Annotated in this window: 53 protein-coding genes and 7 pseudogenes; 33 read left to right on the forward strand and 27 right to left on the reverse strand. The window is 69.9% G+C overall.

Annotation, left to right across the window (positions count from 1 at the left end):
- Window positions 1–56 precede the first annotated feature (56 nt).
- Window positions 57–488, reverse strand: coding sequence for a hypothetical protein (locus AC4BDD_RS30840; RefSeq protein ID WP_490688771.1), 432 nt, complete (start codon window positions 486–488; stop codon window positions 57–59).
- 157 nt (window positions 489–645) lie between these two features.
- Between AC4BDD_RS30840 and AC4BDD_RS30845 the strand changes: the two genes are divergently transcribed.
- A complete protein-coding gene (locus AC4BDD_RS30845; RefSeq protein WP_490688772.1) occupies window positions 646–1,278 on the forward strand; it encodes a DUF4352 domain-containing protein in 633 nt (210 codons plus the stop codon).
- A gap of 56 nt (window positions 1,279–1,334) precedes the next feature.
- Here AC4BDD_RS30845 and AC4BDD_RS30850 read toward each other — a convergent pair whose 3' ends face one another.
- The gene (locus AC4BDD_RS30850; protein WP_490688773.1) at window positions 1,335–1,529 is read right to left on the reverse strand and encodes a hypothetical protein; all 195 of its coding nucleotides are present in this window, start codon (window positions 1,527–1,529) and stop codon (window positions 1,335–1,337) included.
- Window positions 1,530–2,084: 555 nt separating this feature from the next.
- Here AC4BDD_RS30850 and AC4BDD_RS30855 point away from each other — a divergent pair.
- Complete coding sequence (locus tag AC4BDD_RS30855) at window positions 2,085–2,582, forward strand: hypothetical protein (RefSeq protein ID WP_490688774.1); 498 nt, start codon at window positions 2,085–2,087, stop codon at window positions 2,580–2,582.
- A 460-nt stretch (window positions 2,583–3,042) separates the two neighbouring features.
- Here the strand turns inward: AC4BDD_RS30855 and AC4BDD_RS30860 are convergent.
- Together AC4BDD_RS30860 and AC4BDD_RS30865 are read right to left on the reverse strand one after the other, a co-directional pair.
- A pseudogene (locus AC4BDD_RS30860) lies at window positions 3,043–3,298 on the reverse strand (carbonic anhydrase); the annotation flags it as partial.
- Window positions 3,299–3,357: 59 nt separating this feature from the next.
- Window positions 3,358–3,831, reverse strand: coding sequence for a MarR family winged helix-turn-helix transcriptional regulator (locus AC4BDD_RS30865; RefSeq protein WP_490688775.1), 474 nt, complete (start codon window positions 3,829–3,831; stop codon window positions 3,358–3,360).
- Between the two features lie 145 nt (window positions 3,832–3,976).
- On the opposite strand from AC4BDD_RS30865, the gene AC4BDD_RS30870 reads away from it, so the two are divergent.
- Both AC4BDD_RS30870 and AC4BDD_RS30875 read left to right on the forward strand, forming a co-directional pair.
- On the forward strand, window positions 3,977–5,137 hold the full coding sequence (locus AC4BDD_RS30870; protein WP_490688776.1) for a serine hydrolase domain-containing protein: 1,161 nt from the start codon (window positions 3,977–3,979) through the stop codon (window positions 5,135–5,137).
- Window positions 5,138–5,992: 855 nt separating this feature from the next.
- Window positions 5,993–7,183, forward strand: coding sequence for a M20 family metallopeptidase (locus AC4BDD_RS30875; RefSeq protein ID WP_490688777.1), 1,191 nt, complete (start codon window positions 5,993–5,995; stop codon window positions 7,181–7,183).
- A gap of 254 nt (window positions 7,184–7,437) precedes the next feature.
- Here AC4BDD_RS30875 and AC4BDD_RS30880 read toward each other — a convergent pair whose 3' ends face one another.
- On the reverse strand, window positions 7,438–7,980 hold the full coding sequence (locus AC4BDD_RS30880) for a TetR/AcrR family transcriptional regulator C-terminal domain-containing protein (protein WP_490688778.1): 543 nt from the start codon (window positions 7,978–7,980) through the stop codon (window positions 7,438–7,440).
- Window positions 7,981–8,178: 198 nt separating this feature from the next.
- Window positions 8,179–8,514 (reverse strand): annotated as a pseudogene (locus tag AC4BDD_RS30885) (ArsR/SmtB family transcription factor); the annotation flags it as partial.
- 160 nt (window positions 8,515–8,674) lie between these two features.
- Between AC4BDD_RS30885 and AC4BDD_RS30890 the strand changes: the two are divergent.
- Window positions 8,675–9,652, forward strand: coding sequence for a quinone oxidoreductase family protein (locus AC4BDD_RS30890; protein WP_490688779.1), 978 nt, complete (start codon window positions 8,675–8,677; stop codon window positions 9,650–9,652).
- Window positions 9,653–9,846: 194 nt separating this feature from the next.
- Here AC4BDD_RS30890 and AC4BDD_RS30895 read toward each other — a convergent pair whose 3' ends face one another.
- Complete coding sequence (locus tag AC4BDD_RS30895; protein WP_490688780.1) at window positions 9,847–10,281, reverse strand: hypothetical protein; 435 nt, start codon at window positions 10,279–10,281, stop codon at window positions 9,847–9,849.
- Between the two features lie 35 nt (window positions 10,282–10,316).
- Here AC4BDD_RS30895 and AC4BDD_RS30900 point away from each other — a divergent pair.
- Window positions 10,317–10,974 (forward strand): annotated as a pseudogene (locus tag AC4BDD_RS30900) (hypothetical protein); the annotation flags it as partial.
- A 9-nt stretch (window positions 10,975–10,983) separates the two neighbouring features.
- Here the strand turns inward: AC4BDD_RS30900 and AC4BDD_RS30905 are convergent.
- The 4 genes and pseudogenes from AC4BDD_RS30905 to AC4BDD_RS30920 all read right to left on the reverse strand — a co-directional run bounded on the left by AC4BDD_RS30905 (window position 10,984) and on the right by AC4BDD_RS30920 (window position 13,155).
- Window positions 10,984–11,196 (reverse strand): hypothetical protein, encoded by a 213-nt coding sequence (locus tag AC4BDD_RS30905; RefSeq protein ID WP_490688781.1) that lies wholly within the window; start codon window positions 11,194–11,196, stop codon window positions 10,984–10,986.
- 133 nt (window positions 11,197–11,329) lie between these two features.
- Window positions 11,330–11,836 carry a DUF6624 domain-containing protein gene (locus tag AC4BDD_RS30910; protein ID WP_490688782.1) on the reverse strand — a complete coding sequence of 169 codons (507 nt, stop codon included), beginning with the start codon at window positions 11,834–11,836 and terminating at the stop codon, window positions 11,330–11,332.
- 119 nt (window positions 11,837–11,955) lie between these two features.
- Window positions 11,956–12,327, reverse strand: a pseudogene (locus tag AC4BDD_RS30915) (transposase); the annotation flags it as partial.
- Window positions 12,328–12,399: 72 nt separating this feature from the next.
- The gene (locus AC4BDD_RS30920) at window positions 12,400–13,155 is read right to left on the reverse strand and encodes an SDR family oxidoreductase (RefSeq protein WP_490688783.1); all 756 of its coding nucleotides are present in this window, start codon (window positions 13,153–13,155) and stop codon (window positions 12,400–12,402) included.
- Window positions 13,156–13,226: 71 nt separating this feature from the next.
- On the opposite strand from AC4BDD_RS30920, the gene AC4BDD_RS30925 reads away from it, so the two are divergent.
- From AC4BDD_RS30925 to AC4BDD_RS30935, 3 genes and pseudogenes are all read left to right on the forward strand, one after another.
- Complete coding sequence (locus AC4BDD_RS30925; protein WP_490688784.1) at window positions 13,227–14,153, forward strand: LysR family transcriptional regulator; 927 nt, start codon at window positions 13,227–13,229, stop codon at window positions 14,151–14,153.
- A 350-nt stretch (window positions 14,154–14,503) separates the two neighbouring features.
- A pseudogene (locus AC4BDD_RS30930) lies at window positions 14,504–14,722 on the forward strand (hypothetical protein); the annotation flags it as partial.
- 21 nt (window positions 14,723–14,743) lie between these two features.
- Window positions 14,744–14,968: pseudogene (locus AC4BDD_RS30935) on the forward strand (hypothetical protein); the annotation flags it as partial.
- Here AC4BDD_RS30935 and AC4BDD_RS30940 read toward each other — a convergent pair.
- Window positions 14,858–15,886 (reverse strand): annotated as a pseudogene (locus tag AC4BDD_RS30940) (NsdA family TPR-like regulatory protein); the annotation flags it as partial. The pseudogenes AC4BDD_RS30935 and AC4BDD_RS30940 sit on opposite strands and share 111 nt — an antisense overlap.
- 12 nt (window positions 15,887–15,898) lie before the next feature.
- On the reverse strand, window positions 15,899–16,147 hold the full coding sequence (locus AC4BDD_RS30945) for a hypothetical protein (protein WP_490688785.1): 249 nt from the start codon (window positions 16,145–16,147) through the stop codon (window positions 15,899–15,901).
- Window positions 16,148–17,269: 1,122 nt separating this feature from the next.
- On the opposite strand from AC4BDD_RS30945, the gene AC4BDD_RS30950 reads away from it, so the two are divergent.
- Entirely contained in the window at window positions 17,270–17,863 is a 594-nt protein-coding gene (locus AC4BDD_RS30950; protein WP_490688786.1) for a VOC family protein, read from the forward strand.
- 171 nt (window positions 17,864–18,034) lie between these two features.
- Here AC4BDD_RS30950 and AC4BDD_RS30955 read toward each other — a convergent pair whose 3' ends face one another.
- Entirely contained in the window at window positions 18,035–18,265 is a 231-nt protein-coding gene (locus tag AC4BDD_RS30955) for a hypothetical protein (RefSeq protein ID WP_490688787.1), read from the reverse strand.
- Between the two features lie 748 nt (window positions 18,266–19,013).
- On the opposite strand from AC4BDD_RS30955, the gene AC4BDD_RS30960 reads away from it, so the two are divergent.
- From AC4BDD_RS30960 to AC4BDD_RS30980, 5 genes are all read left to right on the forward strand, one after another.
- Complete coding sequence (locus AC4BDD_RS30960) at window positions 19,014–19,376, forward strand: MarR family winged helix-turn-helix transcriptional regulator (RefSeq protein WP_014173936.1); 363 nt, start codon at window positions 19,014–19,016, stop codon at window positions 19,374–19,376.
- Window positions 19,373–20,806, forward strand: coding sequence for an MFS transporter (locus AC4BDD_RS30965; RefSeq protein ID WP_490688788.1), 1,434 nt, complete (start codon window positions 19,373–19,375; stop codon window positions 20,804–20,806). The genes AC4BDD_RS30960 and AC4BDD_RS30965 overlap by 4 nt, the downstream gene beginning before the upstream one ends.
- A gap of 33 nt (window positions 20,807–20,839) precedes the next feature.
- The gene (locus AC4BDD_RS30970; RefSeq protein ID WP_490688789.1) at window positions 20,840–21,133 is read left to right on the forward strand and encodes a DUF1330 domain-containing protein; all 294 of its coding nucleotides are present in this window, start codon (window positions 20,840–20,842) and stop codon (window positions 21,131–21,133) included.
- Between the two features lie 355 nt (window positions 21,134–21,488).
- Complete coding sequence (locus AC4BDD_RS30975) at window positions 21,489–22,328, forward strand: hypothetical protein (protein ID WP_490688790.1); 840 nt, start codon at window positions 21,489–21,491, stop codon at window positions 22,326–22,328.
- 72 nt (window positions 22,329–22,400) lie between these two features.
- Window positions 22,401–23,006, forward strand: coding sequence for a hypothetical protein (locus AC4BDD_RS30980; RefSeq protein ID WP_490688791.1), 606 nt, complete (start codon window positions 22,401–22,403; stop codon window positions 23,004–23,006).
- 49 nt (window positions 23,007–23,055) lie between these two features.
- Here the strand turns inward: AC4BDD_RS30980 and AC4BDD_RS30985 are convergent, their stop codons facing one another.
- Together AC4BDD_RS30985 and AC4BDD_RS30990 are read right to left on the reverse strand one after the other, a co-directional pair.
- On the reverse strand, window positions 23,056–23,403 hold the full coding sequence (locus AC4BDD_RS30985) for a hypothetical protein (RefSeq protein WP_490688792.1): 348 nt from the start codon (window positions 23,401–23,403) through the stop codon (window positions 23,056–23,058).
- A 185-nt stretch (window positions 23,404–23,588) separates the two neighbouring features.
- Window positions 23,589–23,792: a hypothetical protein gene (locus tag AC4BDD_RS30990; protein WP_490688793.1), complete on the reverse strand. Its 204-nt coding sequence runs from the start codon at window positions 23,790–23,792 to the stop codon at window positions 23,589–23,591.
- Window positions 23,793–23,953: 161 nt separating this feature from the next.
- On the opposite strand from AC4BDD_RS30990, the gene AC4BDD_RS30995 reads away from it, so the two are divergent.
- Window positions 23,954–24,808: a hypothetical protein gene (locus AC4BDD_RS30995; protein WP_490688794.1), complete on the forward strand. Its 855-nt coding sequence runs from the start codon at window positions 23,954–23,956 to the stop codon at window positions 24,806–24,808.
- A 33-nt stretch (window positions 24,809–24,841) separates the two neighbouring features.
- Here AC4BDD_RS30995 and AC4BDD_RS31000 read toward each other — a convergent pair whose 3' ends face one another.
- Entirely contained in the window at window positions 24,842–26,104 is a 1,263-nt protein-coding gene (locus AC4BDD_RS31000; protein ID WP_490688795.1) for a beta-ketoacyl-[acyl-carrier-protein] synthase family protein, read from the reverse strand.
- A gap of 65 nt (window positions 26,105–26,169) precedes the next feature.
- Between AC4BDD_RS31000 and AC4BDD_RS31005 the strand changes: the two genes are divergently transcribed.
- The gene (locus AC4BDD_RS31005; protein WP_490688796.1) at window positions 26,170–26,787 is read left to right on the forward strand and encodes a TetR/AcrR family transcriptional regulator; all 618 of its coding nucleotides are present in this window, start codon (window positions 26,170–26,172) and stop codon (window positions 26,785–26,787) included.
- Between the two features lie 101 nt (window positions 26,788–26,888).
- Here the strand turns inward: AC4BDD_RS31005 and AC4BDD_RS31010 are convergent, their stop codons facing one another.
- Window positions 26,889–27,371 (reverse strand): recombinase family protein, encoded by a 483-nt coding sequence (locus AC4BDD_RS31010; RefSeq protein ID WP_490688797.1) that lies wholly within the window; start codon window positions 27,369–27,371, stop codon window positions 26,889–26,891.
- A 128-nt stretch (window positions 27,372–27,499) separates the two neighbouring features.
- Here AC4BDD_RS31010 and AC4BDD_RS31015 point away from each other — a divergent pair, with 128 nt between their 5' ends.
- From AC4BDD_RS31015 to AC4BDD_RS31035, 5 genes are all read left to right on the forward strand, one after another.
- Complete coding sequence (locus AC4BDD_RS31015; RefSeq protein ID WP_490688798.1) at window positions 27,500–28,039, forward strand: ArsR/SmtB family transcription factor; 540 nt, start codon at window positions 27,500–27,502, stop codon at window positions 28,037–28,039.
- Complete coding sequence (locus AC4BDD_RS31020; protein WP_490688799.1) at window positions 28,036–29,331, forward strand: MFS transporter; 1,296 nt, start codon at window positions 28,036–28,038, stop codon at window positions 29,329–29,331. Before AC4BDD_RS31015 ends, AC4BDD_RS31020 begins: the two co-directional genes overlap by 4 nt.
- A 756-nt stretch (window positions 29,332–30,087) precedes the next feature.
- Window positions 30,088–31,023, forward strand: a complete 936-nt coding sequence (locus tag AC4BDD_RS31025; protein WP_490688800.1) for a Mu transposase domain-containing protein — start codon at window positions 30,088–30,090, stop codon at window positions 31,021–31,023.
- Window positions 31,020–31,829, forward strand: coding sequence for an IS21-like element helper ATPase IstB (istB, locus tag AC4BDD_RS31030; protein WP_026244149.1), 810 nt, complete (start codon window positions 31,020–31,022; stop codon window positions 31,827–31,829). Before AC4BDD_RS31025 ends, istB begins: the two co-directional genes overlap by 4 nt.
- Window positions 31,830–31,896: 67 nt before the next feature.
- Window positions 31,897–32,316 (forward strand): hypothetical protein, encoded by a 420-nt coding sequence (locus tag AC4BDD_RS31035; RefSeq protein ID WP_490688801.1) that lies wholly within the window; start codon window positions 31,897–31,899, stop codon window positions 32,314–32,316.
- A 64-nt stretch (window positions 32,317–32,380) separates the two neighbouring features.
- Here the strand turns inward: AC4BDD_RS31035 and AC4BDD_RS31040 are convergent, their stop codons facing one another.
- From AC4BDD_RS31040 to AC4BDD_RS31050, 3 genes are all read right to left on the reverse strand, one after another.
- Entirely contained in the window at window positions 32,381–32,860 is a 480-nt protein-coding gene (locus AC4BDD_RS31040) for an HIT family protein (RefSeq protein ID WP_490688802.1), read from the reverse strand.
- A gap of 105 nt (window positions 32,861–32,965) precedes the next feature.
- On the reverse strand, window positions 32,966–34,909 hold the full coding sequence (locus tag AC4BDD_RS31045) for a helicase C-terminal domain-containing protein (RefSeq protein WP_490688803.1): 1,944 nt from the start codon (window positions 34,907–34,909) through the stop codon (window positions 32,966–32,968).
- 20 nt (window positions 34,910–34,929) lie between these two features.
- Entirely contained in the window at window positions 34,930–35,139 is a 210-nt protein-coding gene (locus AC4BDD_RS31050) for a hypothetical protein (RefSeq protein WP_490688804.1), read from the reverse strand.
- A 525-nt stretch (window positions 35,140–35,664) separates the two neighbouring features.
- Between AC4BDD_RS31050 and AC4BDD_RS31055 the strand changes: the two genes are divergently transcribed.
- From AC4BDD_RS31055 to AC4BDD_RS31070, 4 genes are all read left to right on the forward strand, one after another.
- Window positions 35,665–36,798, forward strand: coding sequence for a protein kinase family protein (locus AC4BDD_RS31055; RefSeq protein ID WP_490688805.1), 1,134 nt, complete (start codon window positions 35,665–35,667; stop codon window positions 36,796–36,798).
- A gap of 41 nt (window positions 36,799–36,839) precedes the next feature.
- Window positions 36,840–39,260: a protein kinase domain-containing protein gene (locus tag AC4BDD_RS31060; RefSeq protein WP_490688806.1), complete on the forward strand. Its 2,421-nt coding sequence runs from the start codon at window positions 36,840–36,842 to the stop codon at window positions 39,258–39,260.
- Window positions 39,257–41,410 (forward strand): protein kinase domain-containing protein, encoded by a 2,154-nt coding sequence (locus AC4BDD_RS31065; protein WP_490688807.1) that lies wholly within the window; start codon window positions 39,257–39,259, stop codon window positions 41,408–41,410. The genes AC4BDD_RS31060 and AC4BDD_RS31065 overlap by 4 nt, the downstream gene beginning before the upstream one ends.
- Before the next feature lie 815 nt (window positions 41,411–42,225).
- Window positions 42,226–42,543 (forward strand): hypothetical protein, encoded by a 318-nt coding sequence (locus tag AC4BDD_RS31070; protein WP_490688808.1) that lies wholly within the window; start codon window positions 42,226–42,228, stop codon window positions 42,541–42,543.
- A 139-nt stretch (window positions 42,544–42,682) separates the two neighbouring features.
- Here the strand turns inward: AC4BDD_RS31070 and AC4BDD_RS31075 are convergent, their stop codons facing one another.
- The 4 genes from AC4BDD_RS31075 to AC4BDD_RS31090 all read right to left on the reverse strand — a co-directional run bounded on the left by AC4BDD_RS31075 (window position 42,683) and on the right by AC4BDD_RS31090 (window position 45,790).
- Window positions 42,683–43,216, reverse strand: coding sequence for a hypothetical protein (locus AC4BDD_RS31075; protein WP_490688809.1), 534 nt, complete (start codon window positions 43,214–43,216; stop codon window positions 42,683–42,685).
- A 142-nt stretch (window positions 43,217–43,358) separates the two neighbouring features.
- Complete coding sequence (locus AC4BDD_RS31080) at window positions 43,359–44,021, reverse strand: M15 family metallopeptidase (RefSeq protein WP_490688810.1); 663 nt, start codon at window positions 44,019–44,021, stop codon at window positions 43,359–43,361.
- Window positions 44,022–44,259: 238 nt separating this feature from the next.
- Window positions 44,260–45,096 carry a hypothetical protein gene (locus AC4BDD_RS31085; RefSeq protein ID WP_490688811.1) on the reverse strand — a complete coding sequence of 279 codons (837 nt, stop codon included), beginning with the start codon at window positions 45,094–45,096 and terminating at the stop codon, window positions 44,260–44,262.
- A gap of 337 nt (window positions 45,097–45,433) precedes the next feature.
- The gene (locus tag AC4BDD_RS31090) at window positions 45,434–45,790 is read right to left on the reverse strand and encodes a hypothetical protein (RefSeq protein WP_490688812.1); all 357 of its coding nucleotides are present in this window, start codon (window positions 45,788–45,790) and stop codon (window positions 45,434–45,436) included.
- A gap of 239 nt (window positions 45,791–46,029) precedes the next feature.
- Between AC4BDD_RS31090 and AC4BDD_RS31095 the strand changes: the two genes are divergently transcribed.
- The gene (locus tag AC4BDD_RS31095; protein ID WP_490688813.1) at window positions 46,030–46,641 is read left to right on the forward strand and encodes a hypothetical protein; all 612 of its coding nucleotides are present in this window, start codon (window positions 46,030–46,032) and stop codon (window positions 46,639–46,641) included.
- An 82-nt stretch (window positions 46,642–46,723) separates the two neighbouring features.
- On the opposite strand, the gene AC4BDD_RS31100 is transcribed toward AC4BDD_RS31095, so the two are convergent.
- Entirely contained in the window at window positions 46,724–46,969 is a 246-nt protein-coding gene (locus tag AC4BDD_RS31100; protein WP_490688814.1) for a hypothetical protein, read from the reverse strand.
- Between the two features lie 178 nt (window positions 46,970–47,147).
- Here AC4BDD_RS31100 and AC4BDD_RS31105 point away from each other — a divergent pair, with 178 nt between their 5' ends.
- The gene (locus AC4BDD_RS31105; protein ID WP_490688815.1) at window positions 47,148–47,672 is read left to right on the forward strand and encodes a hypothetical protein; all 525 of its coding nucleotides are present in this window, start codon (window positions 47,148–47,150) and stop codon (window positions 47,670–47,672) included.
- A gap of 246 nt (window positions 47,673–47,918) precedes the next feature.
- Complete coding sequence (locus AC4BDD_RS31110; protein WP_490688816.1) at window positions 47,919–48,458, forward strand: hypothetical protein; 540 nt, start codon at window positions 47,919–47,921, stop codon at window positions 48,456–48,458.
- Window positions 48,459–48,592: 134 nt separating this feature from the next.
- On the opposite strand, the gene AC4BDD_RS31115 is transcribed toward AC4BDD_RS31110, so the two are convergent.
- Entirely contained in the window at window positions 48,593–49,975 is a 1,383-nt protein-coding gene (locus AC4BDD_RS31115) for an NsdA family TPR-like regulatory protein (RefSeq protein ID WP_490688817.1), read from the reverse strand.
- 146 nt (window positions 49,976–50,121) lie between these two features.
- Between AC4BDD_RS31115 and AC4BDD_RS31120 the strand changes: the two genes are divergently transcribed.
- From AC4BDD_RS31120 to AC4BDD_RS31135, 4 genes are all read left to right on the forward strand, one after another.
- Entirely contained in the window at window positions 50,122–50,250 is a 129-nt protein-coding gene (locus AC4BDD_RS31120; RefSeq protein WP_490688818.1) for a hypothetical protein, read from the forward strand.
- A 114-nt stretch (window positions 50,251–50,364) separates the two neighbouring features.
- Entirely contained in the window at window positions 50,365–51,936 is a 1,572-nt protein-coding gene (locus AC4BDD_RS31125) for an asparagine synthase-related protein (protein ID WP_490688819.1), read from the forward strand.
- A gap of 67 nt (window positions 51,937–52,003) precedes the next feature.
- Window positions 52,004–53,893, forward strand: a complete 1,890-nt coding sequence (locus tag AC4BDD_RS31130) for an ABC transporter ATP-binding protein (RefSeq protein ID WP_490688820.1) — start codon at window positions 52,004–52,006, stop codon at window positions 53,891–53,893.
- 136 nt (window positions 53,894–54,029) lie between these two features.
- Window positions 54,030–54,479 carry a 2-thiouracil desulfurase family protein gene (locus tag AC4BDD_RS31135; protein WP_490688821.1) on the forward strand — a complete coding sequence of 150 codons (450 nt, stop codon included), beginning with the start codon at window positions 54,030–54,032 and terminating at the stop codon, window positions 54,477–54,479.
- The last annotated feature ends 503 nt before the right edge of the window (window positions 54,480–54,982 follow it).

The following is a 54,982-nucleotide window of genomic DNA, read 5'->3' on the forward strand; positions in this document are numbered from 1 at the left end:
GCGGTGGGCGAGCAGGTTGCAAGCAACCCCAGGTGACCAGCGCACTGCGGCGCTGCTCAGCCGCCTGGTGGCGCAGGACGGCCGCGGTCTGGTGGCCGAGGGCGGTGGACACCGCTGCCTCGCCGGTAGGTGAAGGTGACGATCTCATGGTCGCGGCAGGCAGCGGCCAGGGTGGCCAAGGTGGAGGGGCGGCGGTGGGGCCGGTGCTCCAGGGGAGCGGAGCGGGGCAGCGGTGGCCTGGAAGGCGCTGACCTGGTGGCGCAGGCGGCGCGGGCGGGAAGGACCCGTTCCAGCTTGGCCAGGGCGCGCACCGCGGTCTCCTCGATCCCGGCGGCGCCGCTCGTGGCGGTGAGCAGGGCGACGGCGATGGCGACGGCCTCGTCGTCATCCAGGAGCAGGGGTGGCAGATCGGCGCCGGCGGCCGCCCGTAGCGGCCAGGTCACCCAGAGAGCGTAGGCCGGGACGGTGGTGTGGAGGCTGAACGTCACGCCCGAAGACGTCGCACGATCGCCGATTGCGCATCAACCGCCGACAGCCCACCGTTCCCCCGCACCACCGATCTGTACAAGGATTGCAGGCGTCGACACACTGACCTGGATCAGTCGTCATACTGACCTGGTTCATCGGGAATGTACGGGGGATTCCATGCGCCGTTCCATCGCGGCTGCCGCCGCAGTCGTCACGCTCACCGCCACCCTTGTGTCATGCGGCGGTTCGGACGGGGGCAGCGACAAGGCCGGGCCCACGGGGCCCACGAAGGGCGCCGGTTCTAGCAGCACCGCCCAGCCGGCCGGCGAGCAGTCGCCCGGCAGCACCGCCGGCAGCATGCAGGCGCCGGTCGGCAAGCTCGGCGACACCCTGAAGCTGGTGGGGATGGAAGGCAGCCTGAACGGCACGGGTACGATCGAGGCCGACTTCACGTTGGAGAAGTTCGAGAACCACGCCAAGTCGGCGATCGGCGTACTCGAGCCTGCCGCCGGAAACCGCCTCGTGGCCGCCAAGTTCACCATCGTCGAGACCGGCACCGGCACCTACCAAGACTCCGGGTACGCGGAGGCGAACGTCGTCGACGCGAACGGGCAGGAATATCAGGGCAAGCCCGGAACCCCTACCGTCGGCGACTCCCTGGGCCCCAACATGATCATCAAGCCGGGCGAGCGGGTCACTGGCTGGATCGTCTTCGAGGTGCCGAAGGACGCGAAGATCACAGCCGTGACGTACGTGATGGAAAAGGTCGGGCCGGACCCCGAGCGCACGGGCAAGTGGACCCTCGACTAACGAGCTCGTGCACGGTTGGCGGTGAGGCGTCGAGGACTTCGGTGGGGCTCGGAGGCTCACATCCGCTGTGCTGATGTGAGGTCCGTGGTCTGCTGGTGAGACAGCAAGCTGGCGATGGCTTGGACGGTGTCGCTCATGTGCTCGCGACGGCCGAGGTGGCGAGCCAGCGCACGCCAGTCCTTCAGGTGCGCGATGCCGTGCTCGACCCGGACGCGCCGCGAGGAATGCGCCTTGCGGTGGCGCTCGTACATGTCCTCGTACCAGTCCGGGGCGTTGATCGCATAGTGATGGTCCTGGCGGAGGACCGGGCCGTGGCAGTCGAGGCCCAGGAACGGATCGGCTCGGAGACCCCGTTACAAGCGGGACGAGCCTGACGGTTCGTTCGCCTCCCCGGCGCACTGCGGCTTCCTGCCGCCGGATCTGCGTGTGCCCGGCCACGACCAGCTCGATGGGCGGATGATGCCCTGGACGCGGCCGAGCGTCCTCGACAGCGAAGTCGTCGCCTGTACCGGCTGCGCCGCGTACCGGGACTGGCTCATCCAGCGCGGTCAGGCCGCGCCGGTACGCCGCGCTTACGAGGTGCCGGCCTCCGGCACTCGGCCGACGCGAGTGAACTCATTGCCAACACAGTTGTGCACTCAGCGCTCATGACTCAGCGCCCACGCTCCGGCAGCGTGGAAGAAGGCCGACCGTACAGACCCAAGGAAAGCATCACGACGCCTGTGCATGTCTGCTTCTCCACCGACCGCGGCAGCATCTGTTCGCGCTACACCAACGTCACCACCTGATACGGGGGACAACCAGCTATGGCATCCATCCTCGCGCGTACTGCCGCTGCGGCAGGTGTCGCAGTCATCACCGCGGCCCTCTTCGCTTCACCCGCCGCCGCCGACTCCACCAGGCCGATTGCCCCGAAGGCTGCGGCCGGGCTCCCCGACGTCTCTGTGGTGGGTGCTGCGGTGCCGTCCCAGGCGGCGGGTATTCCGAAGTTCCGTTTTCACGGCCGCGACCCCCGCATCGTCGAGGTGACCGTCGACGGGCGTGTGGTCGGCAAGGTGGAGTGGCATGACATCAGCGACGAACTGATCGCCCGCGACTATGCCAGTGACAGGGCCTACATCCACGCTGAACTGGGGTTGAGGGGGAGCTCACTACTTACCGTGAAGACCAAGGGCCACAACGCGCCGTACACGGCCAAGGGCACCATGGATGGCATCGGCGAGGATGTCGCAATCAACCTGACCGCCTGCTATGTCGGCAACGGGTACAATATGTGCACCCCGCCGGATCAAGTGGGTTCGTAGCGGCCAGGGCCAGTGAACGTATCCAGCAACGTCACCCGAGGACGGGAATACCCCGTCTTCTGCGACGTCTGGAGCGGAATCGGCCACCAGGCTCCAGCTACCGCTGACAAAGCCGGTGCTTGGCCGCTGTTCCGTGCGGCGTGAGAGCCTGTCGTCCTGGTCGTGGTCTTCGTCGCGTTGGTGGCGGTGCTATTCCCGGCCGCCAGATAGACCCGGCGATGCGCGGTGCATTGGGCCCGCGTAGCGCCGGCACCCCTGAGCCCGACCCAGGCCGCGTTTTAGACGACCAGCAGCCTCGCTCCTCTGCGCGCCTTCGTGCACTCCTGGGCTGTCTTCGTCGCCATCGAGCGGCACTGGGAGCGTCCTGCGGATCATCGGCTCCATCCCCACCGGAGCCGTCCGCGCCCACGACGTGATCGGATGCTCTCCCGCGACGGCCGGCCACCCCGCTCGGCGACGCGATGGAGCCGAGGGCTTCTGCGCCGGCGACGTGCCCCGCGGTGCGCACCACGAACAGGTCGCCCAGGCCGCGGTCGAAGATGATCTCGGCGGCCAGCCGGGAGTCGGAACACATGAACAGCACGGCGAAGGGCTGCTGGGACGGTGCGATCTCGGTGCGGCGTATGGCGTCCTGGTTCGGGAGCTCGGGTGCTCGGGTGCTCGGGGGCGCCGGAGACGAAGCGCTGGTTACCCGGCCTCGGGGGACAATGGAACAGCGGTTGGCGCTAAGGAACGATCTTGTGCGCCTAGGGCCTGTCTTTCGGATCAGGCTGGATCAGTGAGCGGCAGGGGTCTCGTCCCGCCAGGCGCGCTGCCAGCGGGCGAGGTCCGCGAAGACTTCTTTGAACGCGGCGTAGGCTTCGGCGCCGACGGCTTCGGCGTGGCGCTGCTCGATGGCGGCGAGGATCGCGTCGGAGCGGGCCATCTGGTCGAGGCCGCGCGGGGTGGGGACGACCAGCTTGGCGCGGCGGTCGGCCGGGTCGGGGCGGCGTTCCACGTAGCCGAGCGCCTCCAGTTCGTCGATCACCTTGCCGACGACCTGTTTGTGCTGGCCGGAGCGGCGGGCCAGCTCGGTGGCGCGGCTGCCTTCGGCGTCCAGGTACGCCAGCACCAGGCCGGTCTGCGGCCTGAGGTCCGGGTGGCCCTGGTCGGCGAGGGTGGCGAACAGCTCCTCCTGGACCGCGAAGAGCAGTTGGCCGGTGAGGACACCCAGGTCCGGCTCCCGCAGTTTCCGTTCGCCGCGCCGCATATGCGCCCTCCGCCCGGTCGGTGATGGTGACCCGTCCATCGTAGCCAACTGGTCACCATCGAATACAGTCACCAATGTTGACTATCAACGATGGTGACTATAGCGTCGGTGCCGTCAGACGGGGAGACGGCGAAAAGGGGTCGGGATGTCCGGCGGCGACGGCGTGCACGGGACGGTGGCGGCGGGATTCGAGGAGGTGCGCCGGGAGTTCGCCGCGGTTGTGGCCGAGGAGTCCGGCGAGCCGGGCGCCCAGCTCGCGGTGTACCTGCGGGGACGTCAGGTGGTGGACCTGTGGGCCGGCGAGGGGGTGAGCGGTGACTCGCTGCACGGCCTGTACTCCTCCGCCAAGGGCGCGGCGCACCTGGTCGTGGCCCTGCTGGTCCAGGACGGCGTGCTGGGCCTGGACCGTACGGTCGCCTCTTACTGGCCCGCGTTCGCCGCCGAGGGCAAAGCGGAGATCACCCTGCGCGACCTGCTCGCCCACCGGGCGGGGGTGATCGGCGTGGACGGCGGCTTCCGCACCGAGGAGCTGGCCGACGACCGGCTGATCGCCGAACGCCTCGCGGGGCAGCGGCCGTTCTGGCGCCCCGGCACGGCCTACGGCTACCACGCGTTCGTCATCGGCGCCCTCACCGGCGAGGTGGTGCGCCGCGCCACCGGCAGCTCCCTCCAAGAGGTGTACGAGGAGCGGATCAGGTCCCCGTACCGGCTCGACTTCCATCTGGGCCTCCCCGAGGCGCTGGAACCGCGCTACGTCGAGGTCCTCCCCATGCCGGGCACGGACGGGCAGGGGGCCGGGGGCCCGGACCCGCGCAGCCTCACCGGGATCGCCTTCAACCTCCACGCTGACCCGCCCACCGACCTGGTGGAGTTCGCCAACACCCGCGCGGTGCGGGCGCTCGGCCCCGCCTCCTCCGGCGGGGTGGGCAACGCGCGCGGCCTGGCACGGATGTACGCGGCGGCGATCAGCGAGGTCGACGGCCGCGCCCCGGTGCTCCGGCCCGCCGCCCTCGCCGAGTTCACCAGGGTGCACACCCGCGGCGTGGACCTGGTCACCGGCGAACGGGACCACTTCACCCTCGGCTTCGAGGCGCAGGGAGTGCGCTACCCCTTCCTCGGTCCGGACGCGTTCGGGCACAGCGGCGCAGTGGGAGCCCAGTCGTTCGCCGATCCGGGCAGCGGCGTCGCGTACTCCTACACCCGCCGCCGGTTCGCCGTCGATGGTGGCGGCGGGGCGCGGGAGAACCACCGGCTCGCGGCAGCGGTGCTCCGGGCCGCCCGAGCCTCCGCCGGCCGCCCGGCCTAGGCAACCGTCTCAGAGATCCTCAGCGAGGCTGCGGCGTCTCGTCGAGGAGGACCTGAGGCTGTTCCGGGCGTCCCGGGCTACACCTTTCGGACGGACATTTGCACCTGATCATCATCTGTGCTAACGGCGTCGCCATAGGTGATCATGCACTGGGAGTCGACGATCAGCGTCACCGGGTAGGGACAGCGTCCCAGGCCGGTGCGGATCCGGCGGCGGAGCTGGTCGCGGATGTGGGCCACCACCCCGGCGCGGGCCCACTTCCGGAACACGTAGGCGGGCACGGTCGGCGCCGAACTCGTCGGTTGGTGTGCAGGCCAGGACCAGGCCGCGGGCGTCGGCTTCAGCGCATAGGCGGGTCAGCACGCGGGTAGCGTGGCCCTGGCCCCGGTGGCCGGTGGAAACGCGCAGGAACCGCGGCTCGACTACCTCCTGGTCGGCGGCGAGCGACAGGCTCAGCAACCCGGTCGGCGGCATCGATCGCTTCATCTCACGCACTAACTCCTCGGTCCATCCGGGCTCATACCACTCCTCGTCGGCGTCGACGAGCGCGTGGAGCGGGAGGAAATCCTCCGGGGGCCGTATCGCTGCCGGTTCTCTGGTCGTCTGCAAGGCCGGGTGATCGGGATCCGCTCCGTTCGCGACCGCCATGTCCGCATAGCTGGTGTACAGCTCGACGCCTGCGGGGATGTACCGCGGGCGCGGCTCTCGACCGCGATGCCGCGCTGCTGCTCCCCGCGCGCCCGGGGATGTGCCCTCGTCGCCAGTACGGCGGTCACTCGCACCGCGGCTGGTGGAGACGATCGAGGCCGTCCGCGAGCTGCCGGTACGGCACAACTAGGAGGGGCGAGGAGAGGCGTGAGCGAGAACCTTCAGCAGGCGGCCGAGGCCGGCGCGGCGTCCGTGATCGGGCTGGCCCAGGAGCTGGTCCGGCGCCCGAGCCGGGCCGGGATCGACGACTACGGGCCGGTTTTGGGCGTGCTGGAGGACTGGCTGACCGCCCGCACTCTGCCGCACCGCCGTCTGCACGACGCGGCGGGCGAGCTGGTCGGTCTGCTGGTGGAGATCCCCGGCGGCCGACCGGGGCCGTGGTGGACGCTGGACGCGTGCGTGGACACCGCCCCGTACGGCGACGAGACCGCCTGGTCCTTCCCACCGGCCTCCGGCGACATCGTGGACGGATGGCTGCTCGGCCGTGGCTCGTCCGACTCCAAGCTCGCCGCAGCCATGTTCTGCCATATCGCCGCCGACCTGCTGCCCCGCGCCGCTGACCTGCACGGCGGGCTCGCCGTACTCCTGGACGTGGATGAGCACACCGGCTCCTTCGGCGGCGCCCGCGCCTACCTCGCCGATGAGGCCGCGACCCGCCCGGCCGGGGTGATGATCGGCTACCCCGGGCTGGACGAGGTCGTGGTCGGCGGCCGGGGCCTGTGGCGGGCTTCGATCACGGTCCACGCCCCCTCCGGGCACTCCGGATCGAGTCGGACCGTGGTCGGCGCCATCTCGCGGGCCGCGCACCTCGTACGCCTCCTGGACGCCGCCGACCTGCCCAGCGTCGACGGCACCTCGGCCTTCCCGCTGCCGCCGAAGCTGTCGGTTACCGCCTTCCACGGCGGCCAGGGCTTCTCCGTCACCCCCGACCTGTGCGAGCTGAATGTCGACGTCCGTACGACCCCGGCGTTCGACGCTCACGACGCCGAGACCCTCATCCGCAAGGCCGTCGCCGAGCTGGATGCGGAGCTGTCCGCCCCAAAGCCCACCGAGGTCACCCCGGTCGCCGTTTGGCCGTCCTTCCGCCTGGCCGAGGGCGAGCAGCCCGCGGCCGCTCTGCTCGGCGCGGCAGCCAGGGCGGGGCTGATGGTGCGGGCGAAGACCGCGGGGCCGTCGAACATCGGCAACCTCCTCGCCGGTGAGGGCATCCCGGCCACCGCCGGCTTCGGGGTGCCATACGAGGGGCTGCACGGCATCGACGAACGCGCCCACCTCGCCGAACTCCCCACGGTGTACGCGGTCTACCAGCGGGCCGTCCTCGACCTCCTCGGGGGCTGACGTCGCAGGCCCGTCCCAGTTTTCCCCTAGGCCCGCTCCCAGCCAGTCCCCGTCTCCCTCTCTGGGAACAGATCTTGTCTCGCGGTGAGATACAGGCAGGACCACCTCACATCCACCGATGACAAGGGGAGCCGGTCATGGCCGAGCGGACCAGCGCCACCGCCAAGCTCGCCGGACGAGGCCGGGCTGGCCGTCGATCAGCTCCGGCCACGTGATCTGGCCGAGGTAGGCAGCATGGGTGCTCTCCACGCTGCCTACGTTCCCTCGGCTGCCTGCTTGGGCGCTGCGGTGCTGATGAGCTGGCGGAGGGCGCCGTGGTAGATCTCGTGGTCGATGACGGCGGGCAGGATCTGGGCCAGGTGGCCGGTCAGTACGGGGAACTCGTCCGGGTCGAGGGCGGCCAGGGCCTGGCGGGTTGTGGCTTGCGCGGCCTTGGGGTCGCGGTGGTCGACGAAACTCGCGCTGCCGAGGGTCAGCAGGTACAGCCGCCGGTAGCAGGCGATCGCCTGCTGGGGCGTCATGCCGGCGGCGATCGAATCGGCGAGTTGCGGCTCCACCAGGCGCTTCAGCAGCTGGGGGCCGAGCCATGGCCGGCTGCCGCGCAGGGCGAGCAAGCCGGGATGGTCAGTGAGCAGCTGGTACAGCGCGGCGAAGCGCCGCTCGGTCGCGGTGGCCCAGTCGGTACCCGGTTCGATCTCTGGGAGCTGGGCGGCGAGGTGGTCGGTGACCAGGTCGAGCAGGCCGGCGAGGTCGGTGCAGCGGCGTTGGAGGGTCCGCGCTCGGCAAGTGCGGCTCAAGACGAGCCCACTCCCGATCCGACAGGTCACCTCGCCCCACGCTGGCCGAAACGACACCAGCACGGCTCGGTCACTTTAGGGTGCCCGGTGGGTCTTCGCGGCGTCGCGGCGACGCACCGATACCCCCTGGATGCCGCGTTCGCCGGAGAGCTGGGCGCTCCCGGTCCCTGCGGGGGCCGGCGCGTCTAGTCGATTGCCGTCGGCGCGCAACACCAGGTCGAGCAGCCCGGGGAAGCGGGCGTCGAACTCCTCCCGGCGCAGCCGGTTGAGCCGTTTGGGACCGTGGTCGCGCTGCTCGACGAGCCCGGAGGCGCGCAGCACGGTGAAGTGGTGGCTGAGCGCCGCCTTGCCGACCGGCACGTCGAAGCTGCCACAGCTGCGCGTCCACTCGGCGGATCCGGCCAACTCGCGGACCAGTTGGAGGCGTACCGGGTCGGCGAGCGCGGACAGCGCGCTCAGCAGGGACACCTCGGCGGGGTCCGTGTGCACCGGTGCGGGGCGGTGTCCGCCGCTGTCGGCCGCATGGTCGGGCATGCCGCTCTCCTCTCTCCTCGCCTAGTTCCGCACCGGCGGGCCGCGCCTGTCGGCCGGCCTCCCCGGCCCAGCGTTCGTGCTTGCCAAGTGTTCGATGGAGATCTTACACTCCGAGTGTTCGCTTCTCATTGAACACCCTCCCTGAAAGGTGCCGACGGCCATGCGCGCGATCGAGTTCCAGGAGTACGGCGGTCCCGAGGTGCTGAAGGTGGTCGAGGCCGCCGACCCCCAGCCGGGGCCCGGCCAGGTGTCCATCGACGCTGCGTACGCGGGAGTGAACTTCGCGGACATCAAGGCGCGGGCCGAGGGCTACCGGGTGCCGTCCCTGCCCTTCGTGCCCGGACTGGAAGTGTCGGGCCGGATCCGTGCCATAGGCCCCGGCGTCGAAGGTCTGCGCCCTGGGCAGGAGGTCGCCGCGCTCACCCACGGCGGTGGCTACGCGGAGGTCGTGCTCGCCGATGCCGCGACCGTCTTCCCGCTCCCCGAGGGCGTGGACCTGCGGACCGCCGCCACACTCCCCACCGTGCTGCCTACCGCGTACGCCCTGCTGCACGAGGTCGGCCGGCTACGGGCGGGGGAGAGCGTGCTGGTGCACGGCGCGGCGGGCGGCGTCGGCACGGTCGCCGGGCAGCTGGCCCGAGCCGCGGGCGCGGCCGGGGTGTACGGCGTGGTCTCCTCCGCGGCCAAGGCCGACCATGCCCGCCAGCACGGATACGACGAGGTCTTCGTGGGCGATTCCTTCGTGGACCAGGCCCGTCGCGCCACCGGCGGCCGGGGCGTGGACCTCCTCCTCGACCCGGTGGGCGGCGACACCCTGCGCCGCGGCCTCGACGCGATGGCCGTCTTCGGTCGCCTGGTGTCCTTCGGCAACGCCGGCGGCGCACCGCCGTGGCAGGTGGGACCGGCCGACCTGCTTCCCAAGGGCCGCTCGGTCGCGGGCTTCTCCATCCTGGAGCTGGCCCGGTCGGCTCCCCGGGAGCTGCGATCGATCGCCGAGCGAGCCTTCCGCGCCGCCACCGACGGCACCGTGCGGATCCCGGTCACCGCGGAGTTCCCGCTGTCCGAGGCGGCCGAAGCCCACACCCTGCTGGGCGGGCGCACCTCGACGGGCAAGCTGCTGCTGCGCATCGCCGAGTAGGGGTGTCCGGTGGGACGCCGCGGAGACCCATCGGACACCCCTAGGCCGAGGCCATCCGCGTCCTGGCGCTGTGTGCCCGAGCTGAACGTGCCCAGCGTTCCGGGGCCGCCTGAGGTCCCGTCACCAGTCGGTGATGTCTGCCACGGAGCCATGCGGATCGGTGGCGGCTGCCGTCATGCGCTGCTCCTCGGTGATCAGGTCCGGGAGTGTGCTGCGAGCAACGCCGTGGTGGCGCCGGATGGCCGTACGTCGGCGGCAATGACACCCGTGGTGTCCTCGCTGTCGAGGTAGAGGCGCAGCTTGTCCTGGTCCATGAAGAGGAAGCCGCGCAGGCGGGGCTTCGGCTGGTCTTCGGTGTAGGGCTGCGTGAGAGTGCGCAGGATGGAGAGAGCGTTGTCGTCCGGTGTGGGAGCAGCCGCCTTCACGGTTGCTGGGTCCACGTGGACGAGGATCATGCCCATCACGGAGCCGACGCGGGCGCTGGGGTGGGTGTGAGTGCCGGTGTGCAGGGTCCGCAGGATGCCGGTGACGTCGTACGCGGTGATCAGGTCGTCGTCCGCCCGGAGGGGGATCTCGTAGGCGGTCAGTTCCTGAGGCTCTGCGGCGTGCGCGGCCTTGGCACCGGTCACGACGCGGATCGCCTCGGCGGGCGGCGGTACCGGGAGGGGTTCCGTTGCCGAGGGCGGAGGGCGGTCAGCTCGTGCCGGCGGTGGATGTCTCGCCGTGGCTGCGGCCGGACGCCAACACGTGTGCTGACCGGGCCTTTTGCCACACGTTCGGCCGGGGTGAGGGCAAGCATCAAATGGTGCCCGGCTGGCCGTACTCGGTGGTGGCCGCGCTGGAGACCGGCCGTACGTCCTGGACGGCGGTGCTGGACGCGGTCCGCCTGGAGCCCGGCGCCGACGTCGCCGCGGTGACCACGGTGCAGATCCGCGAGGTCGTCGAGCGGCTGGTCGCCGTCGGCCAGTGACCGCAGCTCGGAAGCGGCCGACCGATGGACCTGGCTCGTGATCGCCGCCTATGCCCAGCTCCGGCTCGCCCGCTCGCTGGCCACCGACCTCCGGCGCCCTTGGGAGAAGCCAGCAGAACCGAACAGACTCACCCCCGCCCGAGTCCGGCGGGGGTTCAGGAACCTGCGTGTGAAGACCGGCTCTCCAGCCGGCGCACCGAAACCTTCCCATCCCGGACCCGGCCGGCCGCCGGGTTCGAAGAACCGCTGCCCGGCTCCACGTCATGGCGTGGGCCGTGTCCTCGCTACTGGCGAGGCATACAACAGACCCTCACACCACAAGGAAGGCACAAAACCCCGCCGCACCGGATAAGCGACAGGTTCATCTGTAGTCGTCCTCGTTCAGCTCAACCACGCGCGCTTGCTCCGCACGGTCGGCTTCATCCGGGTCGGCCCCTGCAAGCGGGTCATCCCGGAGCGGTGCGAGGTCTGTGTGCTGTTCGGCCGCATCGGCTTCAGGAGCTTCAACGTCGAGCTCCACCGTCCCGTCCTCCTCATCTTCGAAGGTATCGGGGTCGGTCGGGTCTACTGGCATGGGTGCTCCAAGGAGGAAGGCAGCAGAGTTGCTGCTGCTCTGTCCCCTGGTCCGTATCCGATACAGAGCCGATCAATCCTGCAAGCCAGAGGATTCGCCCACCTCGGGCATGCGGTGAGGTTAAACGACAAGGTCAGGCCACGGAGAACTTCGCGACGTACTCGTCGAAGGGTTCGATGCCGACTTCCGCACGGAGTTCGTTCATGTGCTCGGGCTCTTCGCAGGGCCACGGAACCGGTGCCCCGTCCTTCACGCCGGCGATCTGAGTGCCGTAGACCTGCTTACGGCCCTCATTGACCAGTGTGCGGTCGCGCAGGAAGGCCAGCTCGCGGGGGCTGGCCGAGCCTGCCGACACCGCCTGCTGCATCAACTGGAGGGCGCGCCGCTGAACATCGAGCTGCCGGTCGGCGTGCTGGGCGATCAGCCATGCCGCGCGTGCGGCCTCCTCGCCGACGAGTTCCGCCGTCGGCCAGCCGTACTCGTCCATGATCTCGCCGAGCCGGTCACCGTGCCGGGCGGTCAGCCGCCGCCAGGCCAGTTGCTCGGCGGGGTCGTCGCTGTTCGCGCGGGCTGCGGACTGGTGATCGGCCGCAGCCATGTCCGTGAGTTCCACCGTCAGCGCGGCAACGTCGTGCGCCACTTTCAACTCCAGGTCAGATCTGTGCTGTGCGTCCGCCCGCAACCCTAGAGGTGCAAATCGGGTGTAAAGATCATTCCGGAGAACGGTGACAGGCACCTCCCCGCATGGGGATAATGGATCTACCCCCGAAGCCAGAGCCGGATCACTGCGACGGTCACGGTGCCCTGGAAGACACAGGCGCGCTTGTCGAACCTCGCGGCAACGGCCCGGAAGATCTTGAGGGCGTTGATCGTCCGCTCTACTTCGTTCCTTCTTTTGTAGATCGGGACGTCCAAGCCGGTGGGGCGTTCGCCTTTGCTGCCACGGTTCCGGCGGTTGGACCGCTGATTCTTCGGTTCGGGGATGGCGTGCTTGCTCTGTCGTCGGCGCAGGTAGGAGCGGTTGCGGCGGGAGGAGTACGCCTTATCGCCCGCGAGGTGGTCCGGCCGGGTTCGACCGCGCCCGCCGCCGAGTCGGCCCGGGTCCGCCGGGGGTTCCGGAACCTCCACGCGAAGATCCCGAACACGCGCCCCGCCCCCCACAAGAAGGGCACGAAACCACGCCGAACCGGATAGCCGACACGCTCAGGCCACTTGGGCGGTGGCCGCGAGGACCAGCTCGCGCAGGGTGACGCGCTGCGGCTGCTGGTACGCGAAGCCGATCGCCGCAGCCACGTCTTCGGGGGCGAGCACCTCGATGGAGTCCTTGAATGCCTGGTAGTCGGCCTTCACCACCTCGTCGGTGGTGTGCGAGAGCAGCTCCGTCTCCACAGCCCCCGGGGCGATGGTGACGACGCGGACCCCATGGCCCGCCACCTCTTCGCGCAGGCTCTCGGACATGCCGTGCACGGCGAACTTGCTGCCGCTGTAGACCGTGTGGTTGGCGTAGGTCCGGCGCCCCGCGACCGAGCTGACGTTGATCACCGTGCCGTGGCCGCGCTCGATCATGCCGGGCAGGACCGCACGTACCCCATGCAGCAGACCCCGCACATTGACGTCGAACATCCGCTCCCACTCGTCGGCCGGCTGCTTGGCCACCTCGCCCAGCAGCATCACGCCCGCGTTGTTGACGATCAGGTCGGCGGGTCCGTACAGCGCCTCGGCCTCCCGGACGGCGTCGGCCACCGCCTCGGCGTCGGTGACATCGACGGACCTGGCGAGAGTGTCGGGGAGGCCGAGCGCCTCGATCCGCTCCACCCTGCGGGCCAGCAGCAGGAGGGGATGGCCGAGTGCGGAGAGGGTACGGGCGGTGGCGGCGCCGATGCCCGAGCTGGCTCCGGTGATGACGGCGAGGGGCTTGGCGGCGGTGTTGTTCATGGCGGTGTTCATGTCGATGTTCATGTCCTTAACCCTGATCGTCCGGCGGACCCCGAACAACAGCCGGTCGCGCAACGATCAATAACCTGATGGTTATGGAACGCCGAGACGTCGAGATCTTCCTGGCCCTCACCGAAGAACTGCACTTCGGCCGCACCGCGCAGCGCCTGCACGTGTCGCAGGCCCGGGTCAGCCAGTCCATCAAGCAACTGGAGCGGCGCATAGGCGCGGCGCTCTTCGAACGGACCAGCAGACGCGTGGAGTTGACGCCGATCGGACGCCGCCTCGCGGACGACATACGTCCCGGCTACGAGCTGATCAGGGCCGGTGTTGAGCGGGCGATCGCCGCGGGACGCGGTCTGGCCGAGCCGCTGCGCGTCGGGTTCAGCAGTCCGCTCGCCGGTGAGCTCGTGCTGTTCGCCGCCGCTGCGTACCGCGACCGACATCCGGCGGCCGGTGAGGTCCTGCTGCACGAGACCCCGCTCTCCGACCCCTTCGGCCTGCTGCACTCAGGCGAACTCGACCTGCTGCTCGCCCAGTTCCCCGTCCGCGAACCCGATCTGGCCACCGGCCCCGTACTGATCTCCGACACCCGCGTGCTGGCCGTCTCCACCCGGCACCCCTTCGCGAAGAGGCCCTCCGTCCGGGTCGACGACCTCGCCAGGGACAAGGTGCTCACCCTCTCGGGGCCCGTACCGGACTACTGGCTCGACCATCTCCTGCCGCCCACCACTCCGGCGGGCCGTCCCGTCGAGCGCGGCGAGCGGGCGGCGACCCGGCAGGAGCTCCTCGCCCTGGTCGGGGCGGGACGCGGGGTGCATCCCGCCGCCGCCCACGAGGTCAGGTACTACGCCCGCCCGAATATCGCGTACGTCCCTTTCGACGACGCTCCCCCGCTGGAGTACGGCCTGGTGTGGCGGGCCGCGGCGGACACCGGCCGCATCCGCGCCTTCGCTGAGGCGGCGGTGGAGACGGTACGACGGCAAGGCGGCCCGGGGGACGTCTGCGCGGAGTGCCGCTGATCCGGCCCGGGTGAGCGCCCCAGTTCGAGACACGTCTCGATCCCGTCAGATAAACGACAAGCAAAGCCTTCCTGGCCCACGGGCCAGGAAGCAGGAAGCGACGAAGCGGGAAGACGCCTGGCCACAAGGCAAGGCGCCACCTCGGCGGGGCAACCCGCCGACGTCCCACCAATCCAGTCACCAGCAGGCAAAGCTCTTCTGACTAGAGCAGGTCAGGAAGCGTCTGACCCAGGCGCGTGAGGGACGATCGGCAGGTCGCTCTCATAGGTAATGGCAGGACCTGGTGTGTCCCGGCCCGGGGCACGTGTGAGACGACCGAAGACCGAATGGGGCGTCGACGGTGCGCGCCAATGAAACTGTCCTCCTTCGGCGGGAACTACTGGGACGAGGAAGACACCTGGTTCTACTTCGAGGTCGATGCAGAAGGCTGGGTGATCCGGCAGGTTGAACTCGCAGGGCCTGAGCTGACCCCGATCGCAGCTGCCTCCCTCGCCGAGTGGCAGCGGGCCCGCGACGCAGGCCGCCTCGATGAGTACGACAGCAGGTTCGGGATCACGGCCGAGCTGCCTAACCTGGCCCAAGAAGCCGCCATGCACAGCTTCAGCCAGCGCCTCCCGGTCAACTGGCTCCGTGAGCACCTCGCCGCGGAGGCGATGCACTGCCCTTTCCCGACGCTCGTGCAGCGGCTCACGCATCGTCCCGAGATGCCGTTGCAGTGGAGGTGTCAGCAACTGTTGACCGTCAGCGCCGGCGAACAGATCTTGGGTCTGCTCGACGTCCTTCCCGGCACCTTCGACAAGATCCCGGAGACCTTGGGCGGTGGCGATCCAGGTGAGGTACAGGACGCGGTCGCGTGTCGCGCCGGGTTCCAGGGCGGCCAGGCCGTCGGTCAGCAAACTCTCGGCTGTGGCCGGGTCGCCCAGGTCGAGGAAGGCGCGGCCGGTCTCGGCCATGTGGCTGGGGCGGCACATCCAGTATGCCCAGTCGGGGTTGGTGTCCCCGGCGCGGGCGCGTTCGTATGCCGTCTCGGCCTGCGCCAGGAGGCGGGCGGCTTGTCTGGCGTCGCCGGTGGCGGCGGTGGCCCGGACCCGCCAGGTGTCGATCATCGCGGCGACCAGTGGGGTGGTGCGGGCGTGGGCGATGTCCCGGGCGGTGGCGAGTAAGTCTGTGCCCGTGCCCGGCTGGCCGTCGTAGACGCAGGCCAGGGCGAGGTTGGCGAGCAGGTAGGCGCTGTGGGCGGGGTCGGCGGCCTCGGCGGAGGCGCGTAGCGCGGTGTGCCAGGCGCGCTGGGCGCCGGGGGTGTTGCCGGCGTCGAACTCCGCCCAGCCGAGGAAGCGGGCGTATTCGGCGGCGAGGAAGTGCAGGTCGGTGGTGAGCTGTCCGGTGTGGCGGGCATGTCGCAGGAGCTTGGTGACCATTTTCAGGTCGGTGCGGGCGCTGGTGGTGCAGGCGGTGCCGCCCAGGGAGTCGTCCAGGTGCCAGAGCGCGGTGAGCCGGGCGTGGATGGCAGTGCTGACCTCGACACCGACGTAGCCGCCGTCGATCCCCCGAGTGATGGTGTCTTTGACGTGCTCGGTCCACTGCGTGGTGAGGGCTTTGAGGACGGAGGGCGGCAGGAGGGGGATGTCGGCACCGTCTGCGCGGTTGGGGTCGGCGGCCAGGTCGTCGAGGGCGGACAGCGTGACCTCCGGTGTGAACGGGGCCAGGACGTCGGGTCCGGGCAGGGCGAGCAGAAGCCAGTTCGGTCATCCTCGCGCCCGTACCTGCTCCGGGTCGACCCCGTGCAGGTCGGCCATCGCCAGTTGGGCGGCCATCTCCGGCTCGACGCCCGCCTCCCACCGGGCGATTTTCTCCCGGCGGTAGGCCATGTGCCCGTGGCCGAGCGCGGCGGCCCGCCCGGCCACGGCCTTGGCATAGGTGGCGAGACTGTGGCCGGAGGCGGCCCGCACCGCGGCGAGCAGGTGCCGGGATCGACGGCTGGTGGTGACGGGCATGTGGCTGTTGCGCCCCCAAGGCGGGATGAGCCGTGCACGGTCGCTGAACCGAACGTAGCGGACAGACCACCAGTTGGGGCCTCGCTGACTTGCCCTCGGGACGGGGAGGCACACCAAGGCAGCACCTTCTCCCCTTCTCCGCATCCCGGTTCGGCGGTTGCCTTGAAGCAGAGCCCGACCGGAACCGCGGACCGGCGGCTCGCCCCCTCCCCGCGAAGAGGCCGTACGGGAGCCTGCACCGCCCCGTACGGCCGGGAAGGGGCTATCCGACCGACTCGTGAAAGGGGTACCGCCATGGACCACACCCTCCCCGTCTACACCGCGCCCGTCGTGCTGGATGCGGGCAAGGTCGTCGAGGTGACGCTGGGCACGCAGACCTTCGACACCGCCGACGACACCGAGTACAAGGACTGAACCCGTGATCTGCCGGGGCCGGTCGGGGAGCGCGCCCACGGCCAGCCCCGGCACCCAGAGGGCGCCAGGTCTGCCCGCCTCCCGCGCTGGGGCGCGAGAGACCGGAGCGGGCCCGGCCTCCTCGCCTTGTCGCACATGACGACGACGAAGGAGAAGGGGCATCCGATGAGGCGGAGCGCGGGATGGTACGGCGGCAGCACGTACGACAGGCTGCTCGCCGTGGGCGGGGCCGTGCCCGGCCCGGGAGCAGACGACCGACGTCGCCACGGCGGAGCAGACCCGCCGGACGCTCGAGGTCGCCAAGATCCAGGATGGCACCGGGAGCGTGCCGTCGCTGAGATGGCTGCCAAGCTCCGGGACCGTGCCCGGGAACGCACCGTCGCCGACGGCCCACGCCCACAGTTCCGCCCCGGCGGCGCCGTCGACCATCCAGCAGCCCGGCACCCCGGGGCCGGGACCGGGACCGGGACCGCGCAAGGCTGGCGCATGCGCGCTCTTACTGATCGTTTAAGAATGAGCTGAGCTGCTGTTCTTACTCGGGGTGTTCTTCGTCGGCAGGATGTCCTGGGTGTGTGCTGATCTTGTTCCTGGCGACCTGTGCGGGCGGCCCGGGCGGGTGCGTGTTCCCGACCTGAGGCCCCAGCGCTTGCGCCGACAGTGGCGGCGACAATGAGCAGGCGACAGGTTCGACGGTTTGGGGGGAACGGGATGCTGACGGGGATCGTGATCGACGCGCTGGATGTCGCGCGCATGGACTGCTTCTGGTTGGACGCGACGCAGGGTCGGACGGGCGGCCTGCAACTTCGGTTCGTGCCGACCGCGAAGCCGAAGACGGCGTCCAAGAACCGACTCCACCTCGATCTGGCCGGGGGGTCGGCGTGGGAGGCCGAGGTGGCGCGCCTGCTCACACTCGGTGCGACGCGGGTCGACATCGGTCAAGGGGACGTCCCGTGGGACGTGCTGGCCGATCCGGAGGGCAACGAGTTCTGCGTGTTGCGCCCCGGTCATCCCGGCGTGCTCGCCGACTCCGGCCTCGTCGCGATCTGCCTCGATGTCGCGGAGGAGGATCGCTACACGCAGTGGGCCTTCTGGCAGCCCGAGGCCGACTGGCACTCGGTCGAGTCCCACGACTGGGGCGTCCGGCTGCGCCGGACGCCCGGCAGTACGGTCTCGCTGGTGATGGGGCCGCCTGCGGCGCCGAAGGAGGCGCGAAACAGACTGCGGCTGGAGGTCACTCAACGCGACTGGGAACCCGGCGAGTTCCTCGACGCCGGCGGAAACGAGTTCCACGTCACGGGGTGACCCGGCGTGCTTCGGGATTCGGTCCGAGGGGTCCCGGGCAGGAGCGCCGCTGCCCGGGACTGGCGGCCCGATGCCACGTCTGCAACCGGCCACTACATAAACACCGATAGATGTGCGTGTGCTCCACGCAGGCGCGCATATTCGTGCCCGGATTGCCCAATTCCGGCCACCCTAGTAGTCGTAGTCGGGGAAGACATTCGCGAGCTGGCGCAGCTGGCGGGCACGAGCTGCCTGTGCCAGCGGCTCGCGTCGGTCGTCGATCGTGGTGGAGGTGTTGGCGTCATTGATGTGGTGTTGCAGGACCGTCTGCGCGGCCTGCTGGACCGCATCGAACTCGCGGGCTCCGTACACCGCTAGGAGGTCATCGCGCTCCTCCCCGCCGGTGCCCGGCGGGGCCGGCATGCCTCCAGCGCGGATGCCGGGTGCTGCCGCACCACACCAAGGAGCTCTGTCAGAGGTGCCCCGGTGGCGGCCTCGCGCTCGGCGCTGTTGTGGTGGGCTCAGTCGTGCAGGACGGCGGCGAGGAGGTCCACCGTCTGGGTTCGCAGGGGTTCCCGCCCTGTCTCGGGGGCGGTGTCCGCGTACCACAGCACCAACTGGTCCACTGCGCTCACACAGTAATCCCACGTCGTAACGGGCTGCCGAGGCGTCTGGCGTTCGCTCATGCTCGCCACCTTCTCGTAGTTCTTCGGCTGGAAGCGGGTTGGGAGCCCCGGCTGCCAGGCTGGGAAGAGTGGGAGACGTTACCCGCTTGGCGTGGGTGCCCCGAGCACCTATGGGCGGAGACGACCGGCCGACAGCGCGGTGCGACGCCGCCTGGACCAGGCCATGACTGTCTGATGAGCCTTCCTCCACCACGTCGATAGATCCCCGCCAGCCGAGCACCGACTGTGCCCGCACGCGTCTTCGCGAGGCCGCGGTAGCGGCACCGGCGTCCGCGGTGGCCGACCACGAACTCCTCGATGCTGCCCTCGGTCCCCGAGCGCAGCCCGTAGAGCCGGCGTCAGTCGACCATTTCCATAACCCGTGAATATAAAAATGCTATGCTTCGGTCATGAGTCGTCAAGACACCGCTCCTGGCGCGTCCGCCGCCATCGGGGCAGCCCTCTACGGCCTGGCCACCAGGGCCGCGAGACGCCTGCCCCGGGACATGAGCCTGACGTCCGCCGCCACCCTGGCCACCCTGGACCGGACCGGCCCGCGGCGCATCACCGATCTGGCCGCGGTCGAGGGCGTCACCCAGCCCGCGATGACCGCCCTGGTCCGGGTGATGGAGGAGTCCGGCCTGGTCGAGCGGCGGGGCGACGCGTCCGACAAGCGGGTCACGCTGGTGTGCCTGACCGAGGCCGGCGCCTCCTATGTCCGGACGCGGCGCCAGGCGGGCGTCCACGCGTTCGAGCGGTTGATCGGTGAGCTCACCGGCGACGAGGTCGAGGCGCTGGTGGCGGCCCTTCCGGCGCTGAAGCATCTGGCAGAGCTCGAAAGCCAGGACCGCGAAGGGCCGAAGCAGTGACCGGGCAGCCGGTCGGCGGGGTCGCGGTGAAGGCGTTCCCGGTGGCGCGTTCCGAGACGCGGCTGCTGGTCCCCGCACTGATGTTCATCGCTCTGGTCGTGGCGGCGGTCGCCAGCCTCGGGGCGCCGCTCATCACCAGCGTGGCGACCTCGTTCCACGTCTCGCTCGGCAGCGCGCAGTGGACGCTGACCGTCGCGCTGCTCAGCGGCGCCGTCGCCACGCCGGTCCTGGGCCGGCTCGGAGCCGGCCCGCACCGGCGGGCCACGATCCTCGCCACGCTGGCGGTCGTCGTCGCCGGCAGCGCGCTCACCGTGCTGCCGCTGCCGTTCGCGTGGCTGCTGGCCGGCAGGGCGGCCCAGGGCATCGGGCTCGGGCTGACGGCGCTGATGATGGGCGTGGCCCGGGACCACCTCCCCGAGGAGCGCAGCGCGGCCGTGATCGCCCTGATCTCGGTGGTCTCGATCATCGGGGCCGGCGTCGGCTACCCGCTGGCCGCACTGCTCGCCGAGCTCGGCGGGGTACGGGCCGCCTACGGCCTCGGCCTGGTCGTCACCGCCGCCGCCCTCCTGACCGCGTGGCGCTCCATGCCCGAAGCCCCCGAAGGCCGCTCCGCCCACGTGGACGTGAAAGGCGCGGTCGTCCTGGCCGCTGCGCTGCTCCTGGTGCTGTTCCTCGCCGGCGAACGGAATCTGTGGAGCCGGCACCTCGCCATGGCGGCGGGTCTCGCCGTCGTCGCGGTGGTGCTGCTCTGCGTCTGGGTCGTCATCGAGCTGCGCAGCACGACGCCCCTGGTCGATGTGCGGGCGGTGCGGCACCCGGCGGTCGCCGGGGCGAACCTCGCCATGTTCGTCGGCGGGATCGGCATGTACCTCCTGCTCACGCTCATCACCCGGTACGCGCAGACGCCGCACGGCGCCGGCTACGGCTTCGGGCTGACGACCTTCGTCGCCGGGCTGGTCCTCATCCCGTTCTCGGTGCTGGGGTTCGTCGCCGGCAAGCTCACGCCGCGGGTCCGGACGCGGATCGCCGACCCCCTGCTCCTGGCCGGCAGCGCCGTCGTGGTCGGCGGCGGGTTCGCCCTGTTCGCGGCGGCCCGGTCGGACCTGGCCGAACTGTTCGCGGCGATGGGCGTGCTCGGCTTCGGCGTCGGCGGCTTCTCGGCCGCGATGCCCGGCGTCATCCTGGCCGTCACCCCCAAGAGCGAGACGTCGAGCGCCATGAGCTTCAACTACGTCGTCCGCAGCGTCGGGTACTCCCTGGGCAGCGCCATCGGCGGCCTGATCCTCGCCGCGGGCACTGGCCCCGGCCGCCTCTTCCCCGACGACAGCGCCTACACCACCGCGGCGCTGGTCGGCATCGGCGCCATGGCGATCACGACGCTGACAAGCCTCGCTCTCGCCCGCCGACGCTCGTCCGAGACCAACCCGTAAGTCAGATGCACTCATTCCAACACTGGAGGTTCCATGCCCAAGGGCTACTGGGTCAGCGTCTACCGCACCATTTCAGATCCTGAGAAGCTGGCTGCTTACAACAAGCTGGCCCGCCTGGCCGTCGAGCCCGCGGGCGGTCGGACCCTCGTCCGTGGCGGTCGGGTCGTGGCGCATGACGCCGGAATCGCCGAGCGCACCGTCCTGGTCGAGTTCGACAGCTTCGAGCAGGCCGTCGCGGCGTACGAGAGTGCGGCCTACCAGGAGGCGCTGGTCGCCCTCTCCGACGGCGTCGAGCGCGACTTCCGCATCGTCGAAGGCATCGACTGACCGAGGTCCAGTCGCATCTTCACTGAAGCTCCCTGGGCTCCACTCCAGTGCGCACCGCGATGTCCGGCACCGCACTCGGTGCGCACCACCCGGACGGTGTCCGGCAATCTCGCCCGCACCCGGTGCGCCTCACTCGACGTCCAGTACCGCACTCGGTGCGCGCCGCCGGCCACCCCTTGACCAGGTTCGGCCCGTCTACAGCGGTGAGCCGCTCGGTACCGGATACGACGACCACGCCGCGGCGGTGACGTCCACGGCCGCCCAGATGACGAAGGCCGGCATCGGTCACCTGCTGGGCTGGCAGACCGAGGTCGAGCACCGGCTCGGCAACGGCTTCGTGTAGCGGGCAGACCTGGTGCTGCGAGCGCCGGCGGCCGGGGTACCGGTGATGCTGCTGGAGGTCGACCGCCGCACCGAAGACGCCCACGAACTGGTGCACAAGCTCCGCCGGTACGCCGCCTGGTTCCGGCTGCTGCCGCCGGACGCGGACGAGCGCACGGTGTGCCTGGCCCGCTCCCGGGCCGATGCGATCGAGCACATCAGCCATGAGGAGCGGCTGGGGCGCCGTGTCTACCCGCCGACCGGCCGGGAGGGCCTGCCGCCGCTGGCGTTCGTGTTCGCCGACACCACGGCCTTGAAGGTCGCCAACACCATCGCTGTGCTGGAGGAAGCCGGCCGCACGTACTGGGCATCGCGCCGGTACGAGTCGTACAGGAAGGGCATCACGGCCCAGGACTACAGACAGGTGGTGCCGGTCGTCGTCACCACCCTGGAGCAGATGAGGGAGCAGGGCGCGGACGCGGCCGTGTGGCAGCGCCTCGGACGAAGGCAGCTGCAGACGCTGACCGATGCACTCGAGAACCCCGACGGCGACGCCCTCTACCGCCGCCAGGCCGCAGAGGCCGACGCCGAATACGAGCGGCGGCGCGCCGCCGAACGCGAGGCCCGGCGGCCGGTGTGCAAGCGGTGCGGGGCGAAGTTCACGGACGAACGCTGGGAGGAGACCGAATCGCGGACCGGTCTTTGGAAGGCCGGCGACCTGTCCGTGTGCGAGGCGTGCCACGCTGCCGACGTCGCCCGGGAAGCGGCCGCCGCGGAAGCCGCCCGCCGCCAGGCCGCCGCGCCGCCGGAGCTGGCGGGCGACCACGCTCAGGAGCCGGGCAAGCTCCGAGCCCTGTTCCGCCGGCGGACCTGACCCGGGCAAATTCCTCGTGTGGATCAGGTAGCCGCCTGCCGCACCGTCGCGAGAATCGAGTCGGGAGCAGTGATGAGCAAGCCGGTGGAGACAGTCCGTGCCCTGGTGTCGGCCGAGTACCACGTGTTCCAAATCAGTGATCCGGAAGGACCTGTGGCCGAGGATCTCGATCGCTCGCACACCGGGCTGGTGATGGCCTGCGGGGGCAGTATCGAGGTGCAGACCGGCATCCACACCGGTGACGTCGACCTCACCATCGAGGCGCACCAGCAGGCGCCGGAGCCGGCCACGGGCGACTGGGAGGAGATCGCCGAGATCTCCCTGCAGTTCCCCTCCGGCGAGCTCGCCGTTCACCCGCTGATGGACGACTCGGTCGACCTGCCGTCCCTGGCCGCCGCCGGCCCGGGCAGCTACCGGCTCCGGGTCCACGCCCGGGGCAGGGACACCGCCGTCGACCACACCCTGGTCGACGACATCGTGGAGTGGTACCTCATCCAGTGCTGGCCCGCCCCGCACGAGTCCCCAACGCTCATCAAGGCGACGGACGGATACGGAGCCGACGTCCGCTCCCAGCCCGCCACCGACATGAAGGTCATCAGCCACGAGGACTCCGCCCGCACGCAAAGCGGAAGAGAACGCGACATCCTGCGGCGCGCCGCACGCGGTGACTTCACCTGATACCTCGGCGGGGTGGCCTCAGCTCAGGGGCCACCCCGCCTCTTCATCTTCAGTCGTAGACGTGGCTCAGCGACCAGCACGCCCACACAACGAAGACCAGCGCCACCACGAGGGCCACTGTCCCGAGTGTGAGGCCGGCCCGCGCCCGGCCGCGGTTGGCTCCCTCTTCGCCCCGCATCCGTCGCAGGGCGACAGCGGCCGAGACGACCGCGAAGATCCCGAGGGGCACGACGAAGTAGGCGGGGACGAAACGCATCTGCGGCGAGACGACAGACTCCGGGAGGAAAGGGCAACCGATCGCCGCGACAGCGGCAGCGCCCAGGGCGAGTGACCACGTGCCCCTCGGCTGCGGGAGTATCACTTCGCCGAGCGGATCGGCGTGCTGTGGGGAACTCATGATCCGCAGACTAGGCGGCGGGCGGTGCGCCGCGCTTGAGCACGACTACCTAGACGGTCGTGAGTAGGCGAGCGGAAAGTCTCCCGTGGGAGCACGCGCCGACGACCCGCAGGACGGGGCTCACGCTCGATCTTCTCTGCCCGACGAGTTGGCCGCCGGGCCCGACGCACGGCAGCTTCTGTAGATCAGCCCGCCCACCCGATGGCACGGACCTCGATCGCCCCGGCGTGCGGCATGTATTGGATCCAGCTCCGCCGCCCGAACGCCTCCCGGATCTCCTCCATCGAGCCGAGATCACGCAGATCGGGCCAGGCCCGCGGATCGATCCACGCGACCTCCACGAGCGCCATCACCTCCCGCCGGGCCTCGTCGCTCGGCAGCTGCGCCATGACTCGACCGCGAGCTCCTCCACCACCACGCCGTACCGCATCCCGCACACCCCCGTGTGATCGACCCCGGTCAGCAGCGTACGAAGGAACCGCCGATACCGTTCCGCCCTGTGAATAACTCGGATCCGGGGGACAGGCGGCGTCGGCGGTACATGTACCTCATGGCACGTGAGCGGGTGCGGTGGCCGGCCGTGGTGGACCGGGCGCGGGAGATCGTGGAGAGCTACGAGGGCGGCGTCACGCTGCGCCAGGTGATGTACCGGCTGGTCTCCGAGGGCGTGCTGCCGCACACCCCGTCGATGTACCGGCACCTGTCCGCCCACCTCGCCCAGGCCCGCCGCGAGCAACGCCTCCCGGACCTGATCGACACCCTGCGCGAGGTCCACGTCCCGCCGGCCTGGCCAGACGCGGCCGCGTTCCTGCGCGAGGCTATGGACTGGTTCGCCCTGGACCGCACCGAGGGCCAGCGCCCGGTGTACGTCGCGGCGGAGCTGGACACCCTCCGGCAGATGTTCACCACCTGGCTCGCCGAGTACGGCATCCCCGTCCTGGTGGTCCGCGGCTTCGCCTCCCAGTCCTACGCCGAAGTCGTGCGCCGCCGCACCGCCCGGCACGGCCGCGCCACCCTGCTCTGGTGCGGGGATTTCGACTGCTCGGGCGAGGACATTGAACGCGACTGGGTGCAGCGCACCGGATGCTGGATCCGGGTCGAACGGGTGCTGCTCACCCGCGACCAGGTCCTTCAGTACGAGCTGCCCGCCACCGAGGGAAAGCGCGGCGACCTCCGCTGGCCCGGCTTCGCCCGCCGCTACGATCTCGACCCCGCCCGCCCGGTGCGGTGGGAGGTCGAAGCGCTGGAGCCGGCCGAGCTGCAACGCCTGGTCCTCGCGGCCGTCGACCATCTGGTCCACTCACGCTGGGGGCGGCAGCGGCGGGGGTGCACCAGGCCACGGCTCGCTCGTACGGCCCGCATTCGGAATAGCCGGCCCTATCCTCCCGAAGCTATGGCGAAGTGACACCCTCCACGGACAACGGTTCGTCCGCGTGGGTCATGGTGTGGTGGACGCCGTTGGGGACGCGTGGTGCCGTGCGCCGGTGACGATGAGCGAGACGTTCTGCCCACCGAAGCCGAAGGAATTGCTGAGCACGGCCTCCTGGGGGACGTCTCGTCGCTCTGCGACGACATCGAGATCGCGGTCGGGACCGACGGCGGCCGCGGTGAGGTTACGGGTCGGCGGGATGACGCCATGCTTCACACTGAGGACGGCGATGAGCGCTTCGATCGCGCCGGCTGCGCCAAAGAGATGACCGAGGGCCGCCTTGGGTGCTGTCACGGTGGCGCGGCCGAAGACTTCCCCGATCGCGTGCGCCTCGGCAACGTCGCCGACCGGAGTCCCGGTGGCATGGGCGTTGATGTGACTGATCTGCTCGGGAGCCAAACCGGCTTGCGCGAGGGCCTTCCGCATAGCCGAGATCTGACCGGAGCCGTCGGCAGCGGGCGCCGTGATGTGGTGAGCGTCGGCGGCGATGCCGGCGCCGGCGAGCACCGCGTGGACGCGCGCGCCCCGGGCGCTGGCATGCTCGGCGCTTTCTAGCACCACGACAGCGGCGCCTTCACTGAGGACGAAGCCGCTGCGGTCCGCGGCGAACGGCCGGGACGCAGACGCGGGTTCGACGGTATGCCGCGACAGTGCTTGTGCCTGGACGAAGCCGGCAACGGTGATCGGGGTGATCGCCGCCTCGGTCCCGCCCGCGATGACCACGTCCGCCTCGCCTGCCCGGATGAGCCTGGCCCCCAGGGCGATCGCCTCGGCACCGGAGGAGCACGCCGAGACGGGCGTGTAGACACCTGCCCGCGCACCGTACTCGATACTGATCAGCGCCGCCGCCGCATTGGGCATGAGCATCGGGACCGTGCGTGGCGAGACCCGCCGTGTCCCGGCTGCCTCCAGTGCGTCGTCCTCCTTCAGGAGCGTCCGTACGCCACCGATGCCGGTCCCGATCGCCGAGGCGAGCCGGTCCGGGTCGACTTCCGGGGCGCTCGCGTCGGCCCAGGCTTCGGCCGCCGCGACGAGGGCCGCCTGCTGCGAGCGGTCGAGCCGCCTGGCTCGCACCGGCGGCAGCGACTCTGCGGGGTCGATGGCCATCGTGCCCGCGACGGTGTCGCGAAGCCCGAGGTCCTCGTGACCGCGCAAGGCTCCGCCACGAAGGCCGGACTCGCCGGCCAGGAGGGCCTCCCACGTGGACTTCACGTCTCCACCGAGTGGTGTGATCGCGCCGAGTCCGGTCACGACGACTTCATTGCGGTGCATGCCCTTCAACCTTTCTTGTATGCGATACAAGCGAGCGTCCTTGTTGTATCACATACAATTTTGGTGTGGAGAAGAAACGAACCGAAGCTCGATCAACATCGGCTCGGCCGCGTGACCGCGGTCGCGCGACGAGGTACCGACTGATTGAGGCAACTGCACAGCTCTGCAAGGAGCGGCCCGGCGCTGAGGTGAGCGTCGCGGAGATCGCGAACGCGGCAGGCGTCTTCCCCAATCAGGTCACCTACTACTTCGGCTCCAAGGACTCGCTCCTCGTGCACGCCGCCTTTCTCGGCTTGCTGCACGACGCCCGACGGATCGAGCGCATCGGTCGCCAAGCCCCCGATGCCGTGACATTTCGGCGCAACATCGCCCGCGCCGTACTGGCCATGCCCTCGCTCCCGTCAGTCACGCGAGCACTCGCCACCGGGATCTCCAAGCCCGAACTCGCCCCCGTGGTCGACCAGCACCTCCAATTGCTGTTCCGGCAATCCGAGCGCTTCGTGAGCCGGCTCATCGACAGTCGCGGCTGGAGGGCCCGTCGACCGCTCAACGTGGAAGCCAGGACGTTCTGGAGCACCGCGCTCGGTGCAGTGCTGCTCGTCCGCGCCGGGGCACATGGCACCGTCGCCGACCTCGACCTCGCCGGAGCATTGACCATCCACGACGAACCCGATCCCGGCTAGCTCAGTCGAACAAGCCGGCGGCGACGTGCGCGGTCCCTGCCCGACGGTGGCCTTGTCGCGGTCGGCATGTTCGCCGTCACCGACGAACTCCACTGCTGCGGCTACGGGTGCGAATCGATCGAGCGGCCGGGGTCGGGCGGCAGGTCGCGGGCGGCGGCCAGGCCCTCGCGGGTGCCCTGGACGATGAGTTCGCGGATGAACTCCGCGAGCGCGGCGAAGACGTGGAAGACGAGCCGTCCGCCGGGGGTGGTGGTGTCGAGGTTCTCGTGGAGCGAGGTGAAGCCGATCCCTTGCTCGCGCAGGGCGGCGATCATGTTGATGAGGTCCCGGAGGCTGCGGCCGTAGCGGTCGAGCGAGGGGACCACGAGGGTGTCGCCGACGTCGAGGAAGGCGTGGCACGCTTTCAGCTCCGGGCGCAAGTCGGTCTTTCCGGACTTCTTGTCCGCGAAGATCTTGCGGCACCCGGCAGCGGTAAGCGCGTCGATCTGCCGCTCGAGCTTCTGCCCGCCGGTCGGCGCCCGCGCGTACCCGATCTTGATCCTTGAAGGCTTCGGGGCGGGATGCAGGCCCTCACCGGCGATCATTTTGACAGCTCCCGGATCGGCAGTGGGTGGGGGGTTTGGCAGAAGGTCTCGCGCACCGGACAGCAGATTCCGGAAGTCCGTGCGAAATCCCCTTGCTCAATGGTCAAGAATCGTTGACCATTGCTCGCATGCCTACCGATGATCTTCCCGAGACGTTCCACGTCACCACTGACGAGCAGCTACGCGCCGTTTCCAACCTCACGCGTCACCGGATCATGGCCGTGCTCCGCTTCGAGCCGGCGACGATCACCCAGATCGCCGAGCGAGTGGGCCTGGCGAAGGGGAGTTCCAGCTACCACGTACGGATGCTGGAGCGGGCCGGCCTGGTGAAGGTGGTGCGAACGCGGAAGGTCCGGGGGGTCACCGAGCGGTACTACGCAATGGCCGCGCGGGCGATCGTGCTGCCTGATCCTGGCGAGGGAGGCCCGGATGTGCTGATGCGGCATGCGGTGGCGGACCTGGAGGCAGCGCCGGTGGACGGCGAGCGGCACGTGCGGATGGCGCATCTGCGGCTCACCGAGGAGCAGTTCGCGGAGTTGGGGGCGCGGCTGCAGGCACTGGCGGACGAGTACCGGGAGCTGTCCGATCCGTCGCTGCCGGACGCCTCACTCGTCTTCGCACTGTTCCACCCGGCCCCGCGCAAGCAGGCCGAGGGGGACGCCAAGTGACCTCAGTCCTTCGGAAGCTGCCGACCGGGTTCGGACGGCTGTGGACCGCGCAGACGATCTCCTCGCTCGGTGACGGGGTGACGCATGCCGCGCTGCCGCTACTCGCGCTGACGTTGACGCGGGATCCGATGGCGCTCGCCGTCGTCACGGCCGCCGGAACGCTGCCATGGCTGCTCTTCGGAGTGCTCGGCGGTGCGCTGGTGGACCGCTGGGACCGCCGGCGCACGATGTGGGCCACGGACGCGGCGCGTGCGGTGCTGCTCGCGATACCGGCGGCAGCGGCCGCGCTCGACGGCTTGAGCATTCCCCTGCTCGCGGCCATCGCCTTCCTCCTCGGCCTCGGCGGACTCTTCTTCGACACGGCCGCCACGGCCTATCTGCCGGATCTGCTCGGCCGCGACCCCGCGCTCCTGGAGCGCGCCAACTCCCGCCTGCGCGGCACCCAGACCGCCATGTCCGGCTTCGCGGGGCCGCCCGCGGGCAGCGCCCTGCTCGCGCTCGGGCGGGCGGTTCCGCTGCTCGCCGACACGGTGTCGTTCGCGCTCTCCGCACTCCTCGTACGGTCGCTGCCTGCCGTACCCCGGCCCGTACCGCAGGCCCGTGAGTCGCTGCTGCGGCAAGCGCGGGCCGGCGCCTCGTACGTATTCCGGGACCGGCTGCTGCTCGGCCTCGCGCTGCGTCCGGCGGTCGGGAACATCGCCTTCCTCGCTGTGGAGACCGTCCTCGCCCTCTTCGCGCATGACCGCCTCGGCGTCGACACCTTCGGCTTCGGCCTGCTGCTCACGGCGGAGGCCACCGGCGGTCTGCTCGGCGCGGGCATCGCCTCCTTCCTCGGCCGACGACTCGGCACCGGCACCGCACTGACCTGCACAGCCGCCGTCGAAGGGCTTGCCATCCTGGGCCTGGCCGCTGCACCGAACCCGTACGTGGCCGGGCTGGCGCTCGCCGTCTGCGGGGCGGGTATGGGCGCCACGATGGTGCTCGGGCCCTCCCTGAGGCAGGCGATCGTCCCGGCCCACCTGATGGGCCGGGTCGCCTCCACCTCCCGCATGCTGGCCATGTGCGCCGCCCCTATCGGGGCCTTCCTCGGCGGCTGGCTGGCCACCACCTACGACATCCGCACCCCGCTCTACGCCGCCGCCGGCCTCCTCCTGGCGATGACGGCCGTCACGGCATCCATGACGAGCAACCGCCGGGTCGAAGCGGCGCTGCGTGCAGCCGCCCCGGCTGGCGGTCCAGATCACCCGGCAGGCAAGGATCCCGCGCAGGAGAGTGCACCCGAATTGTTGTGACGCCTGCCGCGAAGGCGTCATGAGCCGGGCCGTCCGCTCGTTCGGTGTCCGGACCGCGACAGCCTGCCACCGCGCCTACGAGCGCCCGCGCACCTTCCGGAGGATCTCCTCGCGAAGCCTCACGCGATCTGAGTCCCTTCGGAAGCGAATGCCCCTCTGCCTCTCTACTGCTTCAGCCAACCTCCTGGCCTGGCCCCTGTCGAGTTCGTCGACCATCTGCACCGCAAGCCGCATGGCGTGGTAATGCTCGAAGGGGGTGCGCGGGTGCGCGGGGTCTGGCGGTTGCTCCGGAAAGCCTGCGTGCGCAAGTTCGGCCTGCTCGGGGGCCTGGATGCTTACGCGGGAGGAAGACGTGGATGCTCATGCACTGCGTCGGCAGGGATGGACGATCTCGGCGATCGCCCGGCATCTGGGCCGGGACCGCAAGACGATCCGGGCTTATCTGAACGGTGAGCGGACCGCCGGCCAGCGGCGTCAGGCGCCTGATGCGTTCGTGCCCTTCCTTCCGTACTGCCGCCAGCGCCTTGCTGACGACCCGCACCTGTGGGCGTCCACCCTGTTCGACGAGGTGGTGGGGCTCGGCTATGAGGGTGCGTACTCGACGTTCATCCGCGCCCTTCGCCGCTATCGCGTCCGGCCGCACTGCGAGCCCTGTCATGCCTCGACCGGCCGCGACGTCGCGGTGATCGCGCATCCGCCGGGCGAGGAGATCCAGTTCGACTGGCTGGAGTTGCCCGATCCGCCCGAAGGGTGGGGGTGGGTGAGCACGCGCATCTGCTGGTCGGGGCTCTCGCGCATTCGGGCCGATGGAGGGCGGCGCTGGCGGAGTCGGAGGACTTCCCCCATTTGGTCCAGGCCCTGGACGATGTCGTGCGCAAGCTGGGTGGAACCGCTCGCCGGTGGCGCTTCGACCGGATGGCCACCGTCTGTTATCCCTCCAGCGGCCAGGTCACCGCGGCGTTCGCCGCCGTCGCCAAGTACTACGGGGTCGGGGTGGACATCTGCCCGCCCCGCCGCGGCAACCGCAAGGGAGTGGTGGAGAAGGCCAACCACTCGGCCGCTCAACGCTGGTGGCGCACGGTTCCCGACGGCCTCACGGTCGTGCAGGCCCAGTCCGGGGTCGACAAGCTCTCGCTCCGGATGGACGATCGGCGGCGTCGGATCGACGGAGCGGTCACCACCGTCGGCGAGCTCGCCGCGGCCGAGCCCCTGCTCGACATCCCGGTCCGGCCCTTCCCGGCCGAGCTGGAGGTCGAGCGGACCGTCAGCCCGCAGAGCCTGGTCGCCTTCGACGGCAACTTCTACTCCGTCCCGCCTGGCCTGCCCGGCGCCACGGTCAAGGTCCTACACCGGCTCGGCGAGGACGACCTGCGGATCGTCACCGCCGGCCGGGCCGTCGTCGCCTGCCACCGCCGGGCCCCGCGAGGCGCCGGTCAGACCGTCCGGGACGACGGACACGTCATCGCGCTGGAGAGGGCGGTGCTGTCGTCTTTCTCCGACCGGGCTCCCTGCAAGAGCAAGGTCCGCAAACCGCCGTCAGCCGCAGCTCTGGCTGAAGCCGAGCGTCTGCGCGAAGGGCCGGCCGCAGGCAGTTCAGCCGAACGGGTCGTGATCGACCTGACCCACTATGCCGCCGTGGCCGACCGGCTGCGGAGTGTCCCCTCACCGAAGCAGGAGGAGAGTCCGGAGTGAGTACGTCACCGATGCAGGTGAGTGAAGCCCGCCGATTCCAGCAGCTCAGAGGCCACCTGTCCTACCTCAAACTCAACGACGCCGCTGAGGCGTTGAACAGGGTCCTGGACCAGGCCCGCACCGAGCGGATGTCACTGACCGCAGCCCTGGAACGGCTCCTGGAGATCGAGGTCGAGGCCACCGAAGCCCGCAAACTCGCCGCCCGGGAACGGTTCGCCTGCCTGCCCGAGCCCTGGACCCTGGCCGACTTCGACTTCGCCGCCCAGCCCGGCGTCGACGAGAAGCTGATCCGCGACCTGGCCACCCTCCGCTTCCTCGACGACGCCTCCAACGTGCTATTCGTCGGCCCTCCCGGAGTGGGCAAGACCATGCTGTCCGTCGCCCTCGGACGAGCGGCCGTCGATGCCGGCCACCGCGTCTACTTCACCACCGCCGCCGAACTCGCAGCCAAGTGCCACAAGGCCGCCCTCGAAGGCCGCTGGAAGACCTGCATGCGCTTCTTCGCAGGCCCGAAGCTTTTGATCATCGACGAGCTCGGCTATCTGCCGCTGCCCGAGGACGGCGCCTCGGCCCTGTTCCAGGTGATCAACCAGAGGTATCTCAAGTCCAGCACGATCCTCACGACCAACGTCGGGATCGCCGACTGGGCCGGAGCCTTCGGCGACGCCACCGTCGCCGCCGCCATGCTCGACCGGCTCCTGCACCGAGCTGCCGTCGCCGGCATCGACGGACCCTCCTACCGACTTCGCGGCCACCAGAACCAGGCCGACGCCATGCGCAAGGGAGTCAACGCACGTGTCTCCTGACCCCACCCACAACGATGACCAGCTCGCCCCCAGATCCGCCAACTGTCCAGTCTGCAAAGGAGAGTTCATGCCGAGCCCGAGACAGATCTACTGCTCTCCCCGCTGCAAGAGCGCCGCCCACCGACGCGCTCCCGCCAGCCTGGCTGCCCACACCTGCCCGGTCTGCGAGGGCATCTTCACCGCGAACCCCCGATTCCGCCAGATCTACTGCTCGCCGGAATGCCGTCGCGAGTCGGAAAGGCAACGCAACCGGACCCGAGACGAGGAACGAGCACGACGCCTCGGCGAACACCCCCGAGCCCTTCCGCCCGCCCCGCAGCCGACGGCCCCCGGAACCATCGACCCCCTGGCACCGACGGCCGTCCGGAACTGCCCGCACTGCGACCAGCCCGTCACGATCGTCGCCCTGCTCGCCACCCAGGAAGCCGCCCGCCCCACGATCACCAACCGCATCACCGACATCGGCCCGCTCAGACGCCTCCAGTGAGCATCGGCTGACCGTCACCGATCACCGGGCCCGCCGACCTGACGGTCGGCGGGCCCGCAACAAGTCATGTCACCAGGCGCAGTTGGTCCAGTTCGCTGCCGATCGCATCCCGCAGCCCGTCATGCTGCGGACCGAGCCTGAATTGCTCGTCACTCCACTGTTCACGCGGATAGAGCCATACCGGAGCACCCACCACGTCGGCCGGCTCCCACTCGAACCGCGGCCAGACATGCGCATGCAAGAACGGGTCCGTGTTCCCCAGGATCTCCAGGTTGACCCGGCGGAAAGCCGGGTCCAGCCGCCGACAGGCACGCTCGACCGCTTCACCGAGCTGGTCCATGTCAGACAGGAACGACAGCCGCTTCGCCCTCAGCAGGTCCGACAGCCGCTGCACATCCGGTTCGTCCACGAGCAGAACCGAGTAGCCCGGCAGGAACTGAACATCCCCGATCACGGCGAATCCCGACGTCAACCGTCGCAGCACGGTCAGGTTCTCGCCCCTCAGCGCAGCCCCGATCCGATCCATCCGCCAATCACCAGCCATGGCCAAAACCTACAGCCTGGTGATCAAGGACCGCTCTTCGATCCCCATCCTCCTCACACAGTTCAAAGACCAAGCAAGTGGGGCGAGGAGCGGCCCCGGCCGTTTTCAAAGATCCCCATCATCCAAGGCGCCGGCGAGACAGCCGAGGGTGACGAGTCCACTTTCGTAGGGCTGATACGCCGTTCCTGCCAGGCCGGTGCGGGCTTCGGCGACAGTCTGCTCGAAGACTTCCGGACGCCGCAGCCGGCTGTGCGCTGAGGCGATGCCGCGCATGGCGGTGTGGTCGAGCGGGTTGAGTCTGTCAGCGCTGGGAGCGCTGGCCTTGTCGCTGGGGGAGGCGAGGTGGGACAGCCAGCTGGTGCCTTCGCTCTTGCGCCGGGCATCGCGGAAGTAGCGGGCACCGGCAGCCTGGAGGCTTTCGTCGCCTGTCTGCTGGGCGATCCGGTGGGCGAGGCTGTAGCCCAGGTAGTTCCAGAGGGCGGCGTAGCGCTGAGGTGTGCGCTCGCCCTTGAGGTGGTCGAGGACCTGTTGGACCGCGGTGAGGGCCCAATCCCACTGGCTGTTCCAGATAGCGTCCCACGCAGCGACCTCATAGGAGGCAGAGTTCTGGAGCTCGCGGGCACTGGGAGCGACAGTGCGGGTGAACTCCTCGCGATCCGCGACGATGTCGCCGTCGACCTCCGCCCACTGGCGATCGTGCCGGAGGAAGACGTCGAGGTTCTCCAGCATCTCCGCAGAGCTGATGCCCAGGCTGTTCCTACGGCCGAAATCGACTTCGGCATGCACCTCGGGGTGCATGGCGGCCTGCACATCGCGACCGGACAGATACGAGGTCAGGGCCTGCTCGAGCACCAGCACGGCGGCATAGTCACGCGTGTGACGGGTTGCCCGCCCGGAGCCCTGCACGATGCGGGCTCGAATGCGCTCCTGCAGCACCTCGACGGCGCCGAGGGACTCATGGAGGAACCGCTCTTGAAGGTCGCCACGAGCAGGAAGACCAGCCAGCACGACGAGCCGGCAGTCATCACCCGGCAGGTCGATACCGTCGTAGCGGTTACTGAGCACGAGTGCGGCGGTCGGCTGGGAAGTGAAGGCGGCCAGATCATTCTCGACCTCGCCGGCGCCGAGCTCGGTACACGCCCAGGGAAGAGACTCCGCAGCGAACTTAGCGGCGGTGCGCCGGTCAGGGGTGAGAACGACCGCACGGCCGACCTTGGCGATGACCCGCGACACGAAGTCCGGTACCCCATCCGGATCGGTCGACAGGTCACTCGTCAGCTCGGGGAACAGGAAGAACCGCCGACCAGTGCCCTGCTTCTCCCAGCCTTCCGGGACCGGGATACGGGCGATCTTCCGGCGGCCGAAGGAGCGCTCGAGCTCGCCACCGTCTCCGAGGGTGGCGCTCATATAGATGCGCCGGTCGGGACTGCTGAACGCCGAGTGCTGCATGGTCGGAGGAATCAGTGGCCGGATCAGCAGTTGCCTGCTCGAGAGGTAGACCAGGCACCGGTCCAGGCGGCCCCGAAGCAGCGTCCAGGCGTAGCGCGCCTCCTTGCTGAGCTTGCCGGCGCCTGCGGCCGAGCCGATGGCCGCCTCCATTTCAGCGGCTTGAGCGGCGACGCCGATCGGTGAGGCAAGGTAGACGTAGGAGCCGGGCATTCGATTCTCCTCCGTCGTCCGGAGCCTGGAGACCACGAGCGGATCCAGCGCTGGCTCGAGTATCGACAGGACATCCAGGTAGGCGCTCTCCTGGTCCTGCCGGGAGATAGTGAGGCTCCAGGGACCGGCTACGTAGCCCTCAGCGGCGTGCGCGTCGTCCAGCACGAGCATGTCGGCGTTGTTGAGCGCGGGGTTGGAGTTGAAAATGTGGCTGTAGACGCTGACCGCGACAGCCTCCCCCGCCTCATACTGGGCTCGATGCGCAGTGTTCCACGTGGGCACGCGGTTGATCAGCAGGACATGTGGGATGCCGTATTCGTCGAACTTGGCAGCGGTTTGCTGTGCGAGCTGCTTGGTGGGGCACAGGTACGCCACACGCTCGCCGTGCACGCGCCGCCGGTACTCACCGATCAGCCCCCGACCAGCGTCTTCCCCGCTCCAGTGGGAAGCTCGATGGCCACATCCGGTTTGTTCGGCATGTCACGGTGCCAGGCACGTAGCACGTCCTGCTGGTGGCCCCAGACCGCCTCCGGCCCCCTATTGTTCAGTGCCAGAATCCGGTAGAGCTGCACCGGATCGTCAGGCATACTCGCATCGGTCGACCTGCGCTTGAACGCCATGAGGATCCTCTTCCCCCCGTGAGCCGAATTCCGGGGTTGTGTTTCACCAACCCCTGTTCCGATCCATGTCCCAGGCTACTTCCCCCGTTCATCAGAAGATCAGTTTTGCCTGGCTGGCCGCTGGCCGGAAGCACGCAAGTCGACATGCTGCCCCGGCGGGCTCGGGCATGCCGTCCGTCCGACCCCGACGGGGAACCTGTCATTCGTACGTGCCGGGCATCGGCTGATACCGGTGCCGACTACCGGTGAGCCTTCCTCTCCATCCCTGACCGCATCCCCTGCGGGCCCTGGCCTGGAAAACATGACGAGCGGCGTGGAAGAAACGCTTGTCCTTTGCCATAGCTGGTCACCGCCTGGCGAGAGCCCGAGCCATGGGTGGGGGAGTCAGAGGCCGGTGGGGTGAGCATGCCCGCCGCGGTGATGGACATGGTCGTTCGGCCCGGTGAGGCGTTTCACGCCAGGGCCTTCCACCCCTCGCCCACGGGCTGGCACGGGGAGACTAGGCTCATCACTCTCGGCTGAATCATGGGGGAGAAAATGGAGCCGCTGCGGCAGGACGACCCACGGCACCTCGGTATCTACGACCCCGTCGGCGGGATCGACGCGGCGGACAGTGGGGTTCCCGTACCTGTACGGCGCCTCATCGCGCGCACGCCGGGGGGCGACCATACGGTTCTCCTCAGCCTGCCCCGATTAGGGTTTGCCCGGGACAGCGTGTACGGGCAGCGGTTCGTGGCAGAGGCCGAGCAGGCCCGGCATCTGGGTGGCCACAGCCCCACCCTTGAGCAGATCGTGGAGATCTCCGGGGGCGCGGCAGGCCAACTGCCCTGGTACGTTTCGCCTTATGCGCCCGTGCTGCCGCTGCCTGGAGCACTGGCCGCGCACGGCGGAGGTCTTGACGAACGTACGGTGCGTGCGCTTGGCCTGGCGCTGGCTGGGGCACTCGCCACACTGCATGAGAAGGGCGTCGCGCACGCCGGCGTGACACCTGGCGCCGTCCTGCTGGGTGCTGACGGACCGAGGCTCACCGGCTTCGGGAGCGTACGGTCCCTTGCCCCGGCGGGAGAGCAGCGCCGGGCCGTGCCTGGTCTGCCGCCGGAGGCGCTGCCGCCGGAGCAGCTCTCGGGCGGACTGCCGCGTCCGCCCGGCGATGTGTTCGGGCTCGGTGCCGTGTTGTCGTACGCGGCGACCGGGAGCCTGGCGCCGGATGTGTCGAGGCTGCCCGAGGGGCTGCGCGAGACGGTCCACGCATGCCTCGCCGACGACCCGGCGGCCAGGCCACGAGCCGCGGCCGTCCGGGATGCGTTGTGCGTCGGCTTCGCCACGTCGGTCCCACCCGTTCCGGTCTCCCGCGCGCCGGGCTCGCCACCGGCCACGGTGCTGGATGGCGGAGCTGAGGCGTTTGGTCCTGGCTGGCTGCCGGGCCGGGTGATCGCGGCGCTCGTCCGGCAGTCCGCTCTGGCGCTGGCCGCGCGGGGCTCTTCGGCGTCTTCGGGTGCGGCGGGCGCGACCGGAGCGGTGCAAGCAGCCGGAGCCGTCACCGTCACCGGAGCGTCCAGCGCGCCCGACGCATCCCGCGCAGTCCCCGCCGCCCCGGGCACTCCCCCGGACCCGGGTGGGATTGCCGTCAGGCACCCCGAAGCCTCACCGAGGCCGTAACTCCCCCCACCGCCGCTTCCTTCCCTGGGAATGACGACCCGATGCCCTTTTCCCTCGTCCCGCCCTCTCCCGTGGCCTTCCCGCTCGCCTACGACGATCCGCATCAGCTCGGCCCGTACCGGTTGATCGCCAGGCTCGGCGGCGGAGGCATGGGCACCGTCTACCTCGGGCGAGACGACGGCGGCCGCACTGTCGCGATCAAGACCATGCACGCGCGGTTCGCCACCGATCCCGAATTCCGCATCCGCTTCCGCCTGGAGACGGACGCGGCGCGTGTCATCGGGGGACGGCACGGGGCCGAAGTCATCGACGCCGACCCGCTCGCGCCCACGCCGTGGCTGGCAACCGAGTATGTGCTCGGGCCGCCGCTGGATGAGGCCGTCGAGAGTTGCGGGCCGTTGCCCGAGATGGCCGTACGGGCGCTGGGCGCCGCGCTGTGTGAGACGCTGGGGCAGTTGCACAGCTCGGATGTGGTGCACCGCGACCTCAAGCCGTCCAACATCCTCCTCACCGCCTTCGGCCCCAAGGTCATCGACCTCGGCATCGCGCGCGCGATCGGCGACGACCGTCTGACCCGCACCGGAGCGGCAGCGGGAACCCCTGCCTATATGTCGCCCGAACAGGCCACGGGCGGCGACCACACCGCCGCCGGTGATGTGTTCGCCCTCGCCGGGGTGCTGGTCTTCGCCCTGACAGGGCGCGGCCCCTTCGGCGGCGGACAGGCAGCCGACCTGCTGTACCGGGTGCGGTACGGCGAGCCGAACCTGGCCGGCGTCCCCGACGCCCTACGGCCCGCGCTGGAGCGGTGCCTGCTCAAGGATCCGCGCCACCGGCCGAGCACGGCAGAGCTGAGCACCCACCTGTACGGCGGGCGCGGCGAGTTCGTCGACCACCTGCCGGACCGGTTGCTGGCCCAGATCGCCTGGCGCGCCAGTGCCGTTTGGCAGATCGTCCCGCAGCGTGAGGCCCCGCCGGCGGGCACGGTCGCCCACCGCGACAGCACTGGCGCGGGCGGAGCGGACGCCTCGCCGCCCTACGGGCCGAAACGGCCCTCGAGGCGCCAGATGCTGAAGCTGGCGGGCGGTTCCGTGCTCGGGGTAGGCGCTGTGGTGGCCGGGTGCGCCTTGGCCTGGTCCAGCATCAGCCCCGACGGTGAGCGGAGCCGGGCCACCTCACCGTCGCGCGGGCCGGGCGGCGGACCTAAGCCTGTATGGCAGGCGCCGACCTTGACCCCCGACGAGTACGACCTGCCGCCGATCGCGGTCAGCGGGCTGATCCTCAGCATGGACAAGACGGGCCTCGTGGCGTTCGATGCGAAGAGCGGCGATAGGCGATGGGGCAACCCGGACATCCACGCGCAGCTGATCAGTACCGATGGTCAGCGGATCTACGCCATCCTTCCCGAGCCCGGAGGGCCGAGGAAGTACGACAAAGGCGCGGGCAAGGGAAAGAACTCAGGGAGCGGCCGCGGCAGGGGGATGTCCATCTGCATGCTCGACCCGCGTTCGGGCTCCGTGCAGAACACCCTCGGCACGCTCCCCGACTTCGACGGCCCGGATCTCGAGAGCGGGTTCGATGATCCCGACCCCACTGTCCAGCCGCTCCGCATGAGCGGGGACGTGCTGTATCTGGCGGCGAGGACACGCGAGGCGAACGCCGCAGCTCAGGAACTCGCGGAGGGCTGGCACTTCATCGCCTTCGATCTGCGTGGGGGTGAGGAGCTGTGGCGCGAGCCGCTTGAGGACTATCCGTTCGGCAGCAGGAACTTGCAGATCAGCGGCTATATGACTGCTCGCGAGGGGAACCGGTTGCTGCTCACCCGGGATACCAAGAGAAGATCCTTCCGCGAGCCCGAGCATCAGTTCGTGACCCTCGCGCGGGACGCAGTTACGGGAGAGGAGCTGTGGGAAGGCGCACAGGCGACGCTCGGCGACACCGACGACCCCGGCACCTCGCTCGCGCCGCTCCCCACGGACGGAACGCACCTCTACTTCGGTTCCCGGCAGCTCACCGCGTTCCGCCTCTCAGACGGGGGGAAGGCATGGACGTACTCCAGCTCACGGGTCGATTTGGAGGAAGAAGACGCAAACGGGGATCCCGTGGCACTCTACGGCCCACCGGCTGTGCGGGACGGCGTGGTGTACGCGGCGGAGCATGAGCAGGGGCTCATCGCGGTCGACGCCTCAGACGGGCGACTGCTGTGGCGGGAGAAGGGCCGCCCGGCCCACCGCCCCTCCCTCGGCTGTGCCCCGCTCGTCGGCGAGAAGTACGTCTACGTCGTGCTGGTCGAGGGCAGACGCCACACCCACCTCAGCGCGATCAACCTCAAAACGCACCGCTCAGACTGGACCTTCACGATGGGCGGCAACGACGGCGCGGGCACGCGCCTGGTCCTGGACGAGGACGCGGGCCGGATCATCGGCTCGACCTTCCTGGGCACGTACGCCATCCCCCTGGAATGACCGACGCACAGCACCCGCACAGTGTTTGGCGGCAACGGCAGGAGAAGAACGACCAGATGAACCCCCTCGGCTACGGCGACCCCCTGCGACTCGGCCCCTACCGCCTCATCGGCGTGCTCGGCGAAGGCGGAATGGGGAAGGTCTACCTCGGACGCGACAGCTCCGGCCGTGCGGCCGCCGTCAAAGTACTGCGCCCCGAACTCGCACACGACCCCCAGATGTCGCAACGCTTCCTGAGAGAGGCGCAGGCGGCGCAGGCCGTGCGGAGCAAGGGCGTGGCGCGCGTACTGACCGTGGAGACCGAGGGCGGAAGACCGTTCATCGCCACGGAGTTCCTGCCCGGCCCGACACTCGACTCCGCGGTCTCGCGCTACGGCGCACTCCAGGAGCCCTACGTACGGGCGCTCGGCGCCGCGCTCGCCCGGACACTCGGCGACATCCACGCGGCCGGCCTGGTGCACCGCGACCTCAAGCCGTCCAACATCGTGCTGACCTCCACGGGACCGCGCATCATCGACTTCGGCATAGCGCGGCCCGAGCACGGGCTGACCCTGACCACCACAGGTCAGGTCCCCGTCACCCCAGGCTACGGCGCGCCCGAGCAGGTGCTCGGGCAGCGCACCGGCCCGCCCGGCGACGTCTTCGCACTGGGCGCTGTCCTCGTCTACGCCACGATCGGGACACCCGCCTACGCCGGCAGTCATGTGGCCGCCGTGCAGTACGAGGTGGTGCACGGGCAACCCCGCCTGGACGCTCTCCCGCCCGCACTGCGCCAGCTCATCGAACCATGCCTGGCCAAGAACCCCGGACAGCGCCCCCTCCCCGCACAGATCACCTCGGCCATGGCTCCCCCACGCGGCGCGAGCAAGCTGTGGAAACAGGGCCCGGTGGCCACCGAGATCGACCAGTCCGAGGAACGGGTGCGCGAGTTGGCGACTTTCCCCAACGCGAACACGCGCAGCGGCACGACGCTGACGGGCGCGAGCGGCCCGTCCCGCAGACGCTTCATCACCGGCCTGGCCGCAGGCGGAACCGTGCTCGCGGGCGCGGGCGGAGCCGGCGCTTGGTGGATGCTGCGCGACAAAACCCCGCCACGCGCCCACCCGTGGGACGCGGACCCCCTCGCCGAGGGCGACTACAACAAAGGGGAGGCGCCCGACCCGCTGTGGGGCCCCAAGAAGGCCACACCCGGCAGGGCGGAGCTGCTCACGATCCGGGACCTGGTCATCCTCGACGACGACTCGCCGGACCTCATCGCCTACGAGGTCACCACCGGGAAGCGGAGGTGGACGGCGGAGGGCGTCGAGCGGCCGCTCTACTCGCCCTCGCTCGACCTCATCCTGGCCGACAGCCTAGACGTCCTCCACGGAATCTCACCCAAGACCGGGAAGAAACTCTGGGACCACGACCTGGGCATTGTGGACACGCTCGTGCTGGACGGTGACGTGTACTACTACAAGGACCTCTCCAGCGACTGGGAAAGCGGGAATCCCGACAACGTCGTAGCCCTCCGCCTCACAAAGAGCGGCCCGTCGCAGGAACTGTGGAAAAAGCCCATTCCATTCGACTCCGATGTCCGCGGCATCGAAGCCGTCGCGGGCGGAGGCCGACTGGTACTGACAGCGGGAGAACACGGAGCCGTCGCCCTGAACACGGCAGACGGTAGCAAGGCCTGGACAGTGACCGGAAAGTCCGGCAGTACGCGAACACCCTACATCTCCGGCGACACCGTCTACCTCGGCGGCAGCCAGTCGCTGCGCTCCTTCCGACTCAGCGACGGCGACCGCGGCTGGTCCGTCCCTGCATCGACCAACGCCGGCCTGTCCGTGGGAGCCATCGACGGCGACAACATCTATCTCGTCGCCAACAGCGAACTGCGGTGCCACAGCGTCAAGGGCGGCTCTGAGAAGTGGGTTCGCGAGCTGACGAACCCCATCTATGGAAAACCCGTCGTCTCAGGCAACACCGTCTGGGTCTCGTCCTACCAGCACACTGAAGGAATCAAGGTCTTCCGCAAGGACAACGGGGAACCGCTGTGGACCCGCCACGAAAAGGGACGGAGCGTAGAGCGAGGCTGGTCGATGGCCGGCGCGGGCAACCGCGTGTTCACCTTCCGCGACGACAAGCTGACGGCGATGCCGGTTGTCTGATGCCGGGGCAGCGCCGAACCGTCCGCGGCCAGCAGGCGCTGGCCGCGCCCCGTTACACCAGCAGACGCCTCCACCCGGGACAGACTCGCATAGCCAGGGACACCGCCCGGACCAAAGGCGAATGGCTTTATCGACGTCTCACGACAGCAGTGTTGACGACCACGGGAGGCACCTGCCGCGCCGGGACGTCGTTGTCGACGAAAGGTGTTGTTGTCCCACACATCCGCCACCATGCGGATGGTCTCTCGGTCGAAGCAGCGGGCGTCCGCGGCAGCGTCAGCGATCTACACCAGCGAGCGATCCAGCAGCGCACCCAACACAGCGAGCGCAGAACCTGCACGGCATCGCGACGAGGATGCATCGAGGTCAGCCATGCCAGGATCGTCACACGAGACACGATGGCATCCGAACAGAGGTGTAGCCGGCTCATCTGTACCAGGCTGGGCACTCAACCGGCTCTGGCAGGATTTTCATAGCACGGGGATCACCTTGGCGCGGTGCTCGATGGCCCCCGTAGCGGCGTCGTACGCGGGCGATCACTACGACGCGGTGGCGGAGGAGAGCGACGCCGGCGCGTCCTGCCATGGACCCGGCGCGCCCACGATGGGCGCGCCGTACTGAACGACGCCGAGGTCGCGCATCTGCCGGCTGGGCCCGCTCGGGATCAACTCTGATCGGGGCCCTGAGTACCCATATCCGGGAGAGTGAGTAGGTGTGCCGATGCGGTGTGCGGCCCTGTCGGAGTTGGCTGGGGGCATGAACACTCTCCCCGTCCTGCCGCCGAGGGATCCGACCTGGAGGCTCTTGCGGATCCGATGATGAAGCCCGCCCGCACTGGCCGGACTCTGGCCCTCTGCGGACTGGGCCTGCTCCCTGTCGCCGGCCTCATCGCCTTCGTCACCTATGCCGCGCGGTCCATGGCTCGTGACAGTTGCATGGGCGCGGAGTGCCACTTCGGGCTGGTCGCCTTCCACCCATGGGTCGGCCGCTTCCTGATCGTGTCCGCTCTGTTCGGTATCACCGCTTTGCTGATGCCTCAGAAGCAGGCCGGGTACCGGCCCCTGCGTGTCACGCTCGTGGCCCTCCAACTGCTCCTGCTGCCACTGCCCACGCTGCTGTGCGGCTACCCGTAAGACGTGCTCGGCGGCCGGAGTGTGTTCCGCGCAGGGGGGCGGGTGTCTCCGAGGGCCGCGTCCACCGGGCCGGTTTGAGAGGCGACCAGCGCCTTCGTCGCGGGCAGTGTGGCTCCGTCCGCGAACAGGTAGGGACTCATCATCCGGCGCGTGACGGGCGACTCGCGGGCCGCCAGGCCGAGGGCCAGGCGACGTCCCGGTTAACCGGACCGGTCACCCCCAGACTGGCTCGTGCACACTCAAGGTACCGCCGCTGTGCATCTCTGAACTCCAAGTACGCCTGCTCCCAGCTCTGTTCAACTTCCGTGGGCACTCCCCGGGCCAGGTGCTCCAGCCGCCACAGGCAGTGGTTCAGCGTCTTGGACGCAGTGTTCGTGTCAGTGTCTCCCAACAATTCACAGGTCTCTCCGAGCGCCGAACGGCGCTCCTCAGCCGCGCCGAGCTCGGTGAGCACCTCGGCGGTGAGCTCCAGCGGCGCGGGACCGGTCACCAGCCCGCGGCCCGCAGCGATGCGCTGATAGCGGCCCGCGAGCTCTTTGACCGCGTGGATGTACTCGCCATAGGCGTCCAGACGCCGCCCATCCCAGCGCACGGATTGCTCACGCCGCCACCGTGCGCGGTCGTTGAAACTGCTCACCAGGAACGACGTGACAGCGCCCAGCGCAACACCCACCAGCGGCACTATCTGTCCCGACAGACTCATAGAGGCCCCGATCACGTAGTCAAACGGTTCCCCCATTCTCCCGACCTGGAGCCCAGCGAAGCGGGCGCCCCGCAGTCGTGTGACCGGTCCGTCTGCCGTAAGGCCGGGCCGATCAGCTGGCCGCGCCGATCTCCTTCGGACCGTAGAGGGCCGCGGCCTCTCCCGTGATCAGGGCCCAGTAGCGGTCCCCGAATGACCAGTGCCACCACTCCGTGGGGTAGTTCACCAGCCCCGCAGCCGTGAGCGCAGCGCCCAGCAGTTTCCGGTTGACCCGGGCCTCCTCGTTGATGTTGGCGGCATGGGTGTAGCAGGCTCCCCCGCTCTCTTCCGGGTCCGCGTTCATGCGCGTGCCCAGGTCCAGCTCGTGCCCGCTGGCGTCGGCCAGGGTAAGGTCGACGGCCGCGCCGGCGCTATGCGGGGCGATGTCGGGTGGTGACACATACCGGCTCGCTGCCGAGTGGATCTGCTCGGCGGACCAATCGGGATGAGTAGCTCGCAGCTGCTCGGCGTACTCCTCGAAGTACTCCCTCTGACGAGAAGGAGGCCGGTACCCCTCGACGAACAACAGCCGCAAGCCCTGCGGAAGGATCGCCTGAGCCTTGACCAGCCGTTCCAGCACGCCTTTCCGCAGATACGCGAAGGCATCTGCCGGGTCCTGCTTGCGCGTATCGACGAGCAAAGAGTCGCCGTGGCGGACGTCCACAAGACGTTCACCACACTCGGCAACAGGTATGGAAGCGACCTTCGGGTCCGACATCAACACGAGCTCAGTCATGACGCGATCATCCCCAGGGTTCGACCCGGCGAAGCTTCCCGGCCACAACACTAGTGTTCGACTCTCCAGTCGTGGTTCTTCTCTGCCATGGGATAGCACCGAGGCCGAGCGCTGCCCGGACTGCGCAAGCTGCGGCGGACGTCGGATCTTGCCTCATGGCTGCTCAGGCGGCCCTGCTGCTGCGCACCCCTGGGTAGCTGCTGCGTGACCGTGGCCGCGCGGCAGCCTCTGGCTCAGGTCACTGGGGCTGCTTGCGCAGGATGTGTAGGTCGCCGGAGTCGGGGTCGCCGATCAGGACGAACAGGGCGGGGTGCGCGGCTGTCCCCGTGATCTGCCATGCCATCGGCCCGCACGTGGAGTGGTCGATGACTGCCCTGTCCCGGTACGAACGGTCAGCGGACTCGAAACGCCAGGAGGCCGGGCCGTCGCAGACGGCGAGTTCGAAGCCCTCCCCCTCATAGGGCAGATTCCGTACAGTCGCCTCGCCGTTCGCGGCGAGCACCAGCTCGGCTCCGTGCTCGCCCTGCCAGGTGCCCTGGTACTCCGCGGCGGCCAGCGTCGGCGGCTGGTACTCCTTGATCAGGCCGGTCACCGTCGCGACCACCCCGAGCGCCAGGACCAACGCGAACGCAATCCCAGTCGCGGCGGCCGTCCGCCCCGCCATCTCGCCCCTGCTCAGCTGCCGTTTTTCGGCGTACGCGGCCCCCAGGAGCGGCAGCGCACCGCTGACCGAGATCCACCACCACTCCCAGCCGATCAGGCTCACGTACCCAGCCCCCAGCACCAGGGACAGCCCCACAGCCCACAGCAGGTCGTGCCCCCTGACACGCCTGGCCAGCACCGACGCGGGCCACATCAGCACGAGCGAGTGGAGCAGCCCGAGGAGCGGCAGGACGAGCGGGGCGAAGACCAGCATGCACAGCAGGCCCAGGGCCGCGAGCCCGCCGCCGTATCCGACGCCGTAGTTGTCCTCCCGCACCGACAGCAGCAACGCGACCGCGGCGATGACCACGAACTGCCCCGCAGACGCCAGCGCCAGAGCCCGCAGCCGCCCGCCGAACCGCTTCGGCGGCATCGGCGCAGGTCCGCCCGGACCGGCCGGGTACGCAGGAAATGCCTGATGGGAGCGCTGATGCGCCCCTTTCCCCCACCTCATGGTGCCGACAGTACGCTCCCGCCTTGGGGTTGGAACGTGCGGGTGGGGGTGGGGTGCTTGCGCTGTTCCCCGCGCCCCTAGTGCCCTTGCGTCAGCGATTCTTTGGAGACATGGATGTGCTGCCGCGCACGGGTGCGGCCGGTCCAGCCCAGTGGGTGCTGATTGCCGATTCGGCTGGCCGACCAGTCGCGGTGGTGTCGGAGTCGGCGGAGTTTGCCCGGTTCTGGTCGCGTGCCTGCGTTGTGCGGTGCAGGTGTCACCAGGTGGGGGATTCCAGGATGCTGTCGAAGAGGATGTAGAGGAGGATCACGGAGAAGGGGGTAAGGAGGGCGAGTGCTGTCCGGGGGGTGGTGTAGCGCTGCCACGGAGGGAGCGCCCATGTCGCGAGGAGCATGGCTGCCGGGATGAGCAGGCCGTACATGTAGACCTGTGATGCCACGTTGAAGCTCTGGGTGAAGCGTTCGAGCCGGGCGCCGCCGCAGGGGTCGCACTCCATGGGCGAGAGCATGACGCCGATGGTGAGGAAGAAGGCCAGGGGCAGGGTGATGATGGTGGACAGCAGCGGGGCCACCCATGTGCCCCGAGCGCGCGTGTTCGGCGATGTGTCATGCATGCCTCCACTCAAGCCTTCAGCGGTCGCCGGCACATGAGTTGATCTACTCAGATAACGGGGCAGGTTTCTGAGTCAGCGCGTCACCTGGCCGATGTCTGCCCCACGGACTCCAGCGGACTCCTGCGGACCGCGTCCTCATCCAGCCATGACCTCCCAGACTGTGGCGGTGGAGCAGGGGATCGTCTGCTGCCGTCCTTGGGCGGCGTCTTGGCGTGTGCGAGATCGGTACTCTCACCACCATGGGGCTGGACATCACGGTGATGATCGCCGACGGTTCGTGGCTGGCGGAGGTGCCGCCACGGGAGCGGCTGCCGCGGCTGAGAGATGCCTGGTACGCCGACGAGACGGGACTGTGGGACCACGACGTGCCAACGGTCGAGGAGGGCTGGGTGTGGCCCCGGGGACCCCACAACAGCGCCGTCTTCGCCGTCTATGAGTTCCTGCACACTCTCGGCTCGTTCAAAGCGCACTTCTGGGCCGGGCAGCGCTGGGAGTCCGTCCGCGACCATGTCGACCCCCTGCTGCGGGATGAATTGGACACGTTGTTGCTCGGGCTCATCTGGGGCGGGCTGGACGGCGAAGGGCAGCACACTGATGAGGGCTTCTTCAGCGAGCACGGCTACGGTGTGCTGCTCGCACGGTCACCAGAGAGCGTGCGGGAGCTGGCCGCGGCCTGGGAACGGGTACATCCGCGCCTCGACCGGATGCAAGAGGCCTTCACCGAACATGCCGCGGTTCCCGATGGGTGGGTCCGCGACTTCGGCGGGTTCGTGGACCTACTGATGCAGTGGGGACGCGTCCTGACCGAAGCAGCCCAGCGAGGGTGGTGCATTGCGGGGCTGAGCGAGTAGCTCGCCACGGCAGGCAAGCCAGCGAAAGTGCCTAGCTGGCTGGCGCAGGGTGGGCGCGGAGCACCCCGATGCGCCGGTCCCGCTACATCACGGGGGCGGGCCCGATGACGCCCGCCGGCCTGGAAACCGCTCCGCGCGGCTGCGCGAAGCCGTGGTCAATGCTTTCGCCGAGGGCGGCGTCCTCCGCGATCCGGCCTGGCGGCAGGCGGTCGAGACCGTGCCGCGGCACCGTTTTGTGCCCGGCCTCTACCGGCCCGCCAACGGGGGAGCGCAGCGGCAGTCCCCGCTCGCCGGCGGCACGGTCGGTCTCCGACAGCTCGAGCCCCATAGTCCACTGCCCGGCGGCGGCCGGCCGGGCGGTCGATCGCGTCAACGAGCACCCGGGGAGGGAGTGCCGCGCGCCACATGGGCTCGGCGTTCGGGTTCATGGCGAACATGCGGGCTGGGTGCCGAGGAGGCGGCCCCTGGACGTCCTGTTCGCAAACGCTGCTGGCACTGTTGGAGTCATGGGAGTAGCAGAGACGACACCGGAACCGGAATCCTTGATGCGAAGCGGTCTCACGTCTCTGGGTGAGGTGGCGTGCCGCTATCAGGCGGATGAGATACGCCCGGAGGACTTGCCGATGATCGCTGCTGAGGCACTTGCAGCCGGGCTGGACACCCCGACGCTGTGCGAGCTCGCCGGTTGGCCTCGCAACGCGGATGTCCGCGACATCCGCGTTGCGTTCGAGCAAGCACTCTCCGAGTCCGGAATCGAGTTGCCTGATCCGGGCCTGGCACGGCGCCACGCTCTGCGCCGGCTGGCGGCCAGACTCATCGATGGAGAAATCGCGCTCCCCGACCTGTCGAGGGATGACTGGTGGGAGACGGAGGTCGAAACCGCGGAGGAACGCTCATTCGTGGCGCTGCTCCCGCAATGCGCCTGCTGCATCGAGTACACGTTGGGGCTTGACCAGGGGACGTGGGCGGCGCAGCTGCGGATCGCCGCGCTCGCCCTGACATCGTCTGCGCCGATCGGCCCCGGCTGCTGACTGTGGAGCACGGCCCCGGGCTGTTTGGGACGTAGCACGCGCGGCCAGTGCCTGCGCGGTCGACCCGAGTGACATCCGCATCACCTCCAGCATGCAGCCAGCAGACGCGGCCGTCCGGGCCGGCGGCGCAAGTAGTCCGACCTGGACAGTCGAGTCATCCCAGCCCATTCCCGGGCTGACACAGCACAGCGGTCCGGCGACCCGTTCTACGTCAACGTCACACCCTGACCCTTGGAAAGGTGCCTCATGGCTCCCATCATCACCGAGTGCAGCGTGATAGCACGCCCCGACCGCGGCATCGTCGAGGTCTACGACGCCAACGCCTACCTCGGCGATGAAACGGCCCTGATGGCCTCCCGCAGCCAGGTGGTAGCCGGCGACGGCTACCACCTGGCTGCGGGAGGCCATCAGCCGGACATCCCCCTCCGGGTCATCATCCGTATCTGGCCCGCCCCCCAACAGCCCCCCATCACAGCTGAAGGCAGTACCCCCATCAGCCTGGAATCCGAGACTGGCCTTCTCGTGATCAACCAACTCACCTACGGCCCCGCAGGCGAAATGACCCTGCCCCGCCCCGGAGTCTACGAAGGCCACGCGTGGTGGACCGGGCGGGAGGCCGCCAGCGCCTACTACGCCGGCACGCTTCGGCAGCTCGACGAGGGCAGCTCGCATGACGAGCTCGGACATGCCTGGTCCCAATGCCCAGCCGATGAGCAGTACGTTCTGGACCTCCACTTCACCCGCGAACCCCAGGCTGACGAAGACGACGAACAGGAAGGGTTCTAAAGACCCGCCTGAGCTACCGGGCAAGATGAGCGCATGGTCAACGGTGAGAGGGCGGGCGGGACGAGCGCTCGCCCCCAGCCAAGGCCTCGCCCCGGAGATCAGTCCGGGCTGATCGTACGGCGTCCGTCGTACGGTCAGTGGTGGTGGGCGAGGAAGGTGCGGGCGCGTTCGTCGAGTTCTGCGGCGCACCGTACGCCGCGGGCCCGGTACGGGCGAAGGTCTTCTCGCAGGGAGCGGACGGCCTTGAGGGTGCGGGCGGACTTCACCCCGGCCATGGTGTCGATGGCCCGGTCCCAGGTGGTGCACGCCAGCTCGATGCTGCCTTGCTTGGCCTGCTGCTCGGCTTGGGCGACCAGGTCCAGGGCGATGATCCGCGCGTACGTTGTCCCCGGCTGGCTCGCCGCCGCTGTCGCGTACTGCCGCGCGGTGTTCTTCCGGTCGCCGAGGGTTTCGAACACCTTCGCCGTACGGGAGTGGACGGTGGCCGCCGGCGGGCCCCACACCAGCGCCCAGAACGGAACCTCGTCCCCGGCCCGGGTTCCGGCAGTAAGCGCGGCCTGGGCACGGTCGACATCCGCCAGAGCCCGCTTGGTTTGTCCGGTCTTGGCGAGTGCGTGGGCGTGGGTGATGGCGAACAGCGCCTCGACCTGGGCGTCGACCTGGCCCTGCGCCCGGTCCCAGCCGGTGGCGGCCAGCGCCAGGCAGTGCTCGGGCCGGTGCAGCTTCATGCCTTGCTGCGACATGGTGCGCATGACGAAGCCGTCCTGGCCGGGGACGCCGGAGGCCCGGGCGAGCGCGAGCGACTGGAGGTAGTACCGCTGGGCCAAGCCTTGTTCTCCGCTGTCGTACGCCTTCCAGCCCGCCAGGTGGGCGCCGGCCGAGGCGACGGAGAACGCCTCAGCCCGCACCTGTTCGCTGGCGAAACGGCCCCGGCACAGCCCCGCGATGTCGGTGATCAGGTACTGCACGAAGGCGGAGCGGCCGTGCTGCCCGCCGTGGCGCTCGTCCATGTCCATGAAGAGCTTCACCATGTCGCGCACCGCGGTGACATCGGCGTGCCCGGCCACCGCGCCGCCGCGGACAGTACGGGTGCGGGCAGCGGCCTCCTGCACGGTCTGAAGGGGCAGGACGGAGGCGGCCATGGAGTAGGCGGAGGTGGCCAGGAACTTGCGGCGGTTCACATCGGCCTCCCCGATGGCGGTCAGCGTCTCGATGGGATCGAAGTCCAGCGTCAGCCCGATGCTGTCATCTTCTCCACCATCGTGGGAGGCAAGACCGAGATCGCCCGGGGTGATGCGGCGGCCGAGGCGGCGGGAGAGCGCCTCGGCCAGGTATCCGCCGGTCGGCCCGGCCGGCTGGGCACCCAGCATCCAGTGGTGGACGGTCGACTTGTTGGTCGCCAGCCGCTCGCCGCCTTCTAACGCCACCGCCTTCACGGCGCGGGCGATGCCGTCATACGGCAGCCCGGACTCCTTGATCAGGTCCTTGAGCTGCTGGTTCGCAGTGCGCTGGGCCATGGCGCCCCCGCCTCGTCGATATACCCGATATACCGCTCCGCGCGCTCCACACGGTACCGGCCAACCCCCGCTCACAGTTCACTGATTGAGCAAGACCGGTGACATTCCGTCCACCGGGGATTGGTCGAACAGGAAAGGGGATCGTCATGAACGTCCACAAGCGTCCGTGGGAGTCGGTGTTCGCCGCGCCGGCGACCACCGCCGTGCCGGGTGACACCGCCCGCTACGAGGAGAAGGCGGCGGACACCTCGGACCAGGGCCGGTTCGAGGACTGATCCACCGGCACCGCCCATCTGGCACCACCAGCGTCACCGGGGCCCGCGCCTGGCCGAGAGCCGCGCGGGCCCCGTCATCTGCCGACCTCGGGAAAGGGGAACAGGGATGTTGACATGCTCGGTGAACTTACGCAAGGCGGTTCGGGCCCGTGGGAATGGCGAGGTGAGGAAGAAGGCTGGGGCCGCGGAGCCGACCGCATCCGGCCGCTGGTCCACCCGGCGCTGGAAGCGCGGGCGGTCACCGACGGCACCACCACCCTGCTGGTCGTGCGCGAGAAGGCCGCCGGCCGCGCATCGCTGCTGCGCTCGCTGTCGCCGACCCGCGTCGACGCCGCGGCGTACGGCCGGGCCCTGGGAGAGTGCCGCGATTGGCCGCTTCAGTCCGTCTGGATCGAGGCGGGCCCGCGCGGGCTGCGCCTGGCGACCGGGCTCGGCGGGGTCTGCCCGCTGTACCTGGCCCACGACTGCGGGCGGCTGACCGGCTCGTGGCAGCTGATGGACCTGCGCCACCTGCTCGGCCCGAGGCGGCTGGAGGAGAAGGAGGTGATGCGGCTGCTGACCGGCTACCCTCGCTACGGGCACGACACGGTGTTCACCACCGTCAAGCGGCTGTCGGAACGCTCCACCGCGTACGCGGACGCCGAGGGCCTGCACATGGTCTACCCGGCCGCCGCCGAGCACGCCCAGCCCTCCCAGCTCGCCGAGAACACCGGCGAGGCCGAGCTCGTGGAAGCCTTCGAGGCGCTGGCCGACCACGTCTTCACCAAGCGCCCGGTGGTGCCGGGGCAGACTGCGGCCCAGATGTCCGGCGGCATGGACTCCACCAACCTCGCCATCTCCCTCGCCCTGGCCTACCCGGGGGCGATCACGCCGTGCGCGCTACTCATCGGCGGCCAGGCCGGGCCGCAGCAGGAGGCCCGGCGGCGTGCGGTGATCGAGGAGACCGGATTCGCCGCGGACTGCACCGTGACCGCGGGCGACCACCCGCCGCTGTCGCCCGGCGGGCTGCGCCGGGCGCGGGCGGAGGCGATCAGCCCGCTGGACGAGCCGCACCTGGAGGCCGCCGACGCCCTCGCCCAGGCCCTGATGGCGCGCGGCATCCACACGGTGGTGGCCGGGTTCGGCGGCGACGAAGTCGCCCGCGTACGCCGCCCCCAGGGCGGGCCCGTACGGACGCCGGCGGCGCCGGCGTGGTGCGGTGAGCGGGTGCGGGATCTGCTGGGCGAGGTGAACACTGGGATCTCTCCGGCCACGGTGGCGCCGGAGACCGCGCTGATCGCCCTGGAGACCGCCACCCCGCTGCTGGCCCGGCGCGGGCTGTGGGCCATCGCCCCGTTCACCGATCCGGAGATGGTCCGCTTCGGCCAGCGTCTCCCGGTGGAGTGGAAGGCCGACAAGCGGCTGCTGCACCAGCGGCTGGCCGCCCGCGATCTCCCGGAGGAGGTGGTGAACCCGCCGCTGCGGGAGAACTTCGGCCATCTGATGAACCGTGGCGTCCACGAGTACGCCACCGAATTGCTGCGCGGCTGGGGCAAGGAGCTTCACCTCATCGAGCAGGGCTTCGTGGACGCGGTCCAGCTGTCCGAGACCGTCGAGCGGGCCTCGGCCGCCCCGGAGGACGCGGCGCCGTTCCGCACCGGCCTGTTCCTCATCACCGCCGTCGAACTGGCCCTTCGGGCGCTGTAGACGGCTCCTCCACCACTCGAGCGACTTCGGCGCAATCGGCCCCGGCCGCCCCAGGACCCCCGCAAGGATGGGGCGGGTGACCGACTCCTCACCCGCCCCGAAATCCCCCTCCGCATCGCCGCAGCAGGTCGGCTACCGCCCCGATCCGCACGCCGAGGACATCGCCACCGCCACCTGGTGGCGGATGGCCGCCCGCCTCCCGCGCACCGTCGCCGCGGCCGTCCGGCTGGGCTGGGCCGCCGACCGTCCAGCGATGCTCTGGCTCGGCCTGTGCCAGCTCATCGTCGCCGCCTCCGCGGCCGTGGCCCTCGCTGCGCTGCCCGGAGCGATGAACCACCTGTTCGGCGGCGGAGATGTCGCCGAGCGCGTGAGGGGTGCGACCCCCGCGCTGGTCGTCGTCGCCGTGGCGACCGCGCTGCGGGCCGGGGCGGACGCCCTCGCCGTCTACGCCGCAACCCGCCTGGGCCCCGAGGTCGCCACCGAAGCCGATCTCCAGATCCTCACCACGGCCCCCCAGGTCGAGCTGGAGGCGTACGACCGTCCCGGCTTCACCGACCGCCTCCAGGCCGCTGGCAAGGGCGCCGAGGCGACCGAGGACCTGATCGGCGACACCCAGGCTCTCATCTCCGCGCTTGCTCAGCTCATCGCCGCAGCCTCGGTGCTGACGGCGCTGCACCCGATGCTGCTGCCCCTGCTCCTGCTGGCCGTGGTACCCAAGGGCGCCGCCGCGGTGAGCACCGCCCGCATCCAGCACCGCGCGGACTTCCAGAACATCTCCGACAACCACCTGCGCTACCTGCTGCGGTACTACTCCACCGACCGCCGCACCGCCGCCGAGGTCCGCGCCGCCATCATGGCCGGCTTCCTTCACACCTGGTACCGGGAGATCACCGATCGGATCAAGGCCACCCACCGCGCGGCCGCGCCGCGCGTCCTGCGGGTGACCCTGCTCGGCGCCGCCATCAGCGGGCTCATGCTCGCCGCCACGTGGGCCGCGCTGGGGTGGCTGGCCGCGACCGGCAGCATGGACCTCGCCGTCGCCGCGACCGCCGTGGTGGCAGTGCGGACATCGACCGGCGCCCTGACCTCCCTGGTGATGGCCGCCGCCCGCATGTTCCGCACCTCGCTGTACCTGGAGGACTGGCAGTCCTTCCTGCGCCGCGCGAAGGCCCTGCGCGCGCACCGCGGCACCAAGACGATCCCGGCCGGAGCACCGGCTGAGATCCGCGCGAACGACGTCACCTACACCTACCCCGGCGCCGAGACCCCGGCGGTCGACGGCGTCAGCCTCACCCTGCGCCAGGGCGAGCTCATCGCGCTGGTCGGGGAGAACGGCTCGGGCAAGACCACCCTCTCCCGCCTCCTGACGGGCCTGTACCTACCCACGTCGGGGACAGTGACCTGGGACGGCTTCGACCTCGCCGACACCGACCCGGCCAGCGTGTGGTCGAACGTCGGGCTGGTGCCGCAGGACTACACCCGCTGGCCCATGGACCTGCGCGCCAACATCCACCTCGGCCAGCCGCACGCGGACGACGACGCCCCGCTGCTTCAGGCCGCCCGCGCGGCCGGCGCCGACAGCGTCATCGCCAAAGCCCCGTACGGGCTCGACACCCTGGTCGCGAGCTCCAACTGGGGCGGCACCGACCTGTCCGGCGGCCAGTGGCAGCGGATCGCGGTCGCCCGCGCCTTCTACCGCGACGCCACCATGCTCATGCTGGACGAGCCGACCTCCGCGATGGATCCGCGCGCCGAACACCTGGTGATCGGCCGCTTCAAGCAACTCGCCGCCGGCAAAGCCGCAATCTTCGTGACCCACAACCTGGAGAACGCCCGCATCGCCGACCGCATCATCGTCCTCGACGCCGGGCGGATCGTGGAGTCCGGGACGTTCGACTCCCTGCTCGATGCGGCCGGATTGTTCGCCGAGCTGTACAAACTCGCCCAGGACCGCTGATGCCTCCCGATGAGCCCTGGCAGGGTCCGCGTTTCCGTGAGCGCTGTCGGCGGATCACGGGCGCTGTCCGAGCAAGCCCGGACGATCGTGAGCATTGGTATCGGTCCGTAGTGATCCCTGTGGTTAGCCTGGCGGCATGGAAGCAATCCTGGTCAGCGCGTGTCTGCGCGGGGTGCCATGCCGGTTCGACGGGCAGCACAAGGCGTCTTCGGAGATCGAGAAGGCAGTCACGGGTCGCGAAGTCGTCTCCTTCTGCCCAGAAGTGGCGGGCGGTCTGGCGACACCGAGGCGGCCCGCGGAGCTGGTGGGCGGCGACGGGCACGACGTGCTCGACGGGACGGCGCGGGTCGTTGAGGACACGGGACGCGACGTGACAGCGGAGTTCCTGGACGGAGCGCGGCGCGCACTCGCCGCGGCGCGGCACGGAGGCTGCACGGAGGCACTGCTGATGCCGCGCAGTCCGTCGTGCGGACGGGGTGTGGTCTACGACGGGTCCTTCGCCGCGAAGCTGGTGCCAGGAGACGGGGTGACGGCTGCGCTGCTTGAGCGGAATGGGATCGCCGTGCGGCCCGCACCCGGAGTGTGAAGCGATCCCGAGTCGGCCGACTACCCTCAACCGGTCACTGGCCGTTGATATGGATGCCTGAGAAATCAAGGATCCTCATCAACCCCAACCGCACCGCTACGCCCCTGCGGCGGCGACGAACCGTGCCCATGGCGGCGCGACGCCACACGCGGGCAGTTCCCCGCCCAAGCCTTCACCCATATTGCCCCCAGCCGGCTCGGCTCCTCAGTTCGCCACCCGCATGCTCGCCCGTTACAGCGTGAACGCCCGGCGCATGCTTGCCCCGGAGATCCACCCCGCCCCGAAGTCCACGAAGCACATCGGCCGTGCCCAGGTCGTCATCGGCGGCACCGCCCGCGAGACGCAGGTGCTGTTCTTCGCCGACGCCGAAGCCCGCGAGTGGGCCACCACCGGCCCGACCACGGCGACCGAGCACAAGCCCGTCCCGGCCCCACCGAGCCTCGTGCAGATGCAGAAGCCGCTCGCCCTCGCCGCCGACCCGGCCGACGCCACCACCGCGACGT

The sequence above is a fragment of the Streptomyces sp. JLBT605 genome, from assembly GCF_058215555.1.

Bases quoted from the DNA above. Each gene is read 5' to 3' on its own strand.
- AC4BDD_RS31040 (WP_490688802.1), bottom strand. From the start codon at position 32,860: ATGGCTGGTGATTGGCGGATGGATCGGATCGGGGCTGCGCTGAGGGGC.
- AC4BDD_RS30945 (WP_490688785.1), bottom strand. From the start codon at position 16,147: ATGCCCGTCACCACCAGCCGTCGATCCCGGCACCTGCTCGCCGCGGTG.
- AC4BDD_RS30920 (WP_490688783.1), bottom strand. From the start codon at position 13,155: ATGAACATCGACATGAACACCGCCATGAACAACACCGCCGCCAAGCCC.
- AC4BDD_RS31120 (WP_490688818.1), top strand. From the start codon at position 50,122: ATGAACGTCCACAAGCGTCCGTGGGAGTCGGTGTTCGCCGCGCCGGCG.
- AC4BDD_RS30950 (WP_490688786.1), top strand. From the start codon at position 17,270: ATGCTGACGGGGATCGTGATCGACGCGCTGGATGTCGCGCGCATGGAC.
- AC4BDD_RS30990 (WP_490688793.1), bottom strand. From the start codon at position 23,792: ATGGCGCAGCTGCCGAGCGACGAGGCCCGGCGGGAGGTGATGGCGCTC.
- AC4BDD_RS31090 (WP_490688812.1), bottom strand. From the start codon at position 45,790: ATGCATGACACATCGCCGAACACGCGCGCTCGGGGCACATGGGTGGCC.
- AC4BDD_RS30985 (WP_490688792.1), bottom strand. From the start codon at position 23,403: ATGAGTTCCCCACAGCACGCCGATCCGCTCGGCGAAGTGATACTCCCG.
- AC4BDD_RS30905 (WP_490688781.1), bottom strand. From the start codon at position 11,196: ATGCCAGTAGACCCGACCGACCCCGATACCTTCGAAGATGAGGAGGAC.
- AC4BDD_RS31100 (WP_490688814.1), bottom strand. From the start codon at position 46,969: ATGGGGCTCGAGCTGTCGGAGACCGACCGTGCCGCCGGCGAGCGGGGA.
- AC4BDD_RS31130 (WP_490688820.1), top strand. From the start codon at position 52,004: ATGGGGCGGGTGACCGACTCCTCACCCGCCCCGAAATCCCCCTCCGCA.
- AC4BDD_RS30855 (WP_490688774.1), top strand. From the start codon at position 2,085: ATGGCATCCATCCTCGCGCGTACTGCCGCTGCGGCAGGTGTCGCAGTC.
- AC4BDD_RS30890 (WP_490688779.1), top strand. From the start codon at position 8,675: ATGCGCGCGATCGAGTTCCAGGAGTACGGCGGTCCCGAGGTGCTGAAG.
- AC4BDD_RS31060 (WP_490688806.1), top strand. From the start codon at position 36,840: ATGCCCTTTTCCCTCGTCCCGCCCTCTCCCGTGGCCTTCCCGCTCGCC.
- AC4BDD_RS31125 (WP_490688819.1), top strand. From the start codon at position 50,365: ATGCTCGGTGAACTTACGCAAGGCGGTTCGGGCCCGTGGGAATGGCGA.
- AC4BDD_RS31010 (WP_490688797.1), bottom strand. From the start codon at position 27,371: ATGATCGCCGGTGAGGGCCTGCATCCCGCCCCGAAGCCTTCAAGGATC.
- AC4BDD_RS31065 (WP_490688807.1), top strand. From the start codon at position 39,257: ATGACCGACGCACAGCACCCGCACAGTGTTTGGCGGCAACGGCAGGAG.
- AC4BDD_RS31035 (WP_490688801.1), top strand. From the start codon at position 31,897: ATGCCGAGCCCGAGACAGATCTACTGCTCTCCCCGCTGCAAGAGCGCC.
- AC4BDD_RS31135 (WP_490688821.1), top strand. From the start codon at position 54,030: ATGGAAGCAATCCTGGTCAGCGCGTGTCTGCGCGGGGTGCCATGCCGG.
- AC4BDD_RS31000 (WP_490688795.1), bottom strand. From the start codon at position 26,104: ATGCACCGCAATGAAGTCGTCGTGACCGGACTCGGCGCGATCACACCA.
- AC4BDD_RS31115 (WP_490688817.1), bottom strand. From the start codon at position 49,975: ATGGCCCAGCGCACTGCGAACCAGCAGCTCAAGGACCTGATCAAGGAG.
- AC4BDD_RS30955 (WP_490688787.1), bottom strand. From the start codon at position 18,265: ATGCCGGCCCCGCCGGGCACCGGCGGGGAGGAGCGCGATGACCTCCTA.
- AC4BDD_RS30865 (WP_490688775.1), bottom strand. From the start codon at position 3,831: ATGCGGCGCGGCGAACGGAAACTGCGGGAGCCGGACCTGGGTGTCCTC.
- AC4BDD_RS31085 (WP_490688811.1), bottom strand. From the start codon at position 45,096: ATGCCGCCGAAGCGGTTCGGCGGGCGGCTGCGGGCTCTGGCGCTGGCG.
- AC4BDD_RS30960 (WP_014173936.1), top strand. From the start codon at position 19,014: ATGAGCCTGACGTCCGCCGCCACCCTGGCCACCCTGGACCGGACCGGC.
- AC4BDD_RS30870 (WP_490688776.1), top strand. From the start codon at position 3,977: ATGTCCGGCGGCGACGGCGTGCACGGGACGGTGGCGGCGGGATTCGAG.
- AC4BDD_RS31095 (WP_490688813.1), top strand. From the start codon at position 46,030: ATGGGGCTGGACATCACGGTGATGATCGCCGACGGTTCGTGGCTGGCG.
- AC4BDD_RS31070 (WP_490688808.1), top strand. From the start codon at position 42,226: ATGATGAAGCCCGCCCGCACTGGCCGGACTCTGGCCCTCTGCGGACTG.
- AC4BDD_RS31015 (WP_490688798.1), top strand. From the start codon at position 27,500: ATGCCTACCGATGATCTTCCCGAGACGTTCCACGTCACCACTGACGAG.
- AC4BDD_RS30995 (WP_490688794.1), top strand. From the start codon at position 23,954: ATGGCACGTGAGCGGGTGCGGTGGCCGGCCGTGGTGGACCGGGCGCGG.
- AC4BDD_RS30850 (WP_490688773.1), bottom strand. From the start codon at position 1,529: ATGTACGAGCGCCACCGCAAGGCGCATTCCTCGCGGCGCGTCCGGGTC.
- AC4BDD_RS30845 (WP_490688772.1), top strand. From the start codon at position 646: ATGCGCCGTTCCATCGCGGCTGCCGCCGCAGTCGTCACGCTCACCGCC.
- AC4BDD_RS31110 (WP_490688816.1), top strand. From the start codon at position 47,919: ATGGCTCCCATCATCACCGAGTGCAGCGTGATAGCACGCCCCGACCGC.
- AC4BDD_RS30980 (WP_490688791.1), top strand. From the start codon at position 22,401: ATGAGCAAGCCGGTGGAGACAGTCCGTGCCCTGGTGTCGGCCGAGTAC.
- AC4BDD_RS31105 (WP_490688815.1), top strand. From the start codon at position 47,148: ATGGGAGTAGCAGAGACGACACCGGAACCGGAATCCTTGATGCGAAGC.
- AC4BDD_RS30925 (WP_490688784.1), top strand. From the start codon at position 13,227: ATGGAACGCCGAGACGTCGAGATCTTCCTGGCCCTCACCGAAGAACTG.
- AC4BDD_RS30970 (WP_490688789.1), top strand. From the start codon at position 20,840: ATGCCCAAGGGCTACTGGGTCAGCGTCTACCGCACCATTTCAGATCCT.
- AC4BDD_RS31080 (WP_490688810.1), bottom strand. From the start codon at position 44,021: ATGACTGAGCTCGTGTTGATGTCGGACCCGAAGGTCGCTTCCATACCT.
- AC4BDD_RS31055 (WP_490688805.1), top strand. From the start codon at position 35,665: ATGGGGGAGAAAATGGAGCCGCTGCGGCAGGACGACCCACGGCACCTC.
- AC4BDD_RS31050 (WP_490688804.1), bottom strand. From the start codon at position 35,139: ATGGCGTTCAAGCGCAGGTCGACCGATGCGAGTATGCCTGACGATCCG.